We start from the raw sequence: 48,495 nt of genomic DNA, 5'->3' as shown, positions 1-48,495 counted from the left end.
TCGCCCCCGCACTGGGGGTCTTCTCTGCCCTCGATGGCCCCCGTTCTCGGGATTGGCCCGCCAAATCAGCCCGAATACGCTGATGTGCGGCGGCAGAGCAAGCCCCGAATTCACATTCCCCTCATTCCCCGCAGAATGGAAACAATCATGTACTTCGCTCTCATGGGCAAGCTCGAAGCTCGCCGCAAGGGTCTCCTGGCCGAAGAGGAGAAGGGCTTCACCCTCATCGAGCTCCTGGTCGTCGTCATCATCATCGGCATCCTCGCGGCCATCGCGATCCCGGTGTACCTGAACGTCCAGAACAACGCCCGCAACTCCTCGGTGCAGTCCGACCTGTCGAACGTCAAGACCGCGATCGTCGCCTACCAGACCGACAAGGGCACCCTCCCGCCGGCACTGGACCAGGCCACGCTGGGTGACTACGGCTACTCGGTCAGCTCGGACAACGGACTTGCTTACAAGGCCACTCCCGCTACCGGTGCGACCACGTGGTGCGTCAACGGCAAGAACACGAAGACGAACAAGGCCTACAGCATCTCGAACACCTCGCAGGTCGTCGAGGGCGCCTGCGCCTGATTAAGGCTCCGGAGGGCGGGGAACGGCTCGCGTCGTGCCCCGCCCTCGTCAGCATCATCCCGAATTCGACCGTCTGTGGAGGCAAGCATGCGCACCATCGCCAAGAGCGTGCGCGCCTCCGACGACGAGAGCGGTTTCACGATCATCGAGGTGATGGTCGCGATGGTGGTGTTCGCGCTCATCGCCGCCGGCGTCGCGACCGGGATCGTCGGCACTCTCGCGCTCACACAGGACAACCGCTCCCGTGAGACCGCGCTCAACCTCGCTGCCGCTGACATCACCGCAGTGCGCAGCAACGCTGACGTGTTCTCCGTGTCCGGAGGCACCACCACGAAGACGGTCGGCAAGCGGGACTACACCGTGACCCGCAAGACCAGCTGGATCACCTCCTCGGGGACGGACAACACCTGCGGCGCCGGTTCCGGTCAGCTGTCGTACAAGCGGGTCAACGTCTCGGTGAGCTGGCGGAGCAGCCCGACGGCGACGCCTCGGAGCGTCGGCCTCGACACGTTGGTCGCCCCACCGTCCTCCGTGTCGACCAACGACTCCTCGACGATCGTCGTCGGCGTGCAGACCGCGAACGGTGGTCCGAACCCCGGAGTCTCCGTCCAGGTCACCCCGGTGTCCGGGACAGGAGCAGCGGCGCTCACCGCGCAGCCCCCGGTGACGGACAGCGACGGCTGCACCTACGTGCTCAACGTCACCCCGGGGTCCTACACCGTCACGATCAACAAGAGCGGCAACATCACCCCGGACGGCAAGACGTCCGACGTCGTGACCCCGCGTGCCGGATCGGTCGCGAGCAAGAGCTTTGCCTACGACCTGCCTGCGTCCATCACGATGACGTACGCGACGAACGCGAACACGACGGCGACGCTGCCGACCGGGTTCACCGGTGTCGTCCGGCACGGCGACACCATCCAGGCGGCGACGTCATCGACCGTTTCGGTGTTCCCGTACACCGACGGCTGGAACGCACTCGGCGGCGCCTTCTCGACGACCTGCCGGAACGTCGATCCGACGACGTGGCCGACCGCGGACAAGCTGGTGACCGACCCAGACATCCTCGGCCCCGCCATCGGCGGTATGCCAGGCGAGAGCTCGACGGCACAGATCGCGATGGGCGTGGTCGGTGTGCAGCTGAAGGGCTCGAACACCGTCCTGACGGCAACGGTCAAGAACACGAGCGCCGTGGCGAACGGCGACCCGGGGTGCTCCCCGTCCGTGCGCTACACCTTCGCCGGTCTGTCCGCGAAGTCGGTCACGAACATCGCACTCCCGTACGGGACGTGGACGCTGCAAGAGGGCACGTCGACGACCAACGCCAGCACGGCCGTCGCGACGATCTCGGCCACCCCGGGTGCCGACAACGTCACGGTGAGCGCCTCGAAGAACGTGGTGACCCTGGATCCCCGCGTCGTCCCGGTGGCGCCGTGATGCGCCGAGTCGCCGACCTGCTCGACCGGGCGCGACGCGATGAGGCCGGGGTGACGCTCGCCGAGCTGATCGTCGCGATGTCGATGGGACTCATCGTCCTGGCCGTCGCTGCGTCGTTCTTCGTCTCGGCGCAGCGCACCGCCGTGCAGGCGAAGAACATCGGGTCGAACACGCGGCTCGCCGCCAACGCCATGAACGAGTCGACCCGGATGCTGCAGTCCGCGACGCAGAACCCCGTGCCGACCGGGACGGATCCGCAGAACGCCTTCCAGTACGCGAGCGCGTCGAGCGTGCGCTTCTTCACGTTCGTGGACACCACCTCGTCCGACTCGAGGACGCAGCAGGTGCAGCTCACCATCGACCCCGTCGCGCGCACCCTGACCGAGACCACCTGGAGCGGATCGGGCTGGACAGCGAAGATGCCGGACTCCACCTTCGCCACCAGTGCCTCCGCGACGCTGTCGGCGACCCCGACGACGACGCGTGTCCTCGCAACGGGGATCGTGCCGAGCAAGACCACCTTCACCTACTCGGCCGCGAGCAGTGGTGTCCTCGGGACGCCGTCGGCTCCGGTGTCGGCTGCGGACCTGCCGAAGATCGCCGCCGTCACGGTGACCGTGACCACTGGTACCGGCGAGAACGATCCGAACGCCGTCGTACTGACCAACACCGTCTCCCTCGTCAACGTCGCCCTCGGAGGAAGCTGATGCGTCGTCTCGTCCGGTCCGACCGTCTGCGCGGCGGTGAAGACGGCTTCGCGCTGCCCGCGGTGCTCGGCATCGCGATGGTGGTGATGCTGCTCGTCGCGACGATGGTCGCCACCTCGACGAGCGGCGCACGGGTGACGGCGAAGGACACCGCCTGGCTCCGCGCTGCTGCGGCCGCACAGGCCGGGATCGCGGACTACCAGGCGCGGTTGAACGCCGACAACTCCTACGGCCTGTACGGGCAGGCGTCGGCACCCTTCAGCCGGTCGACCGGCAGCACGTTCCCGTCCGGAACGGGCAGCAACCCTGCCTTCGCCTACGAGCGCGGCGGGGACTCGACGTGGGTGTGGGTGCCCGGCGCTGACGGCAAGCGTTCCGACGCCGCCTACCGGTACGCCGTCGACAACTCGAAGCTCGGCTCGCAGGGGCTCATCCGCCTGCAGGTGACCGGGAAGTCGGGCACCACGTCCCGCACCTTCATCGCGAACATCCGCCCGGACGGTTTCTCGAACTACCTGTACTACACGAACTACGAGTCCGGGAAACCGAGCGTCACCAACGAGACCTACTCGAACCGGAGCTCCGCGCTGTGCTCCTCGGCGTACCAGCCGCTCGCGACCAGCACGACGTGCGCGCAGATCCAGTTCGGTCCGAACGACCGGCTGCAGGGTCCCGTCCGGTCGAACGACCGGCTGATGATCTGCGGTTCGACGTTCGACAGCACCGTGCAGAGCGTCTACAGCTACACGACGAGCGGTTGCTCCACGAGCAAGAAGGCCACCTTCGCGCAGACACCCACGACGACGTCGACCCTGACGCCGCCGGCCACCATCGGCAACCTCCGGGACTACGCCCGGACCGATCTGCCGTCCACGACCGAGACGGTCGAAGGTGTCGGCTGCCTCTACACCGGTCCGACGAAGATCACCTTCAACGGCAACGGCACCATGACGGTGCAGTCCCCGATGACCATCGCCACCCAGGTGCAGGGGCAGACCGCCTCGGCCGGTGCCGTCATCGTGTCGGGCAGCAACGGCAACTCGGCGAAGTGCGGTACCGTCGCGGCGCTGCAGGGTGCAGGCGCCACCGTGCCGATCCCGACGAACAACATCGTCTACGTGCAGAACGAACCGGCGCAGCGGTCCGGGAGCACCCAGGACCCGAACTACTGGGACGCGTCGGCCTTCAAGAACAAGCAGAACGCCTGCGACGTAGCCGCGAGCCCGGTCACGAACCAGGTCGCCAACGGCGTGGGATTCCCGTACGTGTCGACGGCCGGCAGTTCGACGATGCAGAAGAACAACTCCGAGATCACGCCGACCGCTGGGGGCGGTGCCAACGTCTCGAACCCCTACGGCTGCGATCGAGGAGACGTGTTCGTGCAGGGCGTCGTCGACAAGGCGGTCACGATCGCGGCGGAGAACTACTTGTACGTGACGGGGGACATCACCTACCCGGCGAACCGCACGGCGTCCACGGTCCTCGGACTCATCGGCCAGGAGGCCGTGTGGGTCTGGAACCCGTTCACCGTCTCTGGTGTCCCGGCTGCGCCCACCGCTGGTGACGACCGCCGGATCGACGCCTCCATCCTCTCGAACGCCGGTACCTTCGTCGTGCAGAACTGGACGAAGGGCTCGACGGCCGGCCGTGGCCAGCTCACGGTCAACGGGTCGATCGCGCAGAACTGGCGCGGAGCCGTGGGCCTCGCGAGTGGGACCGGTTACTCGAAGGACTACCAGTACGACAGCAGCCTGCGGACCTACACGCCTCCGAAGTTCCCGCAGCCGACGATCACCACCTACACGGTCGCGACGCAGGTCGAGTCGAAGACGGCGTACGACGCCTCCGGGGCTGCGCTGTGACGTTCGTCGCGGGGATGAGCGGGCTGCTCGGCCTGCTGATCGGTTCGTTCCTCAACGTCGTCGTGCACCGCGTCCCCGCAGGGATGAGCGTGGTCAGCCCGCCGAGCGCCTGTCCTGGTTGCGGACACCACATCCGACATCGGGACAACGTCCCGGTGCTCTCCTGGGTCGTGCTCCGCGGACGGTGCCGTGACTGCGCGACGCGGATCTCGGTGCGCTACCCGCTCGTCGAGGCTGCCACATGCGTCCTCTTCGCCCTCGTCGGCGTCCTCGTCGCCACGCGGAGTGGCTCGGTGGGCGGAACGGTGCAGGAGGTCGTGCTGGCCGCGGCGCTGCTCTACCTGATGGCCGTCAGTGTCGCGCTCGCCCTGATCGACCTCGACACGCACACCCTCCCGAACCGCATCGTGTACCCGTCGTACGTCGTCCTCGGCGCACTCCTGCTCGCCGCGACGGTGGTGTCCGGTGACTGGGGGGCCTTCGTGCGCGGACTCGTCGGGTGTGGCGTGCTCGGTTCCGCCTACCTGGTGTTGGCGATCGCGGTACCGGGCGGGATGGGACTCGGTGACGTGAAGCTCGCCGGCGTCCTGGGGCTCGTGCTCGCGTACCTCGGATGGGGACCCCTCGCAGTGGGTTCTTTCAGCGCCTTCCTGCTCGGCGGTATCTTCGCGATCGTCCTTCTCGCAGTCCGACGGACCGGTCGTCGCACCGGGATCCCGTTCGGGCCCTGGATGCTCGTCGGCGCCTGGACCGGGATCGTCCTGGGCACGCCGATCTGGGACGCCTACCTCCACCTGCTCGGCCTCTGACCCGCTGCCGCGCGCCCCATCGACGTCTCCCTTACCGACCCGAACGAACCAGGAAGCAGCCATGGCGAAGAACATCGTGGGCATCGACATCGGAGCCTCCGCGATCCGAGCGGTCGAGGTCCAGGACCCCGACCGCGCCGAACCCACCATCGTGCGGTTCGCCGAAGTACCGGTGCCGGCCGGTTCCACCCGGCAGGGCGAGGTACTCGAACCGAACACCGTCGCTGCGGCGCTCAAGCAGCTGTGGTCGATCGGTCGGTTCCGCACCCGCGACGTGGTCCTCGGGATGGGCAACCAACGGGTCCTGTCGCGTGACCTCACCGTGCCGAAGGCGCCGATCGCGCAGATCCGCGAGTCGCTGCCCTTCCAGGTGCAGGACATGCTCCCGGTACCCGTCGGCGACGCCATCCTCGACTTCTACCCCACCGGCGAGAGCGACGGTGAGAACGGCCCGGTCGTCTCCGGCCTCCTCGTGGCCGCGGTCAAGGACGCCGTCCTGGCGAACGTGCGTGCCGCACAGGCCGCCGACCTGAACCCGGTCGCGGTCGACCTGATCCCGTTCGCGTTGTCGCGCGTGGTGACGCCGCGCAACCACCGTGGCACGACGGCCATCGTCGAGTGCGGCGCCAACACCACGACCGTCGTCGTCGTCACCGACGGAGTGCCGAAGTTCGTCCGCATCGTCCCGACGGGTGGCGACGACATCACGAGGACCCTCGCCGGTCGGATGTCGATCTCGGAGGACGAAGCAGAAGCCGTCAAGCGGCACTTCGGCATGCGCGAGCTGTCCGCGCGCACCCCCGACGACGCGATGGCGATCGCCTCGGTGCGCGAGTCGGCGCAGGAGCTCCTGTCGAGTCTCCGGAACACCATCAACTACTTCGCCAACACCCGACCGTCGGAGCCGGTCGGGGACGTGCGACTCATCGGCGGTGGAGCCGCGCTCCCCGGGTTCTCCGACTCGTTGGCCGAGTACACCCGTCTGCCGGTACGGAACGCGGCGCCCTTCGAGGGCGCCCGCACGGCGCGATCGATCACCACCGAGTCCCTGGACGCGAACGGCAGCGCCATCGCCGTCGCCTGGGGCCTCGCGGTCGGAGGGAAAGCAGCATGAGCCAGGCGACGATCGGGACGGGGCGGCAGCCTCGTTCCCGCAAGGCCGGGAAGGCGGCGAGCGTCGACGCGGTCACCGTGGCGCCGCAGGACCGCCAGAAGCGGCAGCGCGGCTCGGGTCAGCCCCTGACCATCGGCGGGTTCCCGAGTGTCGACCTGCTGCCCCCCGAGGTGCTCGTGCACCGACGCGAGCGCGCGGTGACCCGTCGGCTCTGGCTCGGCGTCGTGATCCTCGTCCTCGTCGCGGGTGCGGGCGTCGGCGTGACTGCGATGCTCGCCGCACAGGCGAAGACCGAGCTGGCCCGTTCACAGGAACAGTCGCTGTCGATCCTGCAGCAGCAGCAGCAGTACTCGGACGTGCGGACGACGGAGTCGTCGACGTCGCTGCTCGAATCGGCGCAGGCCGTCGGCGGTTCCACCCAGATCGGTTGGGGTGACTACCTCGCGAAGGTGGAGTCCTCCCTGCCCGGTGGTGTGTCCATCACGGGCCTCAACGTGGACTCTGCATCGCCGATCGAGTCGTACGCCCAAGCGGACGCCCCGCTGCAGGGATCACGCATCGCCACCCTGACCCTCGACGTGGCGACCCCGACCCTGCCCTCCCTGCCGGAGTGGCTCGACTCCGTGAAGGGGCTCCCCGGCTTCGTCGACGCGACCGCGAACTCGGTGACGCTCGATCCGAGCAGCGGGTCCTACACGGTCAACATGACCATCCACGTCAACGAGAAGGCCTACGACCGCACGTACACGAAGGGCCAGGACTCCCAGTGAGCAAGAACCGCCTCTCCATGGTGTTCGCCGTCGTGGCGATGGCCGCGGTCGTCCTCGCGGGCTTCTTCGTCGGCGTCCAGCCCCAGCTGGCCCAGGCCGCCTCGAGCCGCGCCCAGCAGGTCGACGTCGACCGGACGAACGCATCGAGCAGGGCCGAACTGGCCCGGTTGCGCAAGCAGGCCGAGAAGCTCCCGGCGATGCGTGACGAGCTCGAGAAGCTCCAGGCCTCCGTTCCGGCGACGGCGAGCATGTCGCGTTTCTACGGGGAGCTCTACGACGTCGCCGGTGCGACGGGGGTGACGGTGTCGTCGATCACGACCGACGACGCCCTGCCGTACACGCCCCCGGCCGCTGAGGTCGGGTCGTCCGCAACGGGCAGCGCCGCCGCCGCGCCGTCGGCGAGTCCGTCGGCGACCGCCTCGGCGGCTCCGTCCTCGGAAGCCTCTGCGAGTGCGACGCCGACCACGCCGGCCCCGCCGACGACGTTCACGAACCCGGTGATCAACTCGTCGAACATGTCCTTGATCCCCGTCACGGTCTCCGTGGACGGGACGTTCGACCAGGCCCGGCAGTTCGTCGCCGGTACCCAGTCGGGCGAGCGGCTGTTCTTGATCAACGAGATCTCCTCGGCGGAGTCGAGCGGAGCGGCGACGGAAGGGGCAGAGGCAGATGCGTCTGCTGGGCAGACCTGGACCTTCGGCGGCTACGTCTACGTCCTGACCACGGACTCGGGCGCCGCCGCGAAGGGCTGAGCCCACCCCCGTGAAGTGGGGCCGGGCGCGGCACGCCGACCCCACTTCCGCGACAGTCGTCGTTGTGCGTACGATGCTCCCGAGCCCGCGATCGCGGCTGCTCGTCCCCTCTCGAACGGTCGGCTCGGATCGGCCGTTCCCGTCGTGCCCGGAGTCGCGCGTGTTGGTCGGAATCGTGGAGTTCCTCGGCTGGTTCGGAGCCGTAACCGTCCTCGCTGGTTACATCCTCTTCTCGACGGGGAAGCTGCCGAACGGCCCCGTCTACCAACTCTTCAACCTGGTCGGCGGCCTCGCGGTCGCGGTGAACGTCGCCGCGCACCACGCGATCCCCTCGACGATCGTGAACGGCATCTGGGCGGTCGTCGCCGTGGTCGTCCTCGTCCGGATGGGCCGGGCCCGTCGGGCCGCCCGTCGAGCCGAGCCGACCGACGGCGTCCGGCGCGACGGGGCTGGCGACGCCGGCGGGGGAGCCCCGGTCCTGCACACGGAGCCCCCGGCGACCACGGGCGTCCTGCCGGTGATGGGCCCCGCGGTGCGCGACCACGAGTCCGACGCGGCGTCCGTGGCGGACGCGGCCCCGGGCCTCCAGGCCGACTCCGGTCCCGGTCCCGTCCCCGCGACCGCTCCGGCGCCGATGACGGAGACCGTCCCGATCATCACCGCGACGATCGCCCTCGCGCTCGTCGCCGCGGCGCAGGAGCAGGCCGGCCGGTCCGACGAAGCCGCTCAGCGCGCCGCCCGGACCGACACCGCCCGCTGACCCGTCGGACGGCGATACGATCAGCCCATGTCCCGGTGGTTGATCGCGACGATGACGTCCGTCCTCTTCATCGCGCTCGTGGTCGCCGTCACGGGCTTCGAGGCCCTGCTCGCCGACGTCGAGATCATCTCCCAGCCGGACGCCACCCCGTACCTCGGCCCGGCGATGGTGGTCGGCGGTGCGCTCGTGGTGTTCCTCGCGACCGCCGTCGGCGCGCGGGACGGCAACCCCGGCGTGACCGGTCTCGTCGCGGCCGCCACCGTCTACCTCGTCATGCTCGGGGTCGGGTCCGTCGGTTACGCGCTGCTCCGTGGCGACGCGACCGAGCTCGTGGTCTTCCCTGCCGGCTACGCCCTCGGGCCGTTCGTGGTCGGGTCGGTCGTGGTCGCGCTGCTGTCCGTCGTGGGCGGGACGGCGACGGCGAAGCAGCAGGCACGAGCGGCCCGTGCCGCCGCCGACGCGGGCGGGCAGCGGGGGACGACGATCGCGGGCGACGACCAGGCCGGGCGGTAGTCTTCCGGGGCACGACGCACTCGCAACGGGGGAACGATGACCGACCAGCAGGAGCAGCAGGACGGCTGGGGCGCCGTCCCACCGGTGGCCTCGATCCGCGGCACCCACGACGCGTCCGGCACCACCGCGGTGGCCGCACGCCCCGCACGCCGTCTCCGCCGCCGGCAGGTGATCGGGATCGTCGCCGGGGCGACGGCCGTCGTGCTCCTGCTCGTCGCCGGTGTGGTCGGGTTCTCGATCGGGACGGCCACGCACGCGGCCGACCGCCCGGTGCGCGCGTTCCTCGACGACCTGACGGCAGGACGTGTCGACGCGGCACTGGACGCCGCAGGGATCGACCCCGAGGAGTCCGACGTCCTGCTGCGCCCGGCCGCCTACGCGAAGGCTCGGAACAAGGTGACCGGCTACCGCATCGCGGCCACCAGCACCGAGGGGGACACCGCGACGGTCCGGGCGTACCTGCGGCAGGGCGGCCAGGACGTGGCAGCCACCTTCACGCTCGAGCAGACCGGGACGGACTGGGGGGTCTTCCCGGTGTGGGAGCTGCAGGCGCCGGAACTCGGCTCCGTCGTCGTGGACGTCGACGGCCCCACCCCCGCCGCGGTGCGCGTCGACGGCAGCACGGCGCGGACGGCGAAGGACGGCACGTTGAGCCTGCGGGCGCTGCCCGGCACGTACGCGGTGTCCTACGCCGGCGGGAAGTGGACGACCGCGGACGGCGGCGAGACGACGGTGCGCGGGTTCGGCGACGACGTCTCGACACCGGTGCGGATGCAGGCGTCGCTCACGGACGCCGGCGTCCGGGCTGCGGAGCGGGCGGTCGACGCCTGGGTCGACGGCTGCATCGCCTCGAAGGAGGCCGCACCCCCCGGGTGCAGCTTCTACGCCTACGGCCAGGACCCCGCCTACACCTACACCAACCAGAAGTGGACCCTCGTCTCGCGACCGGTCGTCGACGTCAGCCGCTGGACGTCGAACGGCTGGCTGGTCACCACGACGACCTTCGGCCGCGCGACGTTCACGGCTGACATCGCGGGCGCCGGCGGGACCGGGACGGCATCGGCCGGCCCGCTCAACGTGAACGCGAGCGGCTACGTCACCGGCTTCGGCGACGACGGCGCGACGTTCCGGTCCGCCGTCGGCAACGGGTCCTCCGACACCGGTTCGTGAGTCCCGCGCCCCGGCGACCGGGCGCAGCGACCGACGGCGCGACCGCTCCTGCCCCGGATTGATTTCACCCCGCCCCGCGGGTAGTCTCTACTGGGTGTGCGCCCTCGGGCGCGCCCGAAAAGTCCGGCGGGCCACATCGCCCGGTCGGACCACTCCGTCCCCCACCGTTCTCCGCCGTCAGGCGGTGATCAGCATGGGACGAGGAAGCCGGCGGATCGCGCCGGCCAGAGAGCACGAGCGAAGAACCAGGAGAACAGTTGCCTACCATCCAGCAGCTGGTTCGCAAGGGTCGCGCGCCGAAGGTCACCAAGACCAAGGCGCCCGCCCTGAAGGCGAACCCCCAGCAGCGTGGCGTGTGCACCCGCGTCTACACCACCACCCCCAAGAAGCCGAACTCGGCACTGCGCAAGGTCGCTCGTGTCAAGCTCTCGAACGGCACCGAGGTCACGGCCTACATCCCCGGTGAGGGCCACAACCTCCAGGAGCACTCGATGGTGCTCGTCCGCGGCGGTCGTGTGAAGGACCTCCCGGGTGTCCGTTACAAGATCATCCGTGGCGCCCTGGACACCCAGGCAGTCAAGAACCGTAAGCAGGCTCGCAGCCGCTACGGCGCGAAGAAGGGTTGAGTTAGATGCCTCGCAAGGGTCCCGCTCCCAAGCGTCCCGTCGTCGCCGACCCGGTCTACGGCGCCCCCATCGTCAGCCAGCTGGTCAACAAGATCCTGCTGGACGGCAAGAAGGGCCTCGCCGAGCGCATCGTCTACGGTGCACTCGAAGGCGTCACCGCCAAGAACCAGCAGGACGCCGTCGCCACGCTCAAGAAGGCGCTCGACAACGTCCGTCCGACCCTCGAGGTCCGCAGCCGCCGCGTCGGTGGCTCGACCTACCAGGTCCCGGTCGAGGTCAAGCCGCACCGCGCGAACACCCTCGCGCTCCGCTGGCTGACCTCGTACGCCAAGGCCCGTCGCGAGAAGACGATGACCGAGCGTCTCATGAACGAGATCCTCGACGCGTCGAACGGTCTCGGTGCCGCGGTCAAGCGCCGCGAGGACACGCACAAGATGGCCGAGTCGAACAAGGCCTTCGCCCACTACCGCTGGTAGTCCCGGCACCGTCCGGGCGCCGGTGGTCACCACCGTCGGCGCCCGGACGGCCGCCAACCTCTCCTACAACTCTTCCGGAGGAACCCTGTGGCACAGGACGTGCTCACCGACCTGAACAAGGTCCGCAACATCGGCATCATGGCGCACATCGATGCCGGCAAGACCACGACGACCGAGCGCATCCTGTTCTACACGGGCATCACGCACAAGATCGGTGAGGTCCACGACGGCGCTGCCACGATGGACTGGATGGCGCAGGAGCAGGAGCGCGGCATCACGATCACGTCGGCCGCGACGACCTGCTTCTGGGACAACAACCAGATCAACATCATCGACACCCCCGGTCACGTGGACTTCACGGTCGAGGTGGAGCGCTCGCTCCGCGTCCTCGACGGTGCGGTCGCCGTCTTCGACGGCAAGGAGGGCGTCGAGCCCCAGTCCGAGACCGTGTGGCGTCAGGCGGACAAGTACGACGTCCCGCGCATCTGCTTCGTCAACAAGATGGACAAGCTGGGCGCCGACTTCTACTTCACCGTCGACACCATCATCAACCGCCTCGGCGCGGAGCCCCTCGTGCTCCAGCTCCCGATCGGCGCCGAGAACGACTTCGTCGGGATCGTCGACCTCATCGAGATGCACGCCAAGGTCTGGCCGGGCGATGCCAAGGGTGACGTCACCATGGGCGCCCAGTACGAGGTCCAGGAGATCCCCGCGGACCTCAAGGACCGTGCGGACGAGTACCGCGCCAAGCTGATCGAGCGCGTCGCCGAGACCGACGACGCCCTGCTCGAGAAGTACTTCGGCGGCGAGGAGCTCACCAAGGACGAGATCAAGAGCGCGATCCGCAAGCTCACGATCGCTTCCGAGGTCTACCCCGTCCTCTGTGGCTCGGCCTTCAAGAACCGCGGTGTCCAGCCGATGCTCGACGCCGTCATCGACTACCTCCCGTCCCCGCTCGACGTGCCGCCGATGATCGGCCACGACGTCAAGGACGAGGAGAAGGAGATCATCCGCAAGCCCGACGCGTCGGAGCCGTTCTCGGCCCTCGCGTTCAAGGTCGCGGTGCACCCCTTCTTCGGTCGTCTGACCTACGTCCGCGTGTACTCCGGCTCGATCGAGTCCGGTGCCCAGGTCATCAACTCGACCAAGGGCAAGAAGGAGCGCATCGGGAAGATCTTCCAGATGCACTCCAACAAGGAGAACCCGGTCGACAACGTGACCGCGGGCCACATCTACGCGGTCATCGGCCTCAAGGACACCACCACCGGTGACACCCTGTGCGACCCGACCAACCAGGTCGTCCTCGAGTCGATGACGTTCCCGGAGCCGGTCATCGAGGTCGCCATCGAGCCGAACACGAAGGCCGACCAGGAGAAGCTCTCCACGGCCATCCAGAAGCTCGCCGAAGAGGACCCGACGTTCCGCGTCGAGCTCAACGCCGAGACCGGTCAGACGACGATCAAGGGCATGGGCGAGCTCCACCTCGACATCCTCGTCGACCGCATGAAGCGCGAGTTCAAGGTCGAGGCGAGCGTCGGCAAGCCGCAGGTGGCCTACCGCGAGACGCTCACCAAGGTCGTCGAGCGCTACGACTACACGCACAAGAAGCAGACCGGTGGTTCCGGCCAGTTCGCGAAGGTGCAGATCGCCCTCGAGCCGATGGAAGTCACGGCCGAGAAGGTCTACGAATTCGAGAACGCCGTCACCGGTGGTCGCGTGCCGCGTGAGTACATCCCGTCGGTCGACGCCGGTATCCAGGACGCCATGCAGGTCGGCATCCTCGCGGGCTACCCGACGGTCGGCGTGAAGGCCATCCTCAAGGACGGCGCGGCGCACGACGTCGACTCGTCCGAGATGGCGTTCAAGATCGCCGGTTCGATCGCCTACAAGGAAGCGGCCCGCAAGGCCGGTCCGGCGATCCTCGAGCCGATCATGGCCGTCGAGGTCCGTACTCCGGAGGAGTACATGGGCGACGTCATCGGTGACCTGAACTCCCGTCGTGGCCAGATCGCCTCGATGGAGGACGCCTCGGGCGTCAAGGTGGTCCGCGCGAGCGTGCCGCTGTCCGAGATGTTCGGCTACGTCGGCGACCTGCGGTCGAAGACCTCTGGTCGTGCGGTCTACTCGATGACCTTCGAGACCTACAGCCAGGTCCCGGCCAAGGTCGCCGAGGAGATCATCGCGAAGAACGCGGGGGAGTAGCGCTCAGCGCTTCTCCACAGGCGGGGGTGCCCGGCGACGGGCCCCTCGCCACCAAGTAAAGTAACGACACAACACCGCGCACCGACGTCCGAGCCCATCCAGGGCCGGCCGGAGGTGACGCTTTCCGAGTCCTGAGGAGGACCCACAGTGGCCAAGGCCAAGTTCGAGCGCACCAAGCCGCACGTCAACATCGGAACCATCGGTCACGTCGACCACGGCAAGACCACGCTCACGGCGGCGATCACCAAGGTTCTGCACGACCAGTACCCGGACCTCAACGAGGCCCGTGACTTCGCGCAGATCGACAACGCTCCCGAGGAGCGCCAGCGCGGCATCACGATCAACATCTCCCACGTGGAGTACCAGACCGAGAAGCGTCACTACGCGCACGTCGACGCCCCCGGTCACGCCGACTACGTGAAGAACATGATCACGGGTGCGGCGCAGATGGACGGCGCGATCCTCGTGGTCGCCGCCACCGACGGCCCGATGCCCCAGACGCGTGAGCACGTCCTGCTCGCCCGCCAGGTCGGCGTCCCCTACATCGTCGTCGCGCTGAACAAGTCCGACATGGTGGACGACGAGGAGATCCTGGAGCTCGTCGAGCTCGAGGTCCGCGAGCTCCTCGGCTCGCAGCAGTTCGACGAGGACGCCCCCGTCGTGCAGGTCTCGGCGCTCAAGGCGCTCGAGGGCGACGAGAAGTGGGTCAAGTCGGTCCAGGACCTCATGGCCCAGGTCGACGAGAACGTGCCGGACCCGGTGCGCGCCACCGACCAGCCGTTCCTGATGCCGATCGAGGACGTCTTCACGATCACCGGTCGTGGCACGGTCGTCACCGGTCGCGTCGAGCGTGGCACGCTCAACCTGAACGAGGAGGTCGAGATCGTCGGCATCCGCGCGACGCAGAAGACCACCGTCACGGGCATCGAGATGTTCCGCAAGCTGCTCGACCAGGCGGTCGCCGGTGACAACACCGGTCTGCTCATCCGTGGCCTCAAGCGCGAGGACGTGGAGCGCGGCCAGGTCGTCGTGAAGCCGGGTTCGGTCACGCCGCACACCGAGTTCCAGGCGAACGCGTACATCCTGACCAAGGACGAGGGTGGGCGTCACAACCCGTTCTACGCGAACTACCGCCCGCAGTTCTACTTCCGCACCACGGACGTCACCGGCGTCATCACGCTGCCCGAGGGCACCGAGATGGTCATGCCCGGTGACACCGTCGCCATGACGGTCGAGCTGATCCAGCCGATCGCCATGGAGGAGGGCCTCCGCTTCGCCATCCGTGAGGGTGGTCGTACGGTCGGCGCCGGTACGGTCGAGAAGATCATCAAGTAACTCCGGTTCCTTGCGCGAGCGGGGTCGGGCCTTCGGGCCCGGCCCCGCTTCGTCGTCCGCGGGCGACGGACGGGAGGCCCGGGTCGTCCCCGGCGCGTCGGTGCACGCCGATCCGTGGTGCGTCACAGGCGTGTCGGAGTTTGCTGAGGGACGTGACACGTCTCCGCCGCTCCACGACCAACGGTCGTGGCTACCACCGCCTCCGCAGCGGGCGCGGGTTCTCGTACCGCGACCCGTCGGGCAGCACCGTGACCGACAAGGACGTGCGCGAGCGACTCGACGCCCTGGTGATCCCGCCGGCGTGGGACGACGTGTGGATCTCGCCGTACGAGAACGGGCACATCCTCGCCACCGGGATCGACGGTGCGGGGCGGCGCCAGTACATGTACCACCCGTCCTGGCGCGAGCGCATGGACCGCATCAAGTACGACCGGGCCCTGGCCCTCGCCGAGTCCCTGCCGGTCGCGCGTCGTGGGGTCACGATGGACCTGCGGCGTCCCGAGCCCGACCGGCAGCGCGCGCTGGCCGCTGCGTTCCGCATGCTCGACCAGGGGTCGCTGCGGGTCGGCTCGGAGCGCTACGCGACGGAACACGGCAGCCGCGGGCTCTCGACGCTGCTGTGTGCGCACGCCCACGTCTCCGGCGACGACATCGAGCTCGACTTCCCCGGCAAGAGCGGGCAGGAGTGGTCCTCGTCGATCCACGACGCCGACCTCGCCCGGGTCATCGCCGGCATGAAGCGCCGCGGACCGAACGCGCGGCTGCTGTCCTTCCGTGAGCGCCGCGGTGCCGAGTGGGAGCCGCTGTCCGCCGAGGACATCAACGCCTACGTCAAGGAACGCGCGGGGGACGAGTTCACCGCGAAGGACTTCCGGACCCTGCACGGCACGGTCGCCGCCGCGGTCGACCTGGCGAAGACCGGACCGGAGTCGACGCAGGCGAAGCGCAAGAAGGCGGTCTCGCACGCAGTGAAGGCCGCGAGCGAGGAACTCGGCAACACCCCGACGGTGTGCCGACAGAGCTACATCGACCCGCGTCTGCTCGACGCCTACGACCACGGCGAGACCATCGACCCCGACCGCCTCGGCTCCGCGGAGTCCGAGGTGCGTGCCCTGCTCTACCGACAGTGACCGCGTGGCGGTCCGGATGACGTAGCGTTGGTCGACGTGCCGGACCACCCCCACACGGCACGGAAGGACCCCCAACAGTCGTGACCGAGTGCATCCACGGTTTCCCCATCGAGCTCTGCGACATCTGCGCGCCCCGCCAGCGCGAGGTGTCCGACACCCCAGCAGCACCGACCCAGCGGCGGACCCGCATCACCACGAACCTCCGCGCCGACCCGCCGGCCTCCGGCCCGGGCACGTCGCTGCGGTCGCCCACGCCGGAGCTCCCGGAGGCCCGGGTCTTCTCCGCGCTGCGGGCACACCACGTGACGCACATCGACAACCTCGACGGCATCGTCGGCGCGGGCGCCATCCTGGCCGCCGAGCAGGCCGAGCCCGTCGTCGACGTGAGCTCCCCGGAGACCCGCACCGCCCGCGTCGACGCGCACGCCCCCGACGGCTCGCCCGTCGCCGGCCACGTGCCGTTCCTGCTCTCGCCCGACGCGACGCGGTGGGACGAGCTGCGCTCCGGCGCCGAGGGCGAGCGCTGGTCGGACGCGGCGCGGCGCACCCGCGCCGTCGACTACATCGTGCTCGTGGTCCCGGTGTCGACCTTCGGTGCGTCGGTCATCGTCGCCGACCAGGACGCCGACGCCGAGGACGTCCGGTTCGCCGTCGGCCCCGACGCTGCGACGAACCTCATCCGCCGCACGGACTTCACCGACCCGGAGATGCACGACCTCGAGCTGTTGGCCGGCCCGAGCGTGCCGTTCTCGTCGGTCGCCGTCATCGGTGTGCCGAACGACAAGGCCCGCCAGACGGTGCGCGCGGTGCTCGCCGACCACGGCGGCCACGCGCCGCGGGTGGCGGTCTTCCCGCCGTGGTTCGTGCCCCCGGTGACGGCCGAGTAGACGTCCCCACGAGCGCCCTCCGGACCATCTCCGGAGGGCGCTCTGCGTGACGGCGGTGACCCGTGCCTCCAGGCCGGCCGATCCGCGCGGATCCGGGGAAGCGAGCCGGCACGGACGCGCCCGGCATGTCGCGACACGCCCGGGTTGCACGTCGGCCGAGGACATGCGAGACTTGTCCGGTTCCGAATTCCCCGCGGGTGCGAGTCCGCAGGATCACTGCTCTGGCAGTGCACAACCCCCCTGTCCAGCAGGGCTGGGTTGGGCCGCAGGCAGCAGAACACGACTCCCCGAGGTCATGACGGACGCAGCACTGCTGCGCCCGGAGTGCGAGGAAGTCGATTGCCCACGCTGGACGGCCATGGTCGCCCGCGCGGTTGACAGGTGAACAGCGGTCATCCCCAGCGGATGCGGCCGGTTGGTTCAGGAAAACAGCACGGTCTGCAGGAATGCAGAGCCGAGCGGCGTCAGGCGGCCAGAGGGTGCGCGGCGCAGAGAGGACAAGAGACACATGGCGGGACAGAAGATCCGCATCCGGCTCAAGTCGTACGACCACGAGGTCATCGACACGTCGGCCCGGAAGATCGTCGACACGGTGACCCGTGCCGGTGCGACCGTGGTCGGCCCGGTGCCGCTCCCCACCGAGAAGAACGTGATCGCAGTGATCCGTTCCCCTCACAAGTACAAGGACTCGCGCGAGCACTTCGAGAAGCGCACGCACAAGCGGGTCATCGACATCGTCGACCCGACGCCGAAGGCCGTGGACTCGCTCATGCGACTCGACCTGCCGGCTGACGTCAACATCGAGATCAAGCTGTAAGGGGGCTGACCAATGGCGAACTCAACCAAGACCGTCAAGGGCCTCCTCGGCAAGAAGCTCGGGATGACCCAGGTGTGGGACGAGAACAACAAGTTCATCCCCGTCACCGTGATCGAGGTCGGCCCGAACGTGGTCACCCAGATCCGCAACGCTGAGCGCGACGGCTACGAGGCGATCCAGATCGCCGCCGGTGCCATCGACCCGCGCAAGGTCAACAAGCCGGCCGCCGGCCACTTCGAGGCCGCTGGCGTGACCCCGCGTCGCACCCTCACCGAGATCCGTACCAACGACTCCGCTGAGTACACGCTCGGCCAGGAGCTCACCGTGGACGGCACGTTCACGGCGGGCCAGAAGGTCGACGTCGTCGGTACCTCCAAGGGCAAGGGCTTCGCCGGTGTCATGAAGCGCCACGGCTTCCACGGCGTCGGCGCCTCGCACGGTGCGCACCGCAACCACCGCAAGCCCGGTTCGATCGGTGCCTCCTCGACCCCGTCGCGTGTCTTCAAGGGCATGCGCATGGCGGGCCGCATGGGTGGCGACCGCGTGACCGTCCTCAACCTCACGGTGCACGCCGTCGACGCCGAGAAGGGTCTGCTGCTCGTCAAGGGCGCCGTCCCCGGCGCTCGTGGCCGTTCCGTCTTCGTCCGCACCGCCGTGAAGGGTAAGTGATCATGGCCACCGAGACCGCAACCACGATCGACGTCCTCGACGCGACTGGCGCCGTCGCCGGCAGCATCGAGCTGCCCGCAGCGCTCTTCGACGTCGAGACCAACGTCCCGCTGATCCACCAGGTCGTCACCGCGCAGCTCGCAGCCGCGCGTCAGGGCACCCACAAGACCAAGAACCGTGGCGAAGTCCGCGGTGCCGGTCGCAAGCCGTTCAAGCAGAAGGGCACCGGCCGCTCCCGTCAGGGTTCGGTCCGCGCTCCGGAGCACACCGGCGGTGGCGTCGTCCACGGACCGACCCCGCGCGACTACTCGCAGCGCACCCCGAAGAAGATGATCGCCGCGGCTCTGCTCGGCTCGCTCTCGGACCGCGCCCGCGGTGGCCGCATCTCCGCTGTGGAGGGCTTCGTCGCGGCCGAGGTGCCGTCGACCAAGACCGCCCGCACGCTGCTCGAGAAGGTCGCGCCCGTCAAGCACGTGCTCGTCGTGCTCGAGTCGGACGACGAGCTCACGCTCAAGTCGATCCGCAACCTGCCGAACGTCCACGCGCTCACGCACGGCCAGCTCAACGCCTACGACGTGCTGAAGGCCGACGCGCTCGTCTTCAGCAAGAGCGCCCTCGACGCCTTCATCGCGTCGAAGACCGCGAAGGAGATCACCGCATGAGCGGCTTCAACAAGGACCCGCGCGACGTCATCATCTCGCCGGTCGTCTCGGAGAAGAGCTACGGGCTCATCGACCAGGGCAAGTACACGTTCATCGTGGACCCCCGCTCGAACAAGACCGAGATCAAGCTCGCCATCGAGAAGATCTTCGACGTCAAGGTCGCGAGCATCAACACGCTGAACCGCCCGGGCAAGACCCGTCGCACCAAGTTCGGTCTCGGCAAGCGCAAGGACACCAAGCGCGCCATCGTGACGCTCAAGTCCGGTTCGATCGACATCTTCACGGCTGTCGGCTGAGGACCAGAGGGATAAATCATGGCTATTCGTAACTACAAGCCGACGACCCCCGGTCGTCGCGGCTCGTCGGTCGCCGACTTCGCCGAGATCACCCGTTCGACTCCGGAGAAGTCCCTGCTTCGTCCGCTGCCGAAGACCGGTGGTCGCAACAGCTCCGGCCGCATCACCACGCGTCACATCGGTGGTGGCCACAAGCGCCAGTACCGCGTGATCGACTTCCGTCGCTCTGACAAGGACGGCGTCGACGCCAAGGTCGCGCACATCGAGTACGACCCGAACCGCACCGCGCGCATCGCGCTCCTGCACTACGTGGACGGCACGAAGCGCTACATCATCGCGCCGAACAAGCTCAAGCAGGGCGACGTCATCGAGCAGGGCCCCGGCGCCGACATCAAGCCCGGCAACAACCTGCCGCTGCGCAACATCCCCGTGGGTACCGTCGTGCACGCCATCGAGCTCCGCCCCGGTGGCGGCGCGAAGATGGCCCGCTCGGCCGGCGCCTCGGTGCGTCTCGTCGCCAAGGACGGCCCCTACGCGCAGCTCCGTCTGCCGTCGGGCGAGGTCCGCAACGTCGACGCCCGCTGCCGCGCCACGATCGGCGAGGTCGGCAACGCCGAGCAGTCGAACATCAACTGGGGCAAGGCCGGCCGCATGCGCTGGAAGGGCGTCCGCCCGACCGTGCGTGGTGTCGCGATGAACCCGATCGACCACCCGCACGGTGGTGGTGAGGGCAAGACCTCCGGTGGTCGTCACCCCGTCAGCCCGTGGGGTCAGGCCGAGGGTCGTACGCGCAAGCCGAACAAGCCGAGCGACAAGCTCATCGTCCGTCGCCGTAACGCCGGCAAGAAGCGCAAGTAGGAGTTCCGAAGATGCCACGCAGTCTGAAGAAGGGCCCCTTCGTCGACGAGCACCTGCTTCGCAAGGTCGTCACGCAGAACGAGGCCAACACCAAGAACGTGATCCGTACCTGGTCGCGTCGCTCGATGATCGTCCCGAACATGCTCGGGCACACGATCGCCGTGCACGACGGCCGCAAGCACATCCCGGTGTTCGTCACCGAGTCGATGGTCGGTCACAAGCTCGGCGAGTTCGCGCCGACCCGCACCTTCCGTGGTCACGTGAAGGACGACAAGAAGGGCCGTCGCCGCTAACGCGGGGACGCAGAGGAGGAACGAAATGGTGGAGTCGATCGCACGCGTGCGACACATCCGCGTCACGCCTCAGAAGGCCCGTCGCGTCATCGAGCTGATCCGCGGCAAGCAGGCCCACGAGGCGCTCGCCATCCTGAAGTTCGCCCCCCAGGGCGCTTCGGAGCCCGTGTACAAGCTGGTCGCCTCGGCGATCGCTAACGCACGGGTCAAGGCTGACTCGACGAACAGCTTCCTCGACGAGCGCGACCTCTACGTGAGCCGCGTCTTCGTCGACGAGGGCACGACCCTGAAGCGGTTCCAGCCGCGCGCCCAGGGCCGCGCCTTCCGCATCAACAAGCGCACCAGCCACATCACGGTCGTCCTCGCGACGCCGGACGAGGCCGAGGTTGCCGCGACGAGCAAGAAGGCGAGCAAGTAATGGGCCAGAAGGTCAACCCGTACGGCTTCCGTCTCGGGATCACGACGGACCACGTCTCGCACTGGTTCACCGACAGCACGAAGCCGGGTCAGCGTTACGCCGACTACGTGGCCGAGGACATCAAGGTGCGCGAGTACCTGAAGAAGACCCTCGACCGCGCCGGCGTCGCCCGCATCGAGCTCGAGCGCACCCGTGACCGTGTCCGCGTGGACATCCACACGGCACGTCCGGGCATCGTCATCGGCCGCCGCGGCGCCGAGGCGGAGCGCGTCCGTGGCGAGCTCGAGAAGCTCACCAAGAAGCAGATCCAGCTGAACATCCTCGAGGTCAAGAACCCCGAGACCGAGGCCCAGCTCGTCGCGCAGGGCATCGCCGAGCAGCTCTCCGCTCGTGTCGCGTTCCGTCGCGCCATGCGCAAGGGCCTGCAGGGGGCACAGCGCGCCGGCGCCAAGGGTGTCCGCATCCAGGTGTCCGGTCGTCTCGGCGGCGCCGAGATGTCGCGCTCGGAGTTCTACCGCGAGGGCCGCGTGCCCCTGCACACGCTCCGCGCCAACATCGACTACGGCTTCTACGAGGCCCGGACGACGTTCGGTCGCATCGGCGTGAAGGTCTGGATCTACAAGGGCGACATCACGAACAAGGAGCTCGCTCGCGAGCAGGCGAACCAGCGTTCGTCGCGCCCCGAGCGTCGTGGCGGCCCCCGTGGCGAGCGCGGCGACCGCCGTGGCGGCGACCGCGGCGGCCGTCAGCAGCAGGCCCCGCAGGACGCGCCGGCCGGCGCAGGAGTTGAGGCGTAACCATGCTTATTCCCCGTCGAGTCAAGCACCGCAAGCAGCACCACCCGAAGCGTTCGGGTCAGGCGACCGGTGGCACCAAGGTCAGCTTCGGCGACTACGGTATCCAGGCGCTCACCCCGGCGTACGTGACCAACCGGCAGATCGAGTCCGCTCGTATCGCCATGACGCGTCACATCAAGCGTGGCGGCAAGGTCTGGATCAACATCTACCCGGACCGCCCGCTCACCAAGAAGCCGGCCGAGACCCGAATGGGTTCCGGTAAGGGTTCGCCCGAGTGGTGGGTCGCCAACGTCAAGCCCGGCCGGGTGCTCTTCGAGCTCTCCGGCGTCAGCGAGGACATCGCCCGCGAGGCGTTGACCCGCGCAATCCACAAGCTGCCCCTCAAGGCACGCATCATCAAGCGCGAGGAGGGCGACGCATAATGGCGATCGGTTCCAAGGAGCTCCGTCCGACGGAGCTCGACACGTTCGAGAACGAGCGTCTCGCTGACGAGCTGAAGAAGGCCAAGGAGGAACTCTTCAACCTCCGCTTCCAGTCGGCCACCGGCCAGCTGGAGAGCCACGGTCGTCTCCGTGCCGTCAAGCGCGACATCGCCCGCATCTACACCGTCCTGCGCGAGCGCGAGCTCGGCATCCGTGCCACTCCTGCGCCCGTCGAGACCGCCACCAAGGCCAAGAAGACGACGAAGAAGGCCGACAAGTCGGCTGAGTCGACCGAGGCCGAGACCGCCGAGGAGAACTGATGGCGAACGAAGAGAAGAACTCCGCCGCCGTCGTCCGCGGCTACCGCAAGACGCGTCGTGGCTACGTGACGAGCGACAAGATGGACAAGACCATCGTGGTCGAGGTCGAGGACCGCGTGAAGCACGCGCTCTACGGCAAGATCATCCGCCGCACGTCCAAGGTGAAGGCCCACGACGAGCTCGGCACCGCTGGTGTCGGCGACCTCGTCGTGATCAGCGAGACCCGTCCCCTCAGCGCCTCCAAGCGCTGGCGCCTGGTCGAGATCCTCGAGAAGGCCAAGTAGGCCCCGGCCTGCTTCGGAATAGGAGACAGCAGTGATTCAGCAGGAATCCCGCCTGAAGGTCGCCGACAACACGGGTGCCAAGGAGATCTTGACCATCCGCGTGCTCGGTGGCTCGGGTCGTCGCTACGCCGGCCTCGGTGACATCATCGTCGCCACGGTGAAGGACGCCATCCCCGGCGGCAACGTGAAGAAGGGTGACGTCGTCAAGGCGGTCATCGTTCGCACCAAGAAGGAGACCCGTCGTCAGGACGGCTCCTACATCAAGTTCGACGAGAACGCGGCAGTGATCCTCAAGGCCGACGGCGACCCGCGCGGTACGCGCATCTTCGGTCCGGTCGGTCGCGAGCTCCGTGACAAGAAGTTCATGAAGATCATCTCGCTCGCGCCGGAGGTGCTGTAAGCCATGGCGAACATCAAGAAGGGTGACCTCGTCCAGGTCATCACGGGCGCGACGCAGGAGCGTGGCGGCGACCGTGGCAAGCAGGGCAAGGTCATCGAGGTCCTCAAGGACAAGAACCGCGTCGTCGTCGAGGGCGTGAACTTCGTCACGAAGCACGTCCGCGTCGGACAGACGCAGCGCGGCTCGAAGACCGGTGGCATCGAGCAGCACGAGGCCTCGATCCACGTGTCGAACGTCGCGATCGTCGACCCGAAGACGAAGAAGCCGACCCGCGTCGGCTTCCGTACCGAAGAGGTGGAGAAGGACGGCGTCAAGAAGACCGTCCGGGTCCGCTACGCCAAGAAGTCTGGTGAGAAGCTCTGATGACTGACACGACTGCCGCGACGACTGAGAAAGTTCAGCCGCGCCTCAAGCAGAAGTACAAGGACGAGATCAAGTCCGCCCTCACCGAGCAGTTCGGCTACGCGAACGTCAACCAGGTCCCCGGCCTGGTCAAGGTCGTCGTGAACACCGGTGTCGGCGAGGCGGCTCGCGACTCGAAGATCATCGAGGGGGCCATCAAGGACCTCACGGCGATCACGGGTCAGAAGCCCCAGGTCAACATCGCCCGCAAGTCCATCGCGCAGTTCAAGCTGCGCGAGGGTCAGGCCATCGGCGCGCACGTCACCCTCCGTGGCGACCGCGCGTGGGAGTTCCTCGACCGCCTCATCTCGCTCGCCCTGCCCCGCATCCGCGACTTCCGCGGTCTCAGCGACAAGCAGTTCGACGGGAACGGCAACTACACGTTCGGTCTCACGGAGCAGTCCGTGTTCCACGAGATCGACCAGGACCGCATCGACCGTGTCCGCGGCTTCGACATCACCGTCGTGACCACCGCGAAGACGGACGACGAGGGACGCGCGCTGCTCCGCCAGCTGGGCTTCCCGTTCCGCTCCAACGAGCAGACGGTCTAAGCTACTTCGAGCGGTGCGGGCCGGGGGATCAACGTCCTCCGGCCCGCACGCACGAACACACCGACCTCGGGGAACCGCCCCGGGGTCACTCGATCGCTCAGGTCGGCATTCGTGGAACGGGTGTCGAAACCAGGCGAGAAATGGACGAACACCATGACGATGACCGATCCGGTCGCAGACATGCTGACCAGATTGCGGAACGCGAACTCCGCGCACCACGACGCAGTCGCACTCCCGAGCTCGAAGCTCAAGAAGAACATCGCCGACATCCTCAAGCGCGAGGGTTACATCAGCGAGTGGAAGGTGGAGGACGCCCGCGTCGGGCAGACCCTCACCATCGACCTCAAGTACGGCCCCGAGCGCGAGCGTTCGATCGCCGGCATCAAGCGCGTCTCGAAGCCGGGCCTCCGGGTCTACGCGAAGTCGACGGAGATCCCCCAGGTCCTCGGTGGCCTCGGCGTGGCGATCCTCTCGACCTCGTCGGGCCTCCTGACCGACCGCGAAGCCGAGCAGAAGGGCGTGGGTGGGGAAGTCCTCGCCTACGTGTGGTGATCGAGAATGTCACGAATCGGACGTCTTCCCATCGACATCCCCGCCGGCGTCACCGTCTCCGTTGACGGTCAGAACGTGGCGGTCAAGGGCCCGAAGGGCGAGCTCGCGCTCGTCGTCGCGGAGCCCATCCAGGCCAAGGTCGAGGAGAACCAGGTCCTCGTCACCCGTCCGGACGACGAGCGCGAGTCGCGTTCGCTCCACGGACTGACCCGGACCCTCATCGCCAACAACATCATCGGCGTGACCCAGGGCTACACCAAGGGCCTCGAGGTCGTCGGCACCGGTTACCGCGTGCAGGCGAAGGGCTCGAACCTCGAGTTCGCGCTCGGGTACTCCCACTCGATCACGGTCGAGCCGCCGGCGGGCATCAGCTTCGCGGTGGAGGGCAACAACAAGGTCACCGTCGCCGGCATCGACAAGCAGGCCGTCGGTGAGGTCGCCGCGAACATCCGGAAGCTCCGGAAGCCCGAGCCCTACAAGGGCAAGGGTGTCCGTTACGCCGGCGAGAACGTGCGCCGCAAGGCCGGAAAGTCAGGTAAGTGATCATGGGACTCCTCAAGACCCGCGGCAAGAGCAAGGCGGCCGCCAAGGCTCGTCGCCACAACCGTCTCCGCAAGAAGATCACCGGCACCGAGGCTCGTCCGCGTCTCGCCGTCACCCGCTCGTCGCGTCACGTGTTCGTGCAGGTCATCGACGACTCGAAGGGCCACACCCTGGCCAGCGCGTCGACGATGGAGGCAGACCTCCGCTCGTTCGACGGAGACAAGACCGCCAAGGCTCGTCGCGTCGGTGAGCTCCTCGCCGAGCGCGCGAAGACCGCTGGCGTCGAGGCCGTGGTCTTCGACCGCGGCGGCAGCAAGTACGCCGGTCGCGTCGCCGCGATCGCCGACGGTGCCCGTGAAGGAGGGCTGAACCTGTGAGCGACATCGCGAACACGAACGAAGACGCCAACGTCGAGGCCACCGCTGACGCGGCTGCCGACACGACGGCCAAGGCCACGACCGGCAAGGAGGCAGAGGCCCCGGCCGTTGCCGAGCGTCCGGTCGAGACCGCCGCGGGCTCCGCGTCCAACAACCGCGACTCCGCCGACCAGCGCGGCCGTCGTGGTGGCGGGCGTGACCGTCAGCAGGGCCGCGACCGCAACAACCGCGGTGGCGACAGCCAGTTCCTCGAGCGCGTGGTGACCATCAACCGCGTGTCGAAGGTCGTCAAGGGTGGTCGTCGCTTCAGCTTCACGGCGCTCGTCGTCGTCGGCGACGGCAACGGCCTCGTGGGCGTCGGCTACGGCAAGGCCAAGGAGGTCCCCACGGCGATCTCCAAGGGCGTCGAAGAGGCGAAGAAGAACTTCTTCCGCGTCCCGCGCGTCGGCAACACGATCCCGCACCCGGTGCAGGGCGAGGCCGCTGCCGGTGTCGTGCTCCTGCGTCCGGCCGCTGCCGGTACCGGTGTCATCGCCGGTGGTCCGGTCCGCGCCGTGCTCGAGTGCGCCGGCATCCACGACGTCCTGAGCAAGTCGCTCGGCTCGTCGAACACGATCAACATCGTGCACGCGACCGTCGAGGCGCTGCAGCAGCTCGAGGAGCCCCGCGCGGTCGCGAGCCGTCGTGGCCTCGACGTCGACCGGGTCGTCCCGGCTCGTCTGCTCCAGGCCGAGGCCGCTGCCCTGCGTGCCGCGACCGAGAAGGCAGGTGCGTGATGGCGACCCTGAAGATCACGCAGATCAAGTCCGTTATCAGCGAGAAGCAGTACCAGCGCGACACCCTGCGCAGCCTGGGCCTCAAGCGCATCGGCCGTACGGTCGAACGTGAGGACAACGCCCAGAACCGCGGGTACATCGCGACGGTCGCGCACCTCGTGAAGGTCGAGGAGGTCGACGCATGAGCGACGAGAAGAACGAGCGCGTGCAGGTGCTGAAGCTGCACCACCTCCGCCCCGCCGAGGGCGCCAAGAAGGACCGCACCCGTGTGGGTCGCGGTGAGGGCTCGAAGGGCAAGACCGCTGGACGTGGTACCAAGGGCACGAAGGCCCGTTACCAGGTCCGGGTCGGCTTCGAGGGTGGGCAGATGCCGCTGCACATGCGCACCCCGAAGCTCCGCGGGTTCAAGAACCCGTTCCGGGTCGAGTACCAGGTCGTGAACCTGGACAAGATCTCGGAGCTCTACCCCGACGGTGGCGACGTCACCGTTGCGGGCCTGGTCGCCAAGGGCGCCGTCCGCAAGAACGAGAAGGTCAAGGTTCTCGGTCAGGGTGACATCTCCGTGAAGATCACGGTCACGGTCGACAAGGTCTCGGCGTCCGCCGCCGAGAAGATCGTGGCTGCTGGCGGCACCGTCTCCCAGTAACCCCCGTCGGCGGCCCGTGCGTTTGCGCACGGGCCGCCGTTACGGTTTCCTTGACAGTGGCAGGCATCCGTCTGCCGGGTCGGCGCTGCCGACCGACACCGGTACGGCCGCGATCGACGGCCTTCGGTCCCAGAAGTTCGGAGTCCTCGTGTTCAGAGCGGTCGCGCGCATCATGCGCACCCCCGATCTTCGCAAGAAGATCGGCTTCACCCTCGCGATCATCGCGCTGTTCCGGCTCGGGTCGTACATCCCCGCACCGTTCGTCGACTACTCCGCGGTGCAGAGCTGTCTCGCCAGCGCCTCGTCGTCCGGCGGGCTCTACGACCTGATCAACCTGTTCTCCGGCGGCGCGCTGCTGAAGCTCTCGGTCTTCGCGCTCGGGATCATGCCGTACATCACGTCGTCGATCATCGTGCAGCTGCTGCGCGTGGTCATCCCGCACTTCGACGCCCTCTACAAGGAGGGCCAGTCCGGCCAGGCGAAGCTGACGCAGTACACGCGCTACCTCACCATCGCGCTCGGCGTGCTGCAGTCCACCACCCTGATCACGGTCGCCCGCTCCGGCGCCCTCTTCGGCACGAACGCCTCGTCGTCCTGCTCCGCGATCATCTCGAACGACAGCTGGTACGCCATCATGCTGATGGTCGTCACGCTGACCGCCGGCACCGGCCTCATCATGTGGATGGGCGAGCTCGTGACCGAGCGCGGCATCGGCAACGGCATGTCGCTCCTCATCTTCACGTCCATCGCAGCGCAGTTCCCCTCGGCGCTCTGGGCGATCGAGCAGTCGCAGTCCTTCGAGCTCTTCCTGCTCGTCATCCTGGTCGGGCTGGCCATCATGATGGCCGTCGTCTTCGTCGAGCAATCGCAGCGGCGCATCCCCGTGCAGTACGCCAAGCGCATGGTCGGGCGGCGGACGTACGGCGGCAACAACACCTACATCCCGATCAAGGTGAACATGGCCGGCGTCGTGCCCGTCATCTTCGCCTCGTCGCTGCTGTACCTGCCGGCCCTGGTCGCGCAGTTCAACCAGCCCTCGGACGGCTCGGAGCCGCCCGCGTGGGTGACCTGGATCCAGAGCAACCTGACCTCGGGTGACAACTGGTTCTACATGGTCCTGTACTTCCTGCTCATCGTCGGGTTCACGTACTTCTACGTGGCGATCACCTTCAACCCCGAAGAGGTCGCCGACAACATGAAGAAGTACGGCGGGTTCATCCCCGGCATCCGTGCCGGCCGTCCCACCGCCGAGTACCTCGACTACGTCCTCACCCGGGTGACGCTGCCCGGCTCGCTCTACCTCGGTCTCATCGCGCTCGTCCCGCTGGCAGCACTGGCGCTGTTCGGCGCGAACCAGAACTTCCCGTTCGGCGGTGCCAGCATCCTGATCATCGTGGGTGTCGGCCTCGAGACCGTGAAGCAGATCGACTCGCAGCTGCAGCAGCGTCACTACGAAGGGCTTCTCCGTTGAGCGCACGTCTCATCATCGTCGGACCTCCCGGAGCCGGGAAGGGCACGCAGGCCGGCCGCATCGCCGACTCGCTCGGGATCCCCGCGATCTCGACCGGCGACATCTTCCGCAAGAACGTCGCCGACGGCACGCCCCTCGGCGTGCAGGCGAAGGCGCTCATGGACGCGGGCGAGTACGTCCCCGACTCGCTCACGAACGAGCTCGTCAAGTCGCGTCTGGCCGAGTCGGACGCCGAGCACGGCTTCCTGCTCGACGGCTACCCCCGCACGGTCGGACAGGTCGAGTACCTCGACGCGCTGCTCGCCGAGCAGGGCACCGGGATCGACGCGGTCGTGCAGCTCGTCGCCGACCAGGACGCCCTCGTCGGCCGCCTGCTCAAGCGCGCCGCCGACCAGGGCCGCAGCGACGACAACGAGGAGACCATCCGTCGTCGGCAGCAGGTGTACAGCGAGCAGACCGCGCCGATCGTGGCGGCCTACGGCGACCGCGGCCTCGTGGTCGACGTCGACGGGCTCGGTGGTATCGACGAGGTCGGCGACCGGATCCAGGCCGCCCTCTCGTCGCGCGGGCTGACCGCAGCCGTCTGAGCAGCGTGGTGCGCTTCCGCAAGCCGTCGATCTACAAGACGCCCGACGAGCTCCGTGCCATGGTGCGCCCCGGGCTGCTGACGGCAGAGGCGCTCGACGCCGTGCGCGCAGCGATCCGGCCCGGCGTGACGACGGGTGAACTCGACGCCGTCGCCGAGCGGACGATCCGCGACGGCGGCGGGGTGCCGAACTTCCAGCTCGTCCCCGGCTACCGGCACACCCTGTGCGTCTCCGTCAACGACGAGGTCGTGCACGGGATCCCCGGCGACCGGGTCCTGGCCGTGGGGGACATCGTCTCCGTCGACGCCGGCGCCGAGGTGGACGGCTGGAACGGCGACAGCGCCTTCACCGTCGTGGTGCCCGGCGGCGACGCCGAGCTGACCGCGGCGCGGCAGCGGCTGGCCGACACGACCGAGCGTGCGCTCTGGCACGGCATCGCGGCGCTCGCGCACGCGCGCACCCTGCACGAGGTCGGCACCGTCATCGAGGAGACGATCGACGCGTCCGGCACGTGGGGGATCGTCGAGGACTACACCGGGCACGGCATCGGTCGCTCGATGCACGAGGACCCTCCCGTCTACAACCACAGCGTCCGCGGTGCGGGGCCGGCGGTCAAGCCCGGTCTCGTGGTCGCCATCGAGCCGATGGTCACCGCCGGCTCGATCGACAGCACGACGGACGACGACGACTGGACCGTCCGCACGGCGGACGGCTCGGACGCGGCGCACTGGGAGCACAGCGTCGCCGTGCACGCCGGTGGCATCTGGGTGACGACGGCCGCTGACGGCGGCGCAGCGGGTCTCGCCCCGCTCGGGGTCACGCCCGTCCCGATCCCGTAGCGACCCCCTTCGGACAGGAGGCCCGGTGCCGGCTGGCACCGGGCCTCCTGTCCGTCCGTGGGTGCGTTCTCACCCATCGGGCGCGCAATCGGAAGCGGATCCGCGCGTCGGAGGCCGGAAGGAACGGCCTCCTACGCGCGGAACGACCTCCCACGCGCGGAACGACCGCCCACGCGCGGAACGACCGCCCACGCGCGGAACAGCCAGCAGGGCGCGCGGCGCCGGTCAGTTGCCGACGGAGCAGGTCCGCTCGGAGGCGCTCTGCCCGGTGATGGACGAGGGCAGCGGCGTCGCGGTCGCGGTGCGCTTCGGGGTGGAGGGCGTCGCCGGGGTGCTCGAGGTGCCGGACGGGGTGCCGGCCGAGGAGGAGCCGCCCGTCGACGTACCGGCCGAGGGGTCCGACGACGGGGTGCCAGACGCGGTCCCGCCGGAGGACGGCGACTCCTGCGAGGCGCGGCCGGTCGTCGAGTCGCCGAGCGAGGTGCGGACGTCGTTCTGCAGCGCGACGTTGAGCGTGTGGGCGGTCTGCTCGTCGACGACGACGCGCGCCGGGTTCGTCGGGTCGTCAGCGACGGGGTACTGCACGAACAGCATGTTCGCCGTGCTCATGCCGCGCAGGGCGGTGGCGACACCGACGATGGTGCGGGTGCGGGCGAGGCCGTCGGACAGGGTCATGTTCGACAGGGCGGCGCCCGCGAGCTTGTAGAGCGTCAGCGGGTTCGACAGGGTGCCGTCCGCGGTGACCTTGCGGAGCAGGGCCGACAGGAACACCTGCTGCGAGCTGATCCGGGCGAGGTCGCTGCCGTCGCCGACGCCGTGCCGGGTGCGGAGGAAGGCGAGCGCGTCGGTGCCCTCGAGCTTGTGGGACCCCGCGGTGAGGTGGAGCCCGGTGAAGGTGTCGTCGATGGGCTGGGCGACGCAGACGTCCACGCCGCCGAGGGCGTTCGACATCTCGATGACGCCGTCGAAGGTGATGAGGCCGGCGTACGGGATGCTCAGGCCGGTCAGGTTCTCGACGGTGTCCACGACGCAGGAGACGCCGCCGTTGCCGAGGGCGGTGTTGAACATGGCCGAGGAGGCCGCCGGGTACGTGGTGCCGGTCGCGGGGTTCGTGCAGGCCGGGATCGGGACCATGAGGTCGCGCGGGAAGCTGACGGCGGTGAGCTGCTGGTGGTCCTGCGACAGGTGGACGAGCATCGTGACGTCGTTGCGTGCGCCCTCGACGTGCTCGTCGGAGTCGAACTGCCCGACGCGGGTGTCGCTGCCGATGAGCAGGATGTTCGCGCCGCCCTTGATCGCGGTGATGTCGGCGGTCTTCGCGGTGCTCTGGTCGTCGGTGCTCAGCTGCACGGTCTGCGGCGCCGCCTTGAGCTGGGCGCCGGCGATCGCCGCGAGGCTGGTCCCGCTCACGAGGAGCACGGCGGCGGCCGCGGCGACGACGGTGACCGCGGACGTCCACGCACGACGGCGGGCCTGCTTGCCGTGTCGGGCGAAGGGGCGTCGGGTGACGGCGGGCACGTGGTCTCCGTTCGGTGGTCCGGCGCCGAGGTGGACGGCCGGACGGGCTTGCTGGTCACGGTACGGTCCGCGCACCCACGGGCGCCCCGGAGTGCGCCGACAAACCACTGTGGAACACTCAGGCGGTCGACCGGAAGCCCCAGCAGAGGGGCCGTCCGTCGTCGCCCACTTGGCAATTGCGGGTTTACCACATAAGATCGATCTTTGGTGTGTCATGCCCTCTCGGGTGTGGCGACCGACCCGCAGACCGGTTCGGGGATCACACCTGTTCCACAACCAAGCGACAGTGAGGCTATGGCCAAGAAAGACGGCGTCATCGAGATCGAAGGCTCGGTGCTCGAAGCTCTGCCCAACGCGATGTTCCGCGTTGAGCTGACGAACGGACACAAGGTCCTCGCGCACATCTCCGGGAAGATGCGCCAGCACTACATCCGCATCCTCCCCGAGGACCGCGTGATCGTGGAGCTGAGCCCGTACGACCTGACCCGCGGCCGGATCGTCTACCGCTACAAGTGATCCGCGAGCTGGAAAGGAACGGCACGGCAACCCTGCCGCGCACGAAGCCAGCGAGCACGAGGAAACAACGATGAAGGTCAACCCCAGCGTCAAGCCCATCTGCGAACACTGCCGAGTGATCCGCCGCAAGGGCCGCGTCATGGTGATCTGCAAGAGCAACCCGCGTCACAAGCAGCGCCAGGGCTAGTCCCCGACGCGTGACCGACGCGGCGCCGTCCGACGGACGGCAGGCTGCTCGAGCACGACCCACAACTCAAGATCGACAACGCAGTACCAGAACCCGGTCGCACGACGGCCGGGGGACACCTCGGGGCGGAGGCCCGGGCACCGGTACTGCGCCACACCTCTACTGACAACAGGAGCAGCCATCACATGGCACGTCTAGCAGGCGTCGACATCCCGCGCGAGAAGCGCGTGGAGATCGCACTCACGTACATCTACGGCGTCGGCCGTACCCGCGCGGTCCAGGCACTCGCCGAGACCGGTATCTCCGGTGACATCCGCGTCAAGGACCTGACCGACGACCAGCTCGTCGCCCTCCGTGACTTCATCGAGGGCAACTTCAAGGTGGAGGGTGACCTCCGCCGTGAGGTCGCAGCCGACATCCGCCGCAAGGTCGAGATCGGTAGCTACGAGGGTCTCCGCCACCGTCGTGGTCTCCCGGTGCGCGGTCAGCGCACCAAGACCAACGCGCGTACCCGCAAGGGACCGAAGCGCACCGTGGCAGGCAAGAAGAAGGCCCGATAGGAGATCATCATGGCTACCCCCAAGACTGCCGCGCGCAAGCCGCGCCGCAAGGAGAAGAAGAACGTCGCCGTGGGCCAGGCCCACATCAAGAGCACGTTCAACAACACGATCGTCAGCATCACCGACCCGTCGGGTGCCGTCCTCAGCTGGGCGTCCTCGGGTGCCGTCGGCTTCAAGGGTTCGCGCAAGTCGACGCCGTTCGCGGCGCAGCTCGCCGCCGAGTCCGCTGCGCGTCAGGCGCAGGAGCACGGCGTCAAGAAGGTCGACGTCTTCGTGAAGGGTCCGGGTTCGGGCCGCGAGACCGCGATCCGTTCGCTCCAGGCCGCAGGCCTCGAGGTCGGCTCGATCAACGACGTCACGCCGCAGGCGCACAACGGGTGCCGCCCGCCCAAGCGCCGTCGCGTCTGACGCGAGGAGCAACCGGCCGCGCCCTGCTCGTCCCCTGATCGGATCCACTCCGACGGGGTCGGGCAGGGCCCGCGGCCATTCCTGGTCGTTCGATCGCGCACATCGGTGCGCGTGATCACAACTCAACAGACCCGTCGGGGCCCACGCGGCCCCGTCGTACCGCCAAGTGTCATATAGCGGACACTTCGCCGAAAGGAATCCCACAGTGCTCATTGCACAGCGCCCCACCCTGACCGAGGAGTCGATCTCCGAGCACCGCTCGCGCTTCGTCATCGAGCCGCTCGAGCCGGGCTTCGGTTACACCCTCGGCAACTCGCTGCGCCGCACGCTCCTCTCCTCGATCCCCGGCGCGGCTGTCACCAGCATCCGCATCGACGGCGTCCTCCACGAGTTCAGCACCGTTCCCGGTGTCAAGGAAGACGTCACCGAGATCATCCTCAACATCAAGAGCCTGGTCGTCTCCAGCGAGCACGACGAGCCGATCACCGCGTACCTGCGCAAGCAGGGTGCGGGTCAGGTCACCGCTGCGGACATCTCCGCACCGGCCGGCGTCGAGATCCACAACCCGGAACTCGTCATCGCGACCCTGAACGACACGGCGCGCTTCGAGCTCGAGCTCACGATCGAGCGCGGCCGCGGCTACGTCTCGGCCACGCAGAACCGTTCCGAGTTCTCCGAGGCCGGGCAGATCCCGATCGACTCGATCTACTCGCCCGTCCTCAAGGTCACCTACCGCGTCGAGGCGACGCGTGCCGGTGAGCGCACGGACTTCGACCGCCTGGTCGTCGACGTCGAGTCGAAGCCGGCGATCACGCCGCGCGACGCCATCGCGTCGGCCGGTCGCACGCTGGTCGAGCTGTTCGGGCTCGCCCGCGAGCTCAACACGGCGGCCGAGGGCATCGAGATCGGCCCCGCGCCGGTCGACGCGGTGCTCTCGAACGAGCTGCAGACCCCGATCGAGGACCTCGACCTGTCGGTCCGCAGCTACAACTGCCTGAAGCGGGAGGGCATCAACACGGTGTCCGAGCTCGTCGCCCTGTCGGAGACGCAGCTCATGAACATCCGCAACTTCGGTCAGAAGTCGGTGGACGAGGTCAAGGACAAGCTCACCGAGCTCGGCCTGTCCCTCAAGGACACCGTCCCCGGATTCGACGGCGCCCACTTCTACAGCGGGTACGACGAGGACGAGTCCAACAACTGACCTCGCGCTGACGCGCACGCGTGCCGCTGACGCAGCGCGCACCACCATCACCACTGGAGAACTGACATGCCGAAGCCCACCAAGGGCCCCCGCCTCGGTGGCGGTCCCGCCCACGAGCGCCTGCTCCTGAGCAACCTCGCCAACGCCCTCTTCACGCACGGTCGCATCACGACCACCGAGACGAAGGCCAAGCGCCTGCGTCCTGTCGCCGAGCGTCTCATCACGTTCGCGAAGCGTGGCGACCTGCACGCGCGTCGTCGCGTGATCAGCATCCTGCGCGACAAGTCCGTCGTGCACACGCTGTTCACCGAGATCGCCCCGCAGGTCGAGGACCGTCAGGGCGGCTACACCCGCATCACGAAGCTCGGCTTCCGCAAGGGTGACAACGCGCCGCTCGCGTCGATCGAGCTCGTGCTCGAGCCGCTGACGAGCTCGCCCGCCCCGGTCAAGCGCAACGCGGCCCCGGCCGCCGCCGCGCCGGTCGAGGAGACCGAGACCACCGAGGAGGCCCCGGTCGACGAGACCGAGACCACCGAGGAGTCCGCGCCGGTCGAGACCGAGACCGAGACCGACGCTGCCGCCGAGGTCGAGGCGGACGCCGCCGCGAAGTCGGACGACGCCGCGAAGGCCGACGACGCCAAGTAGCGCCCCGCACCACGACGAAGCCCCCGCGACCCCGGTCGCGGGGGCTTCGTCGTTGCTCGACGCCTTCACAGTGGGGCGCCCGTAACGTTTCCGCCCGACAGGGAGAGAGTCCGATGCAGTTCGAGCACGTGGCCGGTGTGGGCCGTCGGGTCTGGTGGTGGAGCCGGACCTCGGGGACCCAGCCGCGTCTGCTGCACGCCGCGAAGGCGGCCGGGGCGGCGGCGCTCGCCTGGTTCGTCGCCCTGCAGGTGCCGGGGGTGGCGTCGGAGTACCCGTACTACGCCCCGCTCGGTGCGGTGGTCGCGATGCAGACGACGGTGTTCGCCGGACTCCGCAGCGGCGTCCAGACGCTCATCGGGATCGCGCTCGGCATCGTCGTCGCCGGGTTCACGATGTGGATCGGCGACCCCGGCATCATCGCCGTCGCACTGGCCGTCGGCATCGGCGTGCTCGTCGGCGGGTTCCGGGTGCTCGGCGAGGGCAGCACCTGGGTGTCGACGGCGGCGCTGTTCGTGCTGCTCGTCGGTGGTGCGCACGCCGAGGGCTACTCGCTCGGCTACCTCGTGCAGATGGCGATCGGCGTCGTCATCGGTCTCGCCGTCAACTTCACCGTCTTCCCGCCGCTGCACTTCTGGGACGCCGAGCACCGCATCGACGAGGTCAACGACGTGCTCGCGGAACACCTCGAGGGCCTCGCGCACGTCGTCGACGGCGGCGACCGCGACGAGGACGCCTGGGACCGCCAGCAGGACCGCCTCGACCGCGCCATCGCCGACGTGCGTGCCCGGGTGTCCATCGCGCACGAGAGCCGTCGCATCAACCCGCGCGGCGCGCTCCGCGGCTCCCGCGCCCGTCTGCAGCGCGACGGTGCACGGTTCCGCGCGCTCGAGCGGGTCGCCTGGTACACGACCGACCTCACCGAGCTCGTGGCCCGGTCCGGCCCGGTGTCGGCCAACGTCGGCCGCCCGGACCCGGCGTTCACCGAGCCGCTCGCCCGGGCGCTCCGCCAGGTCGCCTGCACCATCCGTGGCGAGTGTCCGCCGGAGGAGGGCGACCGCGCGATCGAGGGCCTCGAGCAGGCGCTCGACGCGTCACGCGAGGACCCGTCGCAGGTGGCGGTCACGTCCTCGGCCCTGGTCGCGCTGCGCGGGATCGTCGAGTCGGAGCGTCGCGCCACCCACGACCTCGAGCTCCGCACCGGCCCGTCCGGCTCCGGGCGCTCGGGGCACTCCGGACACTCCGGGGACTGACGCCTCCGTAGACTCGCAGCGTGAGCGAGCACCCCCGCGTCGCCGTCCTCGGACCGGTCCAGCTGACCGGTGCCGACGGCGAGCCGACCACCGTCCCCGGTGCGCTCGCCCGGTCGTTCACGACGGCGCTGGTCCTGGCTGACGGGCACACCATGAGCACCGAGGGGCTCATCGCCGAGCTCTGGCCGGACACCCGGCCGAAGGGTGCCAGGGCGTCCCTGCAGACGCTCGTCTCGCGTCTCCGGCGCACCACGGCCGACGGACTCGTCGTGTCGACGAGCACCGGCTACGCGCTCGCGTGCGGCCCGGACGACGTCGACCTGGTCCGCGCCGAACGTGCGGTGGCCCGGCGTGCCGACGTCGAGGCGGTGGGGCACGCACTCGACCTCTGGCGCGGCGAGCCGGGAGCCGACGTCGAGGGCGAGCTCGGCGACGCACTGGCCGACCGCGCCGCAGCCGCCCGGCGCGGGCTCCGACGCGCGCTCGCAACCGCCCTCGTCGAGGACGGACGGGCGGACGAGGCCGCGGACCTCTGGGCGGCCGAGGCGCAGGCCAACCCCTTCGACGAGGTGGCGGTCGCCGGGAGCATGCGCGCGCTGGCAGCGGCCGGCCGCACCGCCGAGGCCGTCGCCGCGTTCGCGGCGCACCGGGACCGCCTGGGCGACGAACTCGGCGCCGACCCGTCCGCCGACCTCGTCCGGCTGAACGCCGACCTGCTCCGCCGGTCCGCCCCGGCGTCCGGCAGCGTCCGCCGGATCGGCCTGCGTGCCGCGCCGAACGCGTTGATCGGCCGGGAGGCCGACCTCGCCGCCGTCACGCACCTGCTGTCCTCGGCGCGGCTGGTCACCGTCCTCGGGCCGGGTGGGCTCGGCAAGACCCGCCTCGCGCAGGCAGTCGCCGCGGAGCTGCCGTCGACGTGCGGCGTCGTGGTGCTCGAGCTCGCCCCGCTCGTCGCCGCCGAGGACGTCGTGCCCGCCCTCGGGGCGCTCCTCGGGATCGCCGAGTTCCGCACGACCCGGTCGCTGCGGGAGCCCGTCGCCGCGGACCTGCGGACCCGGGTCGAGCGGGCCCTCGCCGACGGGCCGACCGTCCTCGTGCTCGACAACTGCGAGCACCTGCTCGCCGGGGTCGCCGCGTTCGCGGCCGACCTGCTCGCGACCGTCCCCGAGCTGCGGATCCTCACGACCTCGCGGGCGCCGCTCGCGATCGCCGGCGAGGTCGTGGCGCCCCTCGCACCGCTGCCCGTCGAGGCGGACGGTGCCGCCGTGCGGCTCTTCACCGACCGGGCCAGGGCCGCGCGCCCGGGAGCGGTCCTGCCGGTCGACGCCGTCCGGCGGATCTGCACCCGGTTGGACGGGTCCCCGCTCGCCATCGAGCTCGCCGCCGCCCGCATCCGCGGCATGAGCACCGACGAGATCGAGCGCCGGCTCGACGACCGGTTCGCGCTGCTCCGCGGCGGTGACCGTTCGGCGCCGGAGCGGCACCGCACCCTGCTCGCGGTCATCGAGTGGAGCTGGCGGCTGCTCGACGACGGCGCCCAGGAGCTGCTGACCCGACTCGCGCTCTTCCCCGACGGCCTGTCGGTGGACGCGGTCGAGGCCGTCGCGGTCCCCGAGCGGCGGGACGACGCGCTCGACGACCTCGCCGAGCTCGTCGAGCAGTCGCTCGTGCAGCTCGTCGAGCACGACGGGGAGCCCGTGCGGTACCGCCTGCTCGAGACCGTCCGCGAGTTCGGGGCGGCCCGGCTCGACGACCGCGGGGCGACTGCCTCGGTGCGTTCGGCCATGATCCGGTGGGGCCGCGACTTCACGGCTGCCCGGCCGCTCTTCACCACCCCGGGTGCACCGCAGCGCCGCTGGTTCCACGAGACCGGCCGCGAGGCCGACAACCTCGTCGTGCTGCTCCGTTGGGCGCTCCGCGCCGGGGACCGGGCGGCCGTCGCGCACCTGTTCGCCGGCCTCGGCGGCTACTGGACGCTGCGCGGCGCCCACGGCGAGGCCGTCGCGGTCGGTCCGGACGTCGTCTCGGTGCTGCGTCGGACGGCGCCGGCGGACGGGGACCGCACCGCGACCGTCCTGTCGCTCGTGCTGGCGGGCGCGTCGACGGCATTCAGCGACCAGCGGACGACGGCGCTCGCGATCTCCGCCCTGCGGCGCACCACCGCTGCGGGCCCGACCGGCACACCGGTGCTCGACGCCGAGGTCACGCTGCTCATGACCTCCGGACGCCCCGAGGCGGTCGCCGCCCTGCTCGAGCGGATGCGCGACGACCCCGACGACGCCGTGGCCTGCCTGGGCAACACGCTCAGCGCGCCACTGGCCGAGAACGACGGCGACGCCGACCGGGCGCTCTCCTACGCCCGTCGGGCCGAGGCGCTCGCGGCGACCGTCGACGACGCCTGGGCACTCGGGTCCGGTGCGGTCACGATGACGCAGCTCCTGGCGCAGCGCGGCCGGTACGCCGAGGCGCTCGCCGCGGCCGACGTCGCCCGGCGGCGGCTCGAGGTGTTCGGTGCCGACGACGACCTGTCCGAGGTCGCCTGGTCCGTCGGGCTCTGCGCCGCGGCGACGGGTGACGTCGACCGCGCCAGGGCGGCAGCGGCCGAGCTCGCGGCACAGCCGGCGCCGACCCGCGGCTTCGGCGACGGTGGCGGACAGGTGGCGGTGCTCGCGCTGGCGATCGAGGCCGAGTGCCTGCGCGCTGTCGGGGACCCGGTCGCCGCCGCAGCGGCGTACGACCGGGCGTGGGCGGTCGTGCTGCCGGAGCGGCGGGCGACGTCGAACTGGATGGTGATGGCGGGCGCCGCGCGGATCGCGACGGTGGACGAGGCGGGGGCGGAGCCGCGAGGCGGGGGCGATCCGGGCCTCCCGGCCGACCCGCCGGACCACACGGTGACCGCACGCCGCCTGCGGGTGGCGGCACTCGTCATGCTGCGGCTGCAGCCCTGGTGGCTGGACCTGCCGGTCGTCGCGACGGCGCTGCTCGGGCTGGCGCTCGTGACGGCTCGCCGCGGCACGCTCGGGGAGGCTGCCCGGTGCTGGGGTCTGGCACACCGGCTGTGCTCCCGGCAGGACTTCGCGGTCCTCGCGCACGCGCGGGTCCGGCCGCTCCTGGTGGAGGCCCTCGGTGCCGAGGCCGTGGCGGACGCCGAGACGGCCTCGGCCGGGTGGGACCGGACCGAGGCCGTGGCGCGGGGCCGGGAACTGCTCGAGGGGCTCCGCTTCCCCGTGGGCTGACGAGCGGGCGTCACGCCTTCCGCATGTACGCCCGGACGGTGAGCGGGGCGAACACCGCGACGACCGCGGCGGCGCCGAGCAGGCTGATCCACAGGTCGCCGCCGACCGTGCCGTGGTTCACCAGCTCGCGGACGGCGGTGATGAGGTGCGAGATCGGGTTGACCTCGGTGAACCAGCGCAGCCAGTCCGGCAGGGTGTCGGCGGGGACGAAGGCGTTCGACAGGAACGTCAGCGGGAACAGCACGAGGTTCGAGATGCCGGAGACGCTCGACGCGGTCCGCGCGACGACGCCGAAGTAGGCGAAGATCCAGCTGATCGCCCACGCGACCACGACCACGAGCAGGCCGGCGAGGACCACCGCGCCGAAGCCGCCGGCCGGACGCAGGCCCATGACGAAGCCGACGGTGAAGGTGATCGTCGTGGCGATGGCGTACCGGACGGTGTCGGCGAGCAGCGCGCCGGCGAGCGGGGCGATGCGGGCGATCGGCAGGGACTTGAAGCGGTCGAAGACGCCCTTGTCCATGTCCTCGCGGAGCTGCACGCCGGTGACGATCGACGAGGTGATGTTCGTCTGCACGAGGATGCCCGGGATGATGATCGGCAGGTAGGCCGCGACGTCGCCGGCGATCGCGCCGCCGAAAATGTACGTGAACATGACCGTGAAGACGATCGGCATGAGGGTCACGTCGAACAGCTGCTCGGGCGTCCGGCGGACCTTGACGAGCCCGCGGTACGCCATGGTGAGCGACTGCCGGACGGTGGCGCCGAGGCCGGTCGAGCCGACACCGGGACGCGGGGTGACGCGGGGGCCGGCGGTCCCCGTGGTGGTGATGGTGGTCATGCGTTGCTCCCTTCGAGCTCGCGCTGGTCGTCGGCGGTGTCCGTCGCGGCCGGCTGGCCGGTGATGGTGAGGAAGACCTCGTCGAGCGTCGGCTTCTGCACGCTGATCTCGGCGAGGGAGATGCCGGCCTCGCGGAACGCCACGAGCAGGTCGGTGACCCGGTCCGGGTCGGCCATCGGGGCGGTGAGGCGGGAGCCCTCGGGGCTCGCGACCGCCGGGGAGCCGAGCACGCGCGCCACCAGCGCCGACGCGGTGTCGAGCCGGTCGGCGTCGGCGTCGGCGAGCCGGAGCTGCAGCGAGGCCGTGCCGATCGACGCCTTCAGCTCGTCGCCGGTGCCCTCGGCGACGACGCGGCCGCGGTCGATCACCGCGATGCGGTCGGCGAGCTGGTCGGCCTCGTCGAGGTACTGCGTCGTGAGCAGGACGGTGGACCCGGTCGCGACGAGCTCGCGGATCGTGTCCCACATCTGCGACCGGGTGCGAGGGTCGAGCCCCGTCGTCGGCTCGTCGAGGAAGATGAGCGGCGGCTGCGCGATGAGGCTCGCCGCCAGGTCGAGGCGACGGCGCATGCCGCCCGAGAACGCCTTCAGCGGACGGGAGGCCGCCTCGGTCAGGCCGAAGCGCTCGAGCAGCTCGGTCGACTTGCGTCGCGACTCGGCGCGGGACAGCCCGAGCAGGCGCGAGAACACGACGAGGTTCTCGGTCGCGCTGAGCGTCTCGTCGACGCTGGCGTACTGACCGGTCACGCCGATGAGGGACCGGACGGTCTGCGCCTCGCGGACGACGTCGTGCCCGAAGACCCGCGCCTGGCCGGCGTCCGGCCGGAGCAGCGTCGCGAGCATCGAGATGGTGGTGGTCTTGCCGGCGCCGTTCGGGCCGAGCACGCCGTAGACCGTGCCGGCCTCCACACGGAGGTCGACACCGTCCACGGCACGGTTCGTGCCGAACGTCTTCACGAGGCCGGTGGCCTCGACCGCGAGCGGGGTGCTGCTCATCGCGGGTTCCTTTCGTGGCGGATCGTGTCCGGCGGGGGACCGCCGGGTGTGTGGTCGAGGACGATGGTGCGCCCGGCCGCTCACGCGGCACTGACGTGGCGCTGACACGGGGCGTGCTGCGGTGTCAGCGGCCGGGAGGCCCGGTGCCGCTCCGCCACCGGCCTCGCGTCCGGCCGTGGGCGCCGTGCGTCCCGGGTCGGGTCCGCCCGTGGTCGCCGCGCCTCCGGGGTCGCGTCCGGCCGTGGTCGCCCCGCCGGTACGGTGGTCGGGTGGACGAGACAGTGCGGCTCCGACTCGACGTCGCCTACGACGGGGCGCCGTTCGCCGGGTGGGCACGGCAGCCGGACCTGCGGACCGTGCAGGGGGTGCTCGAGTCCGCACTCGCCACCGTGTTCTCGCGGTGGGGGGAGCCGCCGTCGCTCACCGTCGCCGGCCGCACCGACGCCGGGGTGCACGCGACCGGGCAGGTCGCGCACCTCGACCTCTCGCCGGAGCAGTGGGGTGCCCTGGCGCGACCGCGGCGGGCGGGCGCACTCCGGTCACCGCTCGACGGACTGGTCAAGCGGCTCAACGGCATCGCCGGCCCGCACGGCGACGTCGTCGTCACCCGTGCGTCCGTGGCACCCGCTGGCTTCGACGCCCGGTTCTCCCCGGTCTGGCGACGGTACGAGTACCGCGTCGCGGACCTCGACGCCCCGCGTGACCCGCGCCGACGGGGGCACACGCTCTGGCACCCGACGCCGCTCGACCCGGCGGCGATGGAGCGCGGCGCGCTGACGCTGCTCGGTCTGCACGACTTCGCGACCTTCTGCAAGCCGCGCGAGGGCGCCACCACGATCCGGACGCTGCAGGACTTCCGCTGGGACCGCGAACCCGACGGCGTGCTCGTGGCGCGCCTGCAGGCCGACGCCTTCTGCCACTCGATGGTCCGCGCGATGGTCGGGGCGACGATCGCCGTCGGCGAGGGGCGCTTCGGGGCGGAGCGACTCGAGGAACTCCGCGTGGCCGAGACCCGGACGAGCGAGTTCAAGACCGCGCCGGCGAAGGGCCTGACGCTCGTCGAGGTGGGGTACCCGGCGGACGAGGCGCTCGCGGAGCGGGCGGAGCAGACGCGGGCGCGCCGCGAGTGATCGTTCACCGGTCGGAAACCTGAAGGCCTCCGCAGGTCGCTAGCGTGCTGCCATGCCCAACTCCCTCGGGCGCACTCTGCTGTGCGCCACGGCTGCTGCGACGCTCGTCGCCGCTCCGCTCGTGTCCGTGACCGCAGCGACCGCGAACCCCGAGGGCTCGGACCTCGTGATCGCCGAGGCCTACCTGAAGGCCGGCAGCACCGGCGCCTTCTACAACCAGAAGTTCGTCGAGATCGGCAACCCGACCGACGCACCGGTGTCGCTCGCCGGGTGGTCGCTGCAGTACCGCTCGGCGACGGGGACCGGACCCTTCTCGACGAGCACGCTCGAGGGCACCGTCCCCGCGAACGGCACCTTCCTGGTGTCGATGGCGGGCAACGGCAACACGCCGGCCGGCGCCGACCTGCCGACGCCGGACGACACCGCGTCGCTGACCCCGTCCGGCACGACGGGCACGCTCGTCCTCGCCGAACAGACCACGGCACTGTCGCTCCCCGCCGGTCCGGTGACCGCCGGGACCCCGGGTGTCGTCGACCTGCTCGGGTACGGCGCCTCGAACACCTTCGAGGGCACCGTCCGCTCGGTCGAGGGCGCCAACGGCGTACCGAACGGTCTCGTCCGCCAGGGCACGGCCGACACCGACGACAACGGCGCGGACTTCTCGGTGACGACCACGCTGACCCCGCGGAACGCCGCCGGCGAGACCACCGCACCGACCGGTCCGACGGAGCCCACGGACCCGACCGAGCCGACCGACCCCGGTGCTCCGGCGGAGGCGGTCACGATCGCGCAGCTGCAGGGCACCACCGACACCTCGCCGTACGCGGGGAAGAACGTGACCACCGACGGCGTCGTCACCGCGGTCTACGCGACCGGCGGCTTCAACGGCTACACGATCCAGACGCCAGGCACCGGCGGCGCGATCGACCTCGCGACCCACACCGCGTCGGACGCCGTGTTCGTGTACTCGTCGGCGACCGCCGGACTCGTGGCCGTCGGCGACCACGTGCGCGTCACGGGCGCCGTCTCGGAGTACCTCGGCCTGACCGAGCTCACGGTGACGGACGCCGCCGCACTCGAACAGCTCACCGACCCGGTGGCCGCCCCGCAGCCGGCCGCGGTCGCGTTCCCGGCGTCTGACGCCCAGCGCGAGTCGCTCGAGAGCATGCTCGTCGCGCCGCAGGGCGCCTACACGGTGGCCGACAACTACACGACGAACCAGTACGGCGAGGTCGTGCTCGCCACCGGCGCCGGCCGCCTCGTCCAGCCGACCGAGGTCGGTCGTCCGGGCAGCGCCGAGGCGACCGCAGCCGCGACGTCGAACGCGGCGCGCAAGGTCACGCTCGACGACGGCACGAGCACGAACTTCCTCACGAAGGCGAACCAGGGCATCCCGGTGTCCTGGCTCACGCAGGGGCCGGTCACGGTGGGTGCCACCGCGACGTTCTCGAAGCCGGTCGTGCTCGACTACCGGAACAACGCGTGGAAGTTCCAGCCGACCGCCCCGATCACCGGTGCGACGCCGGCGGACGCCCTGCCCGCTGCGTTCTCGAACGTGCGCGAACCGGCTCCGCAGGACGTCGGCGGCGACCTGAAGCTCGCCGGCTTCAACGTGCTCAACTACTTCCCGACCACCGGTGACCAGCTCACCGGGTGCTCGTACTACACCGACCGCGCCGGTGACCCGGTGACCGTGAACTCCGGCTGCGACGCCCGCGGCGCCGCCGAGCAGGAGGACTTCCTGCGCCAGCAGGTGAAGATCGTCAAGGCGATCAACGGCCTCGGTGCCGACGTCGTCTCGCTCGAGGAGATCGAGAACTCCGCCCGCTTCGGTCAGGACCGCGACGCCGCCGTGGCGACGCTCGTCGAGGCGCTCAACGCGGCTGCCGGCTCGGACGAGTGGGCCTACGCGGAGTCCCCGGCGACCGTCCCCGCGAGCGAGGACGTCATCCGCCTCGCCCTGATCTACAAGCAGGACCGCGTCGCACCCGTCGGCGAGTCCACGATCCTGCTCGACGATGCGTTCACGAACGCCCGCCAGCCCGTCGCCGACGCCTTCCGCCCGGTCGGCGGCACCGCGGACGACGACTTCCTGGTGATCGCGAACCACTTCAAGTCGAAGGGCTCCGGCACCGGCGAGAACGCCGACCAGGGCGACGGCCAGGGTGCCTCGAACGCCGACCGTGTGCGGCAGGCGGAGGCCCTCGTGACCTTCTCGAGCGACATGCAGGAGCAGTACGGCACCGACAAGGTGTTCATGCTCGGTGACTTCAACGCGTACAGCAAGGAGGACCCGGTGGTCGTCCTCGACGACGCCGGCTACACCGACCTCGGCCCGGCGCTCGACAGCACCGAGTACTCGTACGTGTTCTCCGGCCTGAGCGGCTCGCTCGACCACGTCTTCGCGTCGGAGGCAGCGCTCGAGACCGTCACGGGCGTGGACATCTGGAACATCAACTCGACCGAGTCGGTCGGCCTGGAGTACAGCCGCCACAACTCCAACGCGACGGACCTGTACCGCGACGACGTGTTCCGCGCGAGCGATCACGACCCGATCCTGGTCGGCTTCGACCTCGACGCCGCGGGCACCAACCCGACGCCGACGCCGGAGCCCACGCCGGACCCGACGCCCGGCCCGGGCACGGACCCGACGCCGGAGCCGACGCCGGCGCCGACCCCTGGTCCGGGTGTGGACCCGACGCCGGTGCCGCCGGTGGACGGGATCACGCCGCCGGTGGTGCCGGTGGCGCCGTCGGAGTCGTCGTTGACGGAGGCGAACCGTGGTGGTGTGTCCGCTCCGGCGTCGGCTCGTGCGGGGGAGACGATCACGGTGACGGTCGGGACCGAGTACGCCGGTGCGACGGTGCACGTGTGGCTGTACTCGACCCCGTCGCTGATCGGTACCGTCGTGGTCGCTGCGGACGGCACCGTGCGGGTGACTATCCCGGCAGATGCTGCGTCGGGGGCGCACCGGCTCGCGGTGACTGCAGCGGACGGCAGCTTGATCGGCTGGACCACGATCACGGTGGTCACGGGTGACGGGGAGCTCGCGTTCACCGGTGCGGACGGCCTCGGTGCGGGTGCGGTGGTGGCGTTGCTGCTCCTCGCCGCGGGCGGAGTGCTCATCGTCCGTCGCCGCCGCACGGCCGCGGAGTAGCCCGCGCCCTGCGGGGGTGCTTCGTGAGCAGGAACGGTCGGGTTCGCCGTGTGCGACCCGACCGTTCCTGCTCAGCAGGTGGGTCGGGGGCGACCGCGGGACGGACGGGAGGCGCGGGGCGGGGCCGGCACGGGCCTCCCGGCCGACGGGCGGTACCGTTCGACAACGCGACCCGCGTCGGCTAGGCTCTCACCTTGGTCTGTGCGCCCCGCGCGCGGACAGTCAGATGAGCCCTCCACCCGGGCGTTCCGCCGGCTTCTGCCGTGGGGAACCCCGACCGGAGTGGGATTCACGGACTCCTCACCTCGACACGAAAGCAGCACTCCTGTGACTCGCACGTTCTCACCGAAGCCGGCAGACGTCCAGCACGACTGGATCGTCATCGACGCGACCGACGTCGTCCTCGGCCGTCTCGCCACCCACGCCGCGGCGCTCCTGCGCGGCAAGCACAAGGCCACCTTCGCCCAGCACATGGACATGGGTGACTACGTCATCATCGTGAACGCCGACAAGGTCGCCCTGACCGGTTCGAAGCTCGCGAAGAAGGTCTACTACCGCCACTCGGGCTACCCGGGCGGCCTCACGGCGACCTCCTACCCGGAGATGCTCGAGAAGCACCCCACCCGCGCCGTCGAGAAGGCGATCCGCGGCATGCTGCCGAAGAACACCCTCGGTCGCGAGCAGCTCAAGAAGCTGAAGGTCTACGCCGGCGCGGAGCACCCGCACTCCGCGCAGCAGCCCAAGGCGTACATCTTCGACCAGGTCGCACAGTAGTTCCGGCCACGACGACTTCAAGGACACGACAAAACTCATGGCTCAGATCGCTGACTCCCTCGACCAGACCCCGGAGAGCTTCACCACGGAGAGCGCACCCGCCGCTGCCGAGGCCGCTCCCCGTCAGATCCTCAACGTCTCCGGCGGTGCCGTCGGGCGCCGCAAGGAGGCCATCGCCCGCGTGCGCCTCGTTCCGGGCTCCGGCACGTTCGTCGTGAACGGCCGCACGCTCGAGGACTACTTCCCGAACAAGCTGCACCAGCAGCTCATCAACGACCCGTTCAAGGTGCTCGAGCTCCTCGGCTCGTACGACGTCGTCGCCCGCATCACCGGTGGCGGCCCCTCGGGTCAGGCCGGCGCGCTCCGCCTCGCCATCGCCCGCACGCTGAACGAGATCGACCGCGAGAACAACCGCGCGACCCTCAAGAAGGCCGGCTTCCTCACCCGTGACGCCCGCGTCATCGAGCGCAAGAAGGCCGGTCTGAAGAAGGCCCGCAAGGCTTCGCAGTTCTCGAAGCGCTAGTCGTCACCGAGATCGCAATGCCGCGTCTGTTCGGTACCGACGGGGTTCGTGGTCTCGCCAACGGCGAGCTGACGGCCGCGCTCGCACTGGGTCTTGCCCAGGCGAGCGCGGCCGTCCTCACTCACGGACACCACGCGGACGCCCGTCGGGCGTCCGGTCGACCGCGCCCGCGCGCGGTCCTGGCGCGCGACCCGCGCGTCTCCGGCGAGTTCCTCGGGTCCGCTGTCGCGGCCGGGCTCGCCTCCGCCGGCGTCGACGTGCTCGACGCCGGGGTCATCCCCACCCCCGCAGCGGCGTTCCTCGTCGCGGACATCGACGCCGATTTCGGCGTGATGATCTCCGCGTCCCACAACCCCGCTCCCGACAACGGGATCAAGTTCTTCGCCGCCGGCGGGCAGAAACTGCCGGACGAGGTCGAGGACCGCATCGAGGCGGCCATGCACGACCACTCCGCGCCCACCCCCACGGGCGCCGACGTCGGACGGATCAGCCGCTTCGCCGACGCCGAGGACCGCTACGTGGTCCACCTGCTCGGCACGCTGCCGCACCGTCTCGACGGCCTCCACGTCGTGCTCGACTGCGCGAACGGCGCGGCGGCGGGCGTCTCGCCCGAGGTCTTCGTCAACGCCGGGGCCCGCGTGACCCTGATCGGCGCCGACCCGGACGGCTGGAACATCAACGACGGGGTCGGCTCGACCCACATCGACAACCTGGCGCGCGCGGTGCTCGAGCACGGCGCGGACGTCGGCATCGCGCACGACGGCGACGCGGACCGCTGCCTGGCGGTCGACGCCGCCGGCAACGCGATCGACGGCGACCAGATCATGGCGATCCTCGCGCTGTCGCTCAAGGAGCGCGGACGCCTGGCGTCGGACACGCTCGTCGCGACGGTCATGTCGAACCTCGGGCTCATCCGGGCGATGGCGGACAACGGCATCACGGTCGAGCAGACCGCCGTGGGCGACCGCTACGTGCTCGAGAAGATGAACGAGGGCGGGTTCTCGCTCGGTGGCGAGCAGTCCGGCCACGTCATCTTCAACGAGTTCGCCACGACCGGTGACGGCATCCTGACCGGGCTGCACCTGGTCGCCGAGATGGCCCGCACGGGCAAGACCCTGCAGGAACTCGCGTCGTGCATGACGGTGTTCCCGCAGGTGCTGCTCAACGTGCGCGGGGTCGACCGCCACGGGCTTGCCGACCAGGGTGTGCAGGACGCCATCGCCGCCGCGGAGGAGGCCCTCGGCGACAGCGGCCGTGTGCTGCTCCGGCCGTCGGGCACCGAGCCCGTCGTGCGGGTCATGGTCGAGGCCGCCTCGCAGGAGGACGCCCAGCGCATCGCCGAGGAGCTCGCCGCCGTGGTCGAGCAGCGGCTGGCGCTCGACGCCGCGTAGGGCGCGGCGCGGCGCGGCCCCAGCGCAACCGTAATTCGCACAACCAAAGTCCGTTCG

Annotated in this window: 56 protein-coding genes; 53 read left to right on the top strand and 3 right to left on the bottom strand. The window is 69.8% G+C overall.

The window, feature by feature from the left end; all coding sequences use genetic code 11:
- Positions 1-147: 147 nt before the first annotated feature.
- The 40 genes from BIU97_RS18465 (at position 148) to map (ending at position 30,106) form a co-directional block, all read left to right on the top strand.
- The gene (locus BIU97_RS18465) at positions 148-576 is read left to right on the top strand and encodes a type II secretion system protein (protein ID WP_071259708.1); all 429 of its coding nucleotides are present in this window, start codon (positions 148-150) and stop codon (positions 574-576) included.
- Between the two features lie 87 nt (positions 577-663).
- Positions 664-2,013, top strand: a complete 1,350-nt coding sequence (locus tag BIU97_RS09090) for a type IV pilus modification PilV family protein (RefSeq protein ID WP_071259712.1) — start codon at positions 664-666, stop codon at positions 2,011-2,013.
- Entirely contained in the window at positions 2,013-2,720 is a 708-nt protein-coding gene (locus BIU97_RS09085) for a PilW family protein (protein ID WP_071297487.1), read from the top strand. The genes BIU97_RS09090 and BIU97_RS09085 overlap by 1 nt, the downstream gene beginning before the upstream one ends.
- Complete coding sequence (locus tag BIU97_RS09080; protein ID WP_071259719.1) at positions 2,720-4,582, top strand: hypothetical protein; 1,863 nt, start codon at positions 2,720-2,722, stop codon at positions 4,580-4,582. The genes BIU97_RS09085 and BIU97_RS09080 overlap by 1 nt, the downstream gene beginning before the upstream one ends.
- Before the next feature lie 14 nt (positions 4,583-4,596).
- A complete protein-coding gene (locus BIU97_RS09075) occupies positions 4,597-5,391 on the top strand; it encodes a prepilin peptidase (protein ID WP_071260376.1) in 795 nt (264 codons plus the stop codon).
- Positions 5,392-5,452: 61 nt separating this feature from the next.
- Positions 5,453-6,505 carry a type IV pilus assembly protein PilM gene (gene pilM / locus BIU97_RS09070; protein WP_071259722.1) on the top strand — a complete coding sequence of 351 codons (1,053 nt, stop codon included), beginning with the start codon at positions 5,453-5,455 and terminating at the stop codon, positions 6,503-6,505.
- A complete protein-coding gene (locus tag BIU97_RS09065; protein WP_083404760.1) occupies positions 6,502-7,275 on the top strand; it encodes a hypothetical protein in 774 nt (257 codons plus the stop codon). Before pilM ends, BIU97_RS09065 begins: the two co-directional genes overlap by 4 nt.
- Positions 7,272-8,027 carry a hypothetical protein gene (locus tag BIU97_RS09060; protein ID WP_071259725.1) on the top strand — a complete coding sequence of 252 codons (756 nt, stop codon included), beginning with the start codon at positions 7,272-7,274 and terminating at the stop codon, positions 8,025-8,027. Before BIU97_RS09065 ends, BIU97_RS09060 begins: the two co-directional genes overlap by 4 nt.
- A 160-nt stretch (positions 8,028-8,187) precedes the next feature.
- The gene (locus BIU97_RS09055; RefSeq protein ID WP_139195979.1) at positions 8,188-8,787 is read left to right on the top strand and encodes a CBU_0592 family membrane protein; all 600 of its coding nucleotides are present in this window, start codon (positions 8,188-8,190) and stop codon (positions 8,785-8,787) included.
- Positions 8,788-8,814: 27 nt separating this feature from the next.
- Entirely contained in the window at positions 8,815-9,300 is a 486-nt protein-coding gene (locus BIU97_RS09050) for a DUF6121 family protein (protein ID WP_071259732.1), read from the top strand.
- 36 nt (positions 9,301-9,336) lie between these two features.
- Positions 9,337-10,470 (top strand): hypothetical protein, encoded by a 1,134-nt coding sequence (locus BIU97_RS09045; RefSeq protein WP_071259735.1) that lies wholly within the window; start codon positions 9,337-9,339, stop codon positions 10,468-10,470.
- Positions 10,471-10,727: 257 nt separating this feature from the next.
- The gene (rpsL, locus tag BIU97_RS09040; protein ID WP_071259748.1) at positions 10,728-11,096 is read left to right on the top strand and encodes a 30S ribosomal protein S12; all 369 of its coding nucleotides are present in this window, start codon (positions 10,728-10,730) and stop codon (positions 11,094-11,096) included.
- A gap of 5 nt (positions 11,097-11,101) precedes the next feature.
- Entirely contained in the window at positions 11,102-11,572 is a 471-nt protein-coding gene (gene rpsG / locus BIU97_RS09035) for a 30S ribosomal protein S7 (RefSeq protein ID WP_071259751.1), read from the top strand.
- Between the two features lie 87 nt (positions 11,573-11,659).
- Positions 11,660-13,774, top strand: a complete 2,115-nt coding sequence (gene fusA / locus BIU97_RS09030) for an elongation factor G (RefSeq protein WP_071259754.1) — start codon at positions 11,660-11,662, stop codon at positions 13,772-13,774.
- A 147-nt stretch (positions 13,775-13,921) separates the two neighbouring features.
- The gene (gene tuf / locus BIU97_RS09025; protein WP_071259759.1) at positions 13,922-15,109 is read left to right on the top strand and encodes an elongation factor Tu; all 1,188 of its coding nucleotides are present in this window, start codon (positions 13,922-13,924) and stop codon (positions 15,107-15,109) included.
- 152 nt (positions 15,110-15,261) lie between these two features.
- On the top strand, positions 15,262-16,239 hold the full coding sequence (locus tag BIU97_RS09020; RefSeq protein ID WP_071259761.1) for a DNA topoisomerase IB: 978 nt from the start codon (positions 15,262-15,264) through the stop codon (positions 16,237-16,239).
- 80 nt (positions 16,240-16,319) lie between these two features.
- On the top strand, positions 16,320-17,126 hold the full coding sequence (locus BIU97_RS09015) for a DarT ssDNA thymidine ADP-ribosyltransferase family protein (protein WP_083420871.1): 807 nt from the start codon (positions 16,320-16,322) through the stop codon (positions 17,124-17,126).
- A gap of 508 nt (positions 17,127-17,634) precedes the next feature.
- Positions 17,635-17,943, top strand: coding sequence for a 30S ribosomal protein S10 (gene rpsJ, locus BIU97_RS09010; RefSeq protein WP_017885534.1), 309 nt, complete (start codon positions 17,635-17,637; stop codon positions 17,941-17,943).
- Between the two features lie 12 nt (positions 17,944-17,955).
- A complete protein-coding gene (gene rplC, locus BIU97_RS09005; protein ID WP_027466731.1) occupies positions 17,956-18,612 on the top strand; it encodes a 50S ribosomal protein L3 in 657 nt (218 codons plus the stop codon).
- A 2-nt stretch (positions 18,613-18,614) separates the two neighbouring features.
- Positions 18,615-19,274: a 50S ribosomal protein L4 gene (rplD, locus tag BIU97_RS09000; RefSeq protein ID WP_071259765.1), complete on the top strand. Its 660-nt coding sequence runs from the start codon at positions 18,615-18,617 to the stop codon at positions 19,272-19,274.
- Positions 19,271-19,570, top strand: a complete 300-nt coding sequence (rplW, locus tag BIU97_RS08995) for a 50S ribosomal protein L23 (protein ID WP_071259768.1) — start codon at positions 19,271-19,273, stop codon at positions 19,568-19,570. The genes rplD and rplW overlap by 4 nt, the downstream gene beginning before the upstream one ends.
- An 18-nt stretch (positions 19,571-19,588) precedes the next feature.
- A complete protein-coding gene (gene rplB / locus BIU97_RS08990) occupies positions 19,589-20,428 on the top strand; it encodes a 50S ribosomal protein L2 (RefSeq protein ID WP_071259783.1) in 840 nt (279 codons plus the stop codon).
- A gap of 11 nt (positions 20,429-20,439) precedes the next feature.
- Positions 20,440-20,721, top strand: coding sequence for a 30S ribosomal protein S19 (gene rpsS / locus BIU97_RS08985; RefSeq protein WP_017885529.1), 282 nt, complete (start codon positions 20,440-20,442; stop codon positions 20,719-20,721).
- Positions 20,722-20,746: 25 nt separating this feature from the next.
- On the top strand, positions 20,747-21,139 hold the full coding sequence (gene rplV / locus BIU97_RS08980) for a 50S ribosomal protein L22 (protein ID WP_035809257.1): 393 nt from the start codon (positions 20,747-20,749) through the stop codon (positions 21,137-21,139).
- The gene (gene rpsC, locus BIU97_RS08975; RefSeq protein ID WP_022906345.1) at positions 21,139-21,936 is read left to right on the top strand and encodes a 30S ribosomal protein S3; all 798 of its coding nucleotides are present in this window, start codon (positions 21,139-21,141) and stop codon (positions 21,934-21,936) included. Before rplV ends, rpsC begins: the two co-directional genes overlap by 1 nt.
- Positions 21,937-21,938: 2 nt before the next feature.
- Positions 21,939-22,358 carry a 50S ribosomal protein L16 gene (rplP, locus tag BIU97_RS08970; protein WP_065960031.1) on the top strand — a complete coding sequence of 140 codons (420 nt, stop codon included), beginning with the start codon at positions 21,939-21,941 and terminating at the stop codon, positions 22,356-22,358.
- Positions 22,358-22,678: a 50S ribosomal protein L29 gene (gene rpmC / locus BIU97_RS18460; protein ID WP_071259788.1), complete on the top strand. Its 321-nt coding sequence runs from the start codon at positions 22,358-22,360 to the stop codon at positions 22,676-22,678. The genes rplP and rpmC overlap by 1 nt, the downstream gene beginning before the upstream one ends.
- Entirely contained in the window at positions 22,678-22,962 is a 285-nt protein-coding gene (gene rpsQ, locus BIU97_RS08960; protein WP_071259791.1) for a 30S ribosomal protein S17, read from the top strand. The genes rpmC and rpsQ overlap by 1 nt, the downstream gene beginning before the upstream one ends.
- Positions 22,963-22,993: 31 nt before the next feature.
- Positions 22,994-23,362: a 50S ribosomal protein L14 gene (gene rplN / locus BIU97_RS08955; protein ID WP_071259799.1), complete on the top strand. Its 369-nt coding sequence runs from the start codon at positions 22,994-22,996 to the stop codon at positions 23,360-23,362.
- A gap of 3 nt (positions 23,363-23,365) precedes the next feature.
- Positions 23,366-23,725, top strand: a complete 360-nt coding sequence (rplX, locus tag BIU97_RS08950; RefSeq protein ID WP_056121433.1) for a 50S ribosomal protein L24 — start codon at positions 23,366-23,368, stop codon at positions 23,723-23,725.
- Positions 23,725-24,315 carry a 50S ribosomal protein L5 gene (gene rplE / locus BIU97_RS08945; RefSeq protein WP_071259802.1) on the top strand — a complete coding sequence of 197 codons (591 nt, stop codon included), beginning with the start codon at positions 23,725-23,727 and terminating at the stop codon, positions 24,313-24,315. Before rplX ends, rplE begins: the two co-directional genes overlap by 1 nt.
- A 153-nt stretch (positions 24,316-24,468) precedes the next feature.
- A complete protein-coding gene (rpsH, locus tag BIU97_RS08940; RefSeq protein WP_017885519.1) occupies positions 24,469-24,867 on the top strand; it encodes a 30S ribosomal protein S8 in 399 nt (132 codons plus the stop codon).
- 6 nt (positions 24,868-24,873) lie between these two features.
- The gene (gene rplF / locus BIU97_RS08935) at positions 24,874-25,410 is read left to right on the top strand and encodes a 50S ribosomal protein L6 (RefSeq protein WP_071259805.1); all 537 of its coding nucleotides are present in this window, start codon (positions 24,874-24,876) and stop codon (positions 25,408-25,410) included.
- Positions 25,411-25,412: 2 nt separating this feature from the next.
- On the top strand, positions 25,413-25,787 hold the full coding sequence (rplR, locus tag BIU97_RS08930; protein WP_071259808.1) for a 50S ribosomal protein L18: 375 nt from the start codon (positions 25,413-25,415) through the stop codon (positions 25,785-25,787).
- Positions 25,784-26,563, top strand: a complete 780-nt coding sequence (gene rpsE / locus BIU97_RS08925) for a 30S ribosomal protein S5 (RefSeq protein WP_071259828.1) — start codon at positions 25,784-25,786, stop codon at positions 26,561-26,563. Before rplR ends, rpsE begins: the two co-directional genes overlap by 4 nt.
- Positions 26,563-26,748, top strand: a complete 186-nt coding sequence (gene rpmD, locus BIU97_RS08920; protein ID WP_173168934.1) for a 50S ribosomal protein L30 — start codon at positions 26,563-26,565, stop codon at positions 26,746-26,748. The genes rpsE and rpmD overlap by 1 nt, the downstream gene beginning before the upstream one ends.
- Positions 26,745-27,209: a 50S ribosomal protein L15 gene (gene rplO, locus BIU97_RS08915; RefSeq protein ID WP_071259834.1), complete on the top strand. Its 465-nt coding sequence runs from the start codon at positions 26,745-26,747 to the stop codon at positions 27,207-27,209. The genes rpmD and rplO overlap by 4 nt, the downstream gene beginning before the upstream one ends.
- A 148-nt stretch (positions 27,210-27,357) precedes the next feature.
- On the top strand, positions 27,358-28,680 hold the full coding sequence (gene secY, locus BIU97_RS08910; RefSeq protein ID WP_071259837.1) for a preprotein translocase subunit SecY: 1,323 nt from the start codon (positions 27,358-27,360) through the stop codon (positions 28,678-28,680).
- Positions 28,677-29,267 carry an adenylate kinase gene (locus BIU97_RS08905; RefSeq protein ID WP_071259842.1) on the top strand — a complete coding sequence of 197 codons (591 nt, stop codon included), beginning with the start codon at positions 28,677-28,679 and terminating at the stop codon, positions 29,265-29,267. The genes secY and BIU97_RS08905 overlap by 4 nt, the downstream gene beginning before the upstream one ends.
- A gap of 8 nt (positions 29,268-29,275) precedes the next feature.
- Positions 29,276-30,106: a type I methionyl aminopeptidase gene (gene map / locus BIU97_RS08900; protein WP_083404779.1), complete on the top strand. Its 831-nt coding sequence runs from the start codon at positions 29,276-29,278 to the stop codon at positions 30,104-30,106.
- Between the two features lie 225 nt (positions 30,107-30,331).
- On the opposite strand, the gene BIU97_RS08895 is transcribed toward map, so the two are convergent.
- Positions 30,332-31,624, bottom strand: a complete 1,293-nt coding sequence (locus BIU97_RS08895) for an LCP family protein (RefSeq protein ID WP_071297486.1) — start codon at positions 31,622-31,624, stop codon at positions 30,332-30,334.
- Between the two features lie 294 nt (positions 31,625-31,918).
- Between BIU97_RS08895 and infA the strand changes: the two genes are divergently transcribed.
- The 8 genes from infA (at position 31,919) to BIU97_RS08860 (ending at position 39,627) form a co-directional block, all read left to right on the top strand.
- Positions 31,919-32,140: a translation initiation factor IF-1 gene (infA, locus tag BIU97_RS08890; protein ID WP_017885509.1), complete on the top strand. Its 222-nt coding sequence runs from the start codon at positions 31,919-31,921 to the stop codon at positions 32,138-32,140.
- Positions 32,141-32,210: 70 nt separating this feature from the next.
- Complete coding sequence (gene rpmJ, locus BIU97_RS17290) at positions 32,211-32,327, top strand: 50S ribosomal protein L36 (protein ID WP_022903266.1); 117 nt, start codon at positions 32,211-32,213, stop codon at positions 32,325-32,327.
- A 185-nt stretch (positions 32,328-32,512) separates the two neighbouring features.
- On the top strand, positions 32,513-32,887 hold the full coding sequence (gene rpsM, locus BIU97_RS08885; protein WP_058728274.1) for a 30S ribosomal protein S13: 375 nt from the start codon (positions 32,513-32,515) through the stop codon (positions 32,885-32,887).
- Between the two features lie 9 nt (positions 32,888-32,896).
- Positions 32,897-33,295 (top strand): 30S ribosomal protein S11, encoded by a 399-nt coding sequence (gene rpsK / locus BIU97_RS08880; protein WP_017885507.1) that lies wholly within the window; start codon positions 32,897-32,899, stop codon positions 33,293-33,295.
- Between the two features lie 205 nt (positions 33,296-33,500).
- The gene (locus tag BIU97_RS08875; protein ID WP_071259847.1) at positions 33,501-34,496 is read left to right on the top strand and encodes a DNA-directed RNA polymerase subunit alpha; all 996 of its coding nucleotides are present in this window, start codon (positions 33,501-33,503) and stop codon (positions 34,494-34,496) included.
- A gap of 66 nt (positions 34,497-34,562) precedes the next feature.
- On the top strand, positions 34,563-35,141 hold the full coding sequence (gene rplQ / locus BIU97_RS08870) for a 50S ribosomal protein L17 (protein ID WP_071259851.1): 579 nt from the start codon (positions 34,563-34,565) through the stop codon (positions 35,139-35,141).
- Between the two features lie 113 nt (positions 35,142-35,254).
- Positions 35,255-36,391: an FUSC family protein gene (locus BIU97_RS08865; RefSeq protein ID WP_071259855.1), complete on the top strand. Its 1,137-nt coding sequence runs from the start codon at positions 35,255-35,257 to the stop codon at positions 36,389-36,391.
- Positions 36,392-36,411: 20 nt separating this feature from the next.
- On the top strand, positions 36,412-39,627 hold the full coding sequence (locus tag BIU97_RS08860) for an ATP-binding protein (RefSeq protein WP_071297485.1): 3,216 nt from the start codon (positions 36,412-36,414) through the stop codon (positions 39,625-39,627).
- A 10-nt stretch (positions 39,628-39,637) separates the two neighbouring features.
- Here BIU97_RS08860 and BIU97_RS08855 read toward each other — a convergent pair whose 3' ends face one another.
- Complete coding sequence (locus tag BIU97_RS08855; protein ID WP_071259884.1) at positions 39,638-40,468, bottom strand: ABC transporter permease; 831 nt, start codon at positions 40,466-40,468, stop codon at positions 39,638-39,640.
- The gene (locus BIU97_RS08850; RefSeq protein WP_071259888.1) at positions 40,465-41,463 is read right to left on the bottom strand and encodes an ATP-binding cassette domain-containing protein; all 999 of its coding nucleotides are present in this window, start codon (positions 41,461-41,463) and stop codon (positions 40,465-40,467) included. Before BIU97_RS08850 ends, BIU97_RS08855 begins: the two co-directional genes overlap by 4 nt.
- 269 nt (positions 41,464-41,732) lie before the next feature.
- Here BIU97_RS08850 and BIU97_RS08845 point away from each other — a divergent pair, with 269 nt between their 5' ends.
- The 5 genes from BIU97_RS08845 (at position 41,733) to glmM (ending at position 48,438) form a co-directional block, all read left to right on the top strand.
- A complete protein-coding gene (locus BIU97_RS08845; protein WP_254782952.1) occupies positions 41,733-42,593 on the top strand; it encodes a tRNA pseudouridine synthase A in 861 nt (286 codons plus the stop codon).
- Between the two features lie 52 nt (positions 42,594-42,645).
- Positions 42,646-45,750, top strand: a complete 3,105-nt coding sequence (locus BIU97_RS08840; RefSeq protein ID WP_071297483.1) for an ExeM/NucH family extracellular endonuclease — start codon at positions 42,646-42,648, stop codon at positions 45,748-45,750.
- A gap of 327 nt (positions 45,751-46,077) precedes the next feature.
- Positions 46,078-46,524: a 50S ribosomal protein L13 gene (gene rplM / locus BIU97_RS08835; RefSeq protein WP_071259898.1), complete on the top strand. Its 447-nt coding sequence runs from the start codon at positions 46,078-46,080 to the stop codon at positions 46,522-46,524.
- A gap of 37 nt (positions 46,525-46,561) precedes the next feature.
- Positions 46,562-47,047, top strand: coding sequence for a 30S ribosomal protein S9 (rpsI, locus tag BIU97_RS08830; RefSeq protein WP_027466716.1), 486 nt, complete (start codon positions 46,562-46,564; stop codon positions 47,045-47,047).
- A 17-nt stretch (positions 47,048-47,064) separates the two neighbouring features.
- Positions 47,065-48,438 (top strand): phosphoglucosamine mutase, encoded by a 1,374-nt coding sequence (gene glmM, locus BIU97_RS08825; RefSeq protein WP_071259902.1) that lies wholly within the window; start codon positions 47,065-47,067, stop codon positions 48,436-48,438.
- Positions 48,439-48,495 lie beyond the last annotated feature (57 nt).

The organism is Curtobacterium sp. MCBA15_009 (assembly GCF_001864895.1).
In the GTDB taxonomy this organism is placed as follows: domain Bacteria; phylum Actinomycetota; class Actinomycetes; order Actinomycetales; family Microbacteriaceae; genus Curtobacterium.
Note: the sequence above shows the minus strand (reverse complement) of the source record. Positions and strands in the feature narration are given on the sequence as shown.

Bases quoted from the DNA above. Each gene is read 5' to 3' on its own strand.
- BIU97_RS18465 (WP_071259708.1), top strand. From the start codon at position 148: ATGTACTTCGCTCTCATGGGCAAGCTCGAAGCTCGCCGCAAGGGTCTC.
- BIU97_RS09090 (WP_071259712.1), top strand. From the start codon at position 664: ATGCGCACCATCGCCAAGAGCGTGCGCGCCTCCGACGACGAGAGCGGT.
- BIU97_RS09085 (WP_071297487.1), top strand. From the start codon at position 2,013: ATGCGCCGAGTCGCCGACCTGCTCGACCGGGCGCGACGCGATGAGGCC.
- BIU97_RS09080 (WP_071259719.1), top strand. From the start codon at position 2,720: ATGCGTCGTCTCGTCCGGTCCGACCGTCTGCGCGGCGGTGAAGACGGC.
- BIU97_RS09075 (WP_071260376.1), top strand. From the start codon at position 4,597: ATGAGCGGGCTGCTCGGCCTGCTGATCGGTTCGTTCCTCAACGTCGTC.
- pilM (WP_071259722.1), top strand. From the start codon at position 5,453: ATGGCGAAGAACATCGTGGGCATCGACATCGGAGCCTCCGCGATCCGA.
- BIU97_RS09065 (WP_083404760.1), top strand. From the start codon at position 6,502: ATGAGCCAGGCGACGATCGGGACGGGGCGGCAGCCTCGTTCCCGCAAG.
- BIU97_RS09050 (WP_071259732.1), top strand. From the start codon at position 8,815: ATGTCCCGGTGGTTGATCGCGACGATGACGTCCGTCCTCTTCATCGCG.
- BIU97_RS09045 (WP_071259735.1), top strand. From the start codon at position 9,337: ATGACCGACCAGCAGGAGCAGCAGGACGGCTGGGGCGCCGTCCCACCG.
- rpsG (WP_071259751.1), top strand. From the start codon at position 11,102: ATGCCTCGCAAGGGTCCCGCTCCCAAGCGTCCCGTCGTCGCCGACCCG.
- rpsJ (WP_017885534.1), top strand. From the start codon at position 17,635: ATGGCGGGACAGAAGATCCGCATCCGGCTCAAGTCGTACGACCACGAG.
- rplC (WP_027466731.1), top strand. From the start codon at position 17,956: ATGGCGAACTCAACCAAGACCGTCAAGGGCCTCCTCGGCAAGAAGCTC.
- rplD (WP_071259765.1), top strand. From the start codon at position 18,615: ATGGCCACCGAGACCGCAACCACGATCGACGTCCTCGACGCGACTGGC.
- rplW (WP_071259768.1), top strand. From the start codon at position 19,271: ATGAGCGGCTTCAACAAGGACCCGCGCGACGTCATCATCTCGCCGGTC.
- rplB (WP_071259783.1), top strand. From the start codon at position 19,589: ATGGCTATTCGTAACTACAAGCCGACGACCCCCGGTCGTCGCGGCTCG.
- rpsS (WP_017885529.1), top strand. From the start codon at position 20,440: ATGCCACGCAGTCTGAAGAAGGGCCCCTTCGTCGACGAGCACCTGCTT.
- rplV (WP_035809257.1), top strand. From the start codon at position 20,747: ATGGTGGAGTCGATCGCACGCGTGCGACACATCCGCGTCACGCCTCAG.
- rpsC (WP_022906345.1), top strand. From the start codon at position 21,139: ATGGGCCAGAAGGTCAACCCGTACGGCTTCCGTCTCGGGATCACGACG.
- rplP (WP_065960031.1), top strand. From the start codon at position 21,939: ATGCTTATTCCCCGTCGAGTCAAGCACCGCAAGCAGCACCACCCGAAG.
- rpmC (WP_071259788.1), top strand. From the start codon at position 22,358: ATGGCGATCGGTTCCAAGGAGCTCCGTCCGACGGAGCTCGACACGTTC.
- rpsQ (WP_071259791.1), top strand. From the start codon at position 22,678: ATGGCGAACGAAGAGAAGAACTCCGCCGCCGTCGTCCGCGGCTACCGC.
- rplX (WP_056121433.1), top strand. From the start codon at position 23,366: ATGGCGAACATCAAGAAGGGTGACCTCGTCCAGGTCATCACGGGCGCG.
- rplE (WP_071259802.1), top strand. From the start codon at position 23,725: ATGACTGACACGACTGCCGCGACGACTGAGAAAGTTCAGCCGCGCCTC.
- rpsH (WP_017885519.1), top strand. From the start codon at position 24,469: ATGACGATGACCGATCCGGTCGCAGACATGCTGACCAGATTGCGGAAC.
- rplF (WP_071259805.1), top strand. From the start codon at position 24,874: ATGTCACGAATCGGACGTCTTCCCATCGACATCCCCGCCGGCGTCACC.
- rplR (WP_071259808.1), top strand. From the start codon at position 25,413: ATGGGACTCCTCAAGACCCGCGGCAAGAGCAAGGCGGCCGCCAAGGCT.
- rpmD (WP_173168934.1), top strand. From the start codon at position 26,563: ATGGCGACCCTGAAGATCACGCAGATCAAGTCCGTTATCAGCGAGAAG.
- rplO (WP_071259834.1), top strand. From the start codon at position 26,745: ATGAGCGACGAGAAGAACGAGCGCGTGCAGGTGCTGAAGCTGCACCAC.
- infA (WP_017885509.1), top strand. From the start codon at position 31,919: ATGGCCAAGAAAGACGGCGTCATCGAGATCGAAGGCTCGGTGCTCGAA.
- rpmJ (WP_022903266.1), top strand. From the start codon at position 32,211: ATGAAGGTCAACCCCAGCGTCAAGCCCATCTGCGAACACTGCCGAGTG.
- rpsM (WP_058728274.1), top strand. From the start codon at position 32,513: ATGGCACGTCTAGCAGGCGTCGACATCCCGCGCGAGAAGCGCGTGGAG.
- rpsK (WP_017885507.1), top strand. From the start codon at position 32,897: ATGGCTACCCCCAAGACTGCCGCGCGCAAGCCGCGCCGCAAGGAGAAG.
- rplQ (WP_071259851.1), top strand. From the start codon at position 34,563: ATGCCGAAGCCCACCAAGGGCCCCCGCCTCGGTGGCGGTCCCGCCCAC.
- BIU97_RS08865 (WP_071259855.1), top strand. From the start codon at position 35,255: ATGCAGTTCGAGCACGTGGCCGGTGTGGGCCGTCGGGTCTGGTGGTGG.
- BIU97_RS08855 (WP_071259884.1), bottom strand. From the start codon at position 40,468: ATGACCACCATCACCACCACGGGGACCGCCGGCCCCCGCGTCACCCCG.
- BIU97_RS08850 (WP_071259888.1), bottom strand. From the start codon at position 41,463: ATGAGCAGCACCCCGCTCGCGGTCGAGGCCACCGGCCTCGTGAAGACG.
- BIU97_RS08840 (WP_071297483.1), top strand. From the start codon at position 42,646: ATGCCCAACTCCCTCGGGCGCACTCTGCTGTGCGCCACGGCTGCTGCG.
- rpsI (WP_027466716.1), top strand. From the start codon at position 46,562: ATGGCTCAGATCGCTGACTCCCTCGACCAGACCCCGGAGAGCTTCACC.
- glmM (WP_071259902.1), top strand. From the start codon at position 47,065: ATGCCGCGTCTGTTCGGTACCGACGGGGTTCGTGGTCTCGCCAACGGC.